Origin of the sequence: Actinomadura decatromicini, assembly GCF_008121305.1 — a bacterium.
GTDB classification, from domain to species: Bacteria; Actinomycetota; Actinomycetes; order Streptosporangiales; family Streptosporangiaceae; genus Spirillospora; species Spirillospora syzygii.
The window spans coordinates 510,413-568,083 of record NZ_VSRQ01000006.1 but is presented as its reverse complement, the minus strand read 5'-3'; the positions used below and the strand labels follow the sequence as shown (position 1 = coordinate 568,083).

The 57,671-nt window shown below is 73.0% G+C and carries 41 protein-coding genes, 1 tRNA gene, 1 other RNA gene and 1 pseudogene (2 of these 44 running past the window's edge); 23 read left to right on the top strand and 21 right to left on the bottom strand.

What is annotated here, in order from left to right; translation table 11 throughout:
- From FXF68_RS28840 to FXF68_RS28830, 3 genes are all read left to right on the top strand, one after another.
- Positions 1–178: the end of an AraC-like ligand-binding domain-containing protein gene (locus FXF68_RS28840; protein WP_148764571.1), read on the top strand. It extends 779 nt beyond the left edge of the window; the window shows 178 of its 957 coding nt (coding positions 780–957); the start codon falls outside the window, past its left edge; the stop codon is at positions 176–178.
- A 98-nt stretch (positions 179–276) separates the two neighbouring features.
- Positions 277–1,710, top strand: coding sequence for an aldehyde dehydrogenase family protein (locus FXF68_RS28835; RefSeq protein ID WP_148764569.1), 1,434 nt, complete (start codon positions 277–279; stop codon positions 1,708–1,710).
- Between the two features lie 62 nt (positions 1,711–1,772).
- Positions 1,773–1,844, top strand: a tRNA-Val gene (locus FXF68_RS28830).
- A gap of 60 nt (positions 1,845–1,904) precedes the next feature.
- Here FXF68_RS28830 and FXF68_RS28825 read toward each other — a convergent pair.
- Together FXF68_RS28825 and FXF68_RS28820 are read right to left on the bottom strand one after the other, a co-directional pair.
- Positions 1,905–3,062: a site-specific integrase gene (locus tag FXF68_RS28825; RefSeq protein ID WP_148764567.1), complete on the bottom strand. Its 1,158-nt coding sequence runs from the start codon at positions 3,060–3,062 to the stop codon at positions 1,905–1,907.
- Entirely contained in the window at positions 3,062–3,730 is a 669-nt protein-coding gene (locus FXF68_RS28820) for a replication initiator (RefSeq protein WP_187438149.1), read from the bottom strand. Before FXF68_RS28820 ends, FXF68_RS28825 begins: the two co-directional genes overlap by 1 nt.
- 175 nt (positions 3,731–3,905) lie before the next feature.
- Here FXF68_RS28820 and FXF68_RS28815 point away from each other — a divergent pair, with 175 nt between their 5' ends.
- Entirely contained in the window at positions 3,906–4,340 is a 435-nt protein-coding gene (locus FXF68_RS28815) for an NUDIX hydrolase (protein WP_148764565.1), read from the top strand.
- A gap of 431 nt (positions 4,341–4,771) precedes the next feature.
- Here FXF68_RS28815 and FXF68_RS28810 read toward each other — a convergent pair whose 3' ends face one another.
- On the bottom strand, positions 4,772–5,941 hold the full coding sequence (locus FXF68_RS28810) for a hypothetical protein (protein ID WP_148764563.1): 1,170 nt from the start codon (positions 5,939–5,941) through the stop codon (positions 4,772–4,774).
- A gap of 1,564 nt (positions 5,942–7,505) precedes the next feature.
- On the opposite strand from FXF68_RS28810, the gene FXF68_RS28805 reads away from it, so the two are divergent.
- Positions 7,506–8,123 (top strand): class I SAM-dependent methyltransferase, encoded by a 618-nt coding sequence (locus FXF68_RS28805; RefSeq protein ID WP_148764561.1) that lies wholly within the window; start codon positions 7,506–7,508, stop codon positions 8,121–8,123.
- A gap of 6 nt (positions 8,124–8,129) precedes the next feature.
- On the opposite strand, the gene FXF68_RS28800 is transcribed toward FXF68_RS28805, so the two are convergent.
- The 4 genes from FXF68_RS28800 to FXF68_RS28785 form a co-directional block, all read right to left on the bottom strand.
- The gene (locus tag FXF68_RS28800) at positions 8,130–8,816 is read right to left on the bottom strand and encodes a DUF899 domain-containing protein (RefSeq protein ID WP_148764559.1); all 687 of its coding nucleotides are present in this window, start codon (positions 8,814–8,816) and stop codon (positions 8,130–8,132) included.
- Between the two features lie 83 nt (positions 8,817–8,899).
- Positions 8,900–9,304, bottom strand: a complete 405-nt coding sequence (locus tag FXF68_RS28795) for a hypothetical protein (RefSeq protein ID WP_148764557.1) — start codon at positions 9,302–9,304, stop codon at positions 8,900–8,902.
- Between the two features lie 10 nt (positions 9,305–9,314).
- On the bottom strand, positions 9,315–11,018 hold the full coding sequence (locus tag FXF68_RS28790; protein ID WP_148764555.1) for a hypothetical protein: 1,704 nt from the start codon (positions 11,016–11,018) through the stop codon (positions 9,315–9,317).
- Positions 11,019–11,395: 377 nt separating this feature from the next.
- The gene (locus FXF68_RS28785) at positions 11,396–12,448 is read right to left on the bottom strand and encodes a right-handed parallel beta-helix repeat-containing protein (protein ID WP_148764553.1); all 1,053 of its coding nucleotides are present in this window, start codon (positions 12,446–12,448) and stop codon (positions 11,396–11,398) included.
- A 312-nt stretch (positions 12,449–12,760) separates the two neighbouring features.
- Between FXF68_RS28785 and glnII the strand changes: the two genes are divergently transcribed.
- Together glnII and FXF68_RS28775 are read left to right on the top strand one after the other, a co-directional pair.
- Entirely contained in the window at positions 12,761–13,774 is a 1,014-nt protein-coding gene (gene glnII, locus FXF68_RS28780; protein WP_148764551.1) for a glutamine synthetase GlnII, read from the top strand.
- 192 nt (positions 13,775–13,966) lie between these two features.
- Positions 13,967–14,614, top strand: a complete 648-nt coding sequence (locus FXF68_RS28775; RefSeq protein ID WP_148764549.1) for a hypothetical protein — start codon at positions 13,967–13,969, stop codon at positions 14,612–14,614.
- 12 nt (positions 14,615–14,626) lie between these two features.
- On the opposite strand, the gene FXF68_RS28770 is transcribed toward FXF68_RS28775, so the two are convergent.
- Entirely contained in the window at positions 14,627–15,076 is a 450-nt protein-coding gene (locus FXF68_RS28770; protein WP_148764547.1) for a universal stress protein, read from the bottom strand.
- Positions 15,077–15,128: 52 nt separating this feature from the next.
- A complete protein-coding gene (locus FXF68_RS28765) occupies positions 15,129–16,835 on the bottom strand; it encodes a RelA/SpoT family protein (protein ID WP_148764545.1) in 1,707 nt (568 codons plus the stop codon).
- A 385-nt stretch (positions 16,836–17,220) separates the two neighbouring features.
- Here FXF68_RS28765 and FXF68_RS28760 point away from each other — a divergent pair, with 385 nt between their 5' ends.
- Genes FXF68_RS28760 through FXF68_RS28740 form a run of 5 tightly spaced genes read left to right on the top strand, consistent with a single transcriptional unit; the run spans position 17,221 to position 29,820 of the window.
- A complete protein-coding gene (locus tag FXF68_RS28760; protein WP_222870125.1) occupies positions 17,221–23,622 on the top strand; it encodes a type I polyketide synthase in 6,402 nt (2,133 codons plus the stop codon).
- Positions 23,619–27,887: a beta-ketoacyl synthase N-terminal-like domain-containing protein gene (locus tag FXF68_RS28755; RefSeq protein WP_148764543.1), complete on the top strand. Its 4,269-nt coding sequence runs from the start codon at positions 23,619–23,621 to the stop codon at positions 27,885–27,887. The genes FXF68_RS28760 and FXF68_RS28755 overlap by 4 nt, the downstream gene beginning before the upstream one ends.
- Positions 27,884–28,192: an acyl carrier protein gene (locus FXF68_RS28750; protein ID WP_148764541.1), complete on the top strand. Its 309-nt coding sequence runs from the start codon at positions 27,884–27,886 to the stop codon at positions 28,190–28,192. Before FXF68_RS28755 ends, FXF68_RS28750 begins: the two co-directional genes overlap by 4 nt.
- Positions 28,189–29,394, top strand: a complete 1,206-nt coding sequence (locus FXF68_RS28745) for a glycosyltransferase (RefSeq protein ID WP_148764539.1) — start codon at positions 28,189–28,191, stop codon at positions 29,392–29,394. Before FXF68_RS28750 ends, FXF68_RS28745 begins: the two co-directional genes overlap by 4 nt.
- A 48-nt stretch (positions 29,395–29,442) precedes the next feature.
- Positions 29,443–29,820, top strand: coding sequence for a hypothetical protein (locus FXF68_RS28740; protein WP_148764537.1), 378 nt, complete (start codon positions 29,443–29,445; stop codon positions 29,818–29,820).
- Here the strand turns inward: FXF68_RS28740 and FXF68_RS28735 are convergent, their stop codons facing one another.
- The 3 genes from FXF68_RS28735 to FXF68_RS28725 are packed head-to-tail and all read right to left on the bottom strand — an operon-like array spanning position 29,821 to position 34,146.
- Positions 29,821–30,474, bottom strand: a complete 654-nt coding sequence (locus FXF68_RS28735; protein ID WP_148764535.1) for a DUF1361 domain-containing protein — start codon at positions 30,472–30,474, stop codon at positions 29,821–29,823.
- A gap of 5 nt (positions 30,475–30,479) precedes the next feature.
- Positions 30,480–33,230 carry an ATP-binding protein gene (locus FXF68_RS28730; protein WP_148764533.1) on the bottom strand — a complete coding sequence of 917 codons (2,751 nt, stop codon included), beginning with the start codon at positions 33,228–33,230 and terminating at the stop codon, positions 30,480–30,482.
- Between the two features lies 1 nt (position 33,231).
- Positions 33,232–34,146, bottom strand: coding sequence for a hypothetical protein (locus FXF68_RS28725; protein WP_148764531.1), 915 nt, complete (start codon positions 34,144–34,146; stop codon positions 33,232–33,234).
- Positions 34,147–34,326: 180 nt separating this feature from the next.
- On the opposite strand from FXF68_RS28725, the gene FXF68_RS28720 reads away from it, so the two are divergent.
- Entirely contained in the window at positions 34,327–36,465 is a 2,139-nt protein-coding gene (locus FXF68_RS28720; RefSeq protein ID WP_148764529.1) for a hypothetical protein, read from the top strand.
- Positions 36,466–36,485: 20 nt separating this feature from the next.
- Here FXF68_RS28720 and FXF68_RS44140 read toward each other — a convergent pair whose 3' ends face one another.
- The 5 genes and pseudogenes from FXF68_RS44140 to FXF68_RS28700 all read right to left on the bottom strand — a co-directional run bounded on the left by FXF68_RS44140 (position 36,486) and on the right by FXF68_RS28700 (position 39,446).
- Positions 36,486–37,331 carry a M48 family metalloprotease gene (locus FXF68_RS44140; RefSeq protein ID WP_246179012.1) on the bottom strand — a complete coding sequence of 282 codons (846 nt, stop codon included), beginning with the start codon at positions 37,329–37,331 and terminating at the stop codon, positions 36,486–36,488.
- A gap of 582 nt (positions 37,332–37,913) precedes the next feature.
- A pseudogene (locus FXF68_RS44820) lies at positions 37,914–38,006 on the bottom strand (DUF2510 domain-containing protein); the annotation flags it as partial.
- Between the two features lie 68 nt (positions 38,007–38,074).
- Positions 38,075–38,473 (bottom strand): hypothetical protein, encoded by a 399-nt coding sequence (locus FXF68_RS28710; RefSeq protein WP_148355280.1) that lies wholly within the window; start codon positions 38,471–38,473, stop codon positions 38,075–38,077.
- A 49-nt stretch (positions 38,474–38,522) separates the two neighbouring features.
- The gene (locus FXF68_RS28705; RefSeq protein ID WP_148764525.1) at positions 38,523–38,867 is read right to left on the bottom strand and encodes a DUF6191 domain-containing protein; all 345 of its coding nucleotides are present in this window, start codon (positions 38,865–38,867) and stop codon (positions 38,523–38,525) included.
- 45 nt (positions 38,868–38,912) lie between these two features.
- A complete protein-coding gene (locus FXF68_RS28700) occupies positions 38,913–39,446 on the bottom strand; it encodes a pyridoxamine 5'-phosphate oxidase family protein (RefSeq protein ID WP_148764523.1) in 534 nt (177 codons plus the stop codon).
- A 110-nt stretch (positions 39,447–39,556) separates the two neighbouring features.
- On the opposite strand from FXF68_RS28700, the gene FXF68_RS28695 reads away from it, so the two are divergent.
- The 8 genes from FXF68_RS28695 (at position 39,557) to FXF68_RS28660 (ending at position 46,287) form a co-directional block, all read left to right on the top strand.
- Entirely contained in the window at positions 39,557–40,378 is an 822-nt protein-coding gene (locus tag FXF68_RS28695; RefSeq protein ID WP_246178995.1) for a Nif3-like dinuclear metal center hexameric protein, read from the top strand.
- A complete protein-coding gene (locus FXF68_RS28690; protein ID WP_148764519.1) occupies positions 40,375–41,118 on the top strand; it encodes a zinc ribbon domain-containing protein in 744 nt (247 codons plus the stop codon). Before FXF68_RS28695 ends, FXF68_RS28690 begins: the two co-directional genes overlap by 4 nt.
- Positions 41,115–42,245, top strand: a complete 1,131-nt coding sequence (locus FXF68_RS28685) for a bifunctional RNase H/acid phosphatase (RefSeq protein WP_246178994.1) — start codon at positions 41,115–41,117, stop codon at positions 42,243–42,245. Before FXF68_RS28690 ends, FXF68_RS28685 begins: the two co-directional genes overlap by 4 nt.
- A 95-nt stretch (positions 42,246–42,340) precedes the next feature.
- Entirely contained in the window at positions 42,341–43,684 is a 1,344-nt protein-coding gene (locus FXF68_RS28680; protein ID WP_148764515.1) for a TrpB-like pyridoxal phosphate-dependent enzyme, read from the top strand.
- 33 nt (positions 43,685–43,717) lie between these two features.
- An RNA gene (rnpB, locus tag FXF68_RS28675) (RNase P RNA component class A) lies at positions 43,718–44,108 on the top strand.
- 115 nt (positions 44,109–44,223) lie between these two features.
- A complete protein-coding gene (locus FXF68_RS28670; RefSeq protein ID WP_246178993.1) occupies positions 44,224–45,027 on the top strand; it encodes an SAM-dependent methyltransferase in 804 nt (267 codons plus the stop codon).
- Positions 45,028–45,208: 181 nt separating this feature from the next.
- A complete protein-coding gene (locus tag FXF68_RS28665) occupies positions 45,209–45,853 on the top strand; it encodes a DUF4360 domain-containing protein (RefSeq protein ID WP_148764511.1) in 645 nt (214 codons plus the stop codon).
- Between the two features lie 209 nt (positions 45,854–46,062).
- On the top strand, positions 46,063–46,287 hold the full coding sequence (locus tag FXF68_RS28660) for a hypothetical protein (protein ID WP_148764509.1): 225 nt from the start codon (positions 46,063–46,065) through the stop codon (positions 46,285–46,287).
- A 93-nt stretch (positions 46,288–46,380) separates the two neighbouring features.
- Here the strand turns inward: FXF68_RS28660 and FXF68_RS28655 are convergent, their stop codons facing one another.
- The 3 genes from FXF68_RS28655 to FXF68_RS28645 all read right to left on the bottom strand — a co-directional run bounded on the left by FXF68_RS28655 (position 46,381) and on the right by FXF68_RS28645 (position 51,534).
- Positions 46,381–48,660 (bottom strand): SulP family inorganic anion transporter, encoded by a 2,280-nt coding sequence (locus tag FXF68_RS28655; protein WP_148764507.1) that lies wholly within the window; start codon positions 48,658–48,660, stop codon positions 46,381–46,383.
- A 126-nt stretch (positions 48,661–48,786) separates the two neighbouring features.
- Positions 48,787–50,682, bottom strand: coding sequence for a hypothetical protein (locus tag FXF68_RS28650; RefSeq protein WP_148764505.1), 1,896 nt, complete (start codon positions 50,680–50,682; stop codon positions 48,787–48,789).
- A 267-nt stretch (positions 50,683–50,949) separates the two neighbouring features.
- Positions 50,950–51,534, bottom strand: a complete 585-nt coding sequence (locus FXF68_RS28645; RefSeq protein WP_148764924.1) for a YbhB/YbcL family Raf kinase inhibitor-like protein — start codon at positions 51,532–51,534, stop codon at positions 50,950–50,952.
- A 391-nt stretch (positions 51,535–51,925) separates the two neighbouring features.
- Between FXF68_RS28645 and FXF68_RS28640 the strand changes: the two genes are divergently transcribed.
- A complete protein-coding gene (locus FXF68_RS28640; RefSeq protein ID WP_148764503.1) occupies positions 51,926–53,308 on the top strand; it encodes an NAD(P)/FAD-dependent oxidoreductase in 1,383 nt (460 codons plus the stop codon).
- Positions 53,309–53,379: 71 nt separating this feature from the next.
- Complete coding sequence (locus FXF68_RS28635; RefSeq protein ID WP_148764501.1) at positions 53,380–56,610, top strand: AfsR/SARP family transcriptional regulator; 3,231 nt, start codon at positions 53,380–53,382, stop codon at positions 56,608–56,610.
- A 317-nt stretch (positions 56,611–56,927) separates the two neighbouring features.
- Here the strand turns inward: FXF68_RS28635 and FXF68_RS28630 are convergent, their stop codons facing one another.
- Positions 56,928–57,671, bottom strand: the 3' portion of a protein-coding gene (locus FXF68_RS28630) for an ABC transporter permease (RefSeq protein ID WP_148764499.1). Its footprint extends 66 nt past the window's final position; only the last 744 of its 810 coding nucleotides appear in the window; its start codon lies off the right edge, out of view; its stop codon occupies positions 56,928–56,930.

The window sequence follows — 57,671 nt, the reverse complement described above, 5'->3', positions numbered from 1 at the left end:
GGAGCGGCGGCTGGAGCACTGCCGCCGCGACCTGCGCGACCCCCTCCAGCTGAACCGCCCGGTCAGCGCCATCGCGGCCCGCTGGGGGTTCGTCGACGCCGCGCACTTCAGCCGCCTGTTCAAGGCCGCCTACGGCGCCAGCCCGCGCGAGTACCGGGTGACCGTCTCCGGCGACTGATCGATACAGGTTTGGGCAAGCTCCGTACCGGCACAGACAAGACACGCCGGGGGCGGCGGCCGAGACTGGCCTCATTCCGCGACCAGGGGGAGGCCACCATGAACACCCGGCTCTACGTCAACGGCGAGTGGGCCGCCGCGGCGGACGGCGCAGAGTTCACCACGACCGATCCCGCCACCGGGAAGCTCCTCGCCACCTGCGCGGAGGCCGGTCCGCAGGACGTCGAGGACGCGGTCGACGCCGCCCGGGCCGCGCTGTACGAGCCGTCCTGGGCCAAGATGCTGCCCAACGCGCGCGCCCGCCTCCTCTGGCGCGTTGCGGAGCTGATCGAGAAGAACGCGGCCGAGCTGGCCGAGTTGGAGACCCGCGACCAGGGCCAGCCGCTCGGCGTCGCGAAGACGGTCAGCGTGGACGGCGCGGCCGACCACTTCCGCTACTTCGCCGGCTGGGTCACCAAGCTGGAGGGGGCCGTCTCCCCGATCTCGTTCCCGGACACGCTGCACTACGTCCGGCGCGAACCCGTCGGCGTCTGCGCGCTGATCACCCCGTGGAACTTCCCGCTGATGATCGCGTCGTGGAAGCTCGCCCCGGCCCTCGCCTGCGGCAACACCGTCATCATCAAGCCCGCCGAGCAGACGCCGCTGACCACCGTCCGGCTGGTCGAGCTGTGCGCCGAGGCGGGCTTCCCGCCCGGCGTGGTCAACCTCCTCACCGGCGGCCCCGCCGTCGGCCGCGCCCTCGTCGCGCATCCCGGCGTCGACAAGATCTCCTTCACCGGCTCCAGCACGGTCGGACGCGAGATCGTCAAGTCGTCCGCGAGCAACCTCAAGCGCGTCACCCTCGAACTCGGCGGCAAGGCGCCCTCCATCATCGCCAGAGACGCCGACATCGACGAGGCCGTCGCCGGCAACCTCCAGGGCGCCCTCCTCAACAGCGGCCAGGTCTGCGCCGCCTACACCCGCCTCTACGTCGACCGCCGCCGCGCCGACGAGTTCACCGAGAAGCTCGCCGCCGCCGCGTCCGGCCTCCGCGTCGGCCCCGGCCTCGACCCGGAGACGCAGATCGGCCCCCTCGTCTCCGCCGAGCACCTCGACCGCGTCGACTCCTTCGTCCGGACGGGCGGCAAGCAGGGCGCCGAGCTCGTCACCGGCGGCCACCGCGGCGACGGCCCCGGCAACTTCTACGCGCCCACCGTCTTCGGCGGCGTCACCGACGACATGACGATCGCCCGCGAGGAGATCTTCGGGCCCGTCCTGCCCGTCCTCGCCTACGACGACGTGGAGGAGCTCGCCGTCCGCGCGAACGACACCGAGTTCGGCCTGGCCGCGTCCCTGTGGACCCGCGACCTGTCCACGGCCCACCGCCTCGCCGCCGACATCCGCGCGGGCGCCATCTTCGTCAACATGCTCCCCATCCCCGACGCCGCCGCCCCCTGGGGCGGCTACAAGTCGAGCGGCTGGGGCCGCGAGATGGGCCCCTACGCCCTGGACGCCTACACCGAGATCAAGGGGGTCTGGATCCACCTCCCGTAACCTCCCCGTCCAAACCGTTTCGCGATCGCCACCACCGACCGGGTACGCTTTCCCGGCAACGCGGGCGCGTAGCTCAGGGGTAGAGCACTCGCCTTACAAGCGAGGAGTCGGCGGTTCGAAACCGTCCGCGCCCACCTGCGCAAAGACCCCGTTTCCGATCTAGGAAACGGGGTCATCGTGCCATTAGCGTGCCATTAGCCGACGAGCGCGAGCCCTCCGGCGGACCCGTCATCGTCGTCCGGGTCGTCGTTGATCATGTCGTCCATCGCTTGGGCGATCGCCCGGTTACCGCCCGCCGTCCGGTGCTGGTAGATCATCGCCGCCCGCACGCTGTCATGGCCCATCCGTTCCATGAGGTCGCGGAGCGTCGCGCCGGACTCCGCGGCGAACGTGTTGCCGGTGTGCCGAAGGTCGTGAAAGTGGAGGTTCGGCACGCCGAGCGTGGTCACTGTCTCGCCCCACTTGGTTGCGCGGCGGAAGTTGGCCCGCCGCAGGACGCCGCCGCGCTTGCCAGTGAAGACCAGCGCTTCGGGTTCGGGGCCGGTGAAGTTGCCGAGATGGCGCTTGAGTTCGGGGATGATCGCTTGGGGGAGTGCCACCGTCCGCAGGCCCGCCCGTGACTTGGGCGGCCCGATGATCAGTTCGCCCGTGTCCAGCTCTACTTGTGCCTGCCGGACGGTGACCGTGCGCGCGTTGAGGTCGATGTCCTTCCGGCGCAGCGCGACGACCTCCCCCCACCGGAGGCTTGCGAACGTCGCGAGGAGGACGAGGGCGCGCAGATGCTCCGGCATCATCTTCGCCAGCTTGAACACCTGGGCGACCGTGAGAACTGGTCGCTCGTCCGGCTTCTCTTCGCCCGCGCCTTTGATCCGGCATGGGTTGCGCGGAATGATCAGGTCGTCCGTCGCCGTCATGAGGACGGCCCGCAGCAGCCGGTACGCCTTCGCCACCTCGGACGCGCCGACGCCCGCACTGACCAGTTCGGCCCGCCACTCTCGTACGGCCGCCGTGTCGATCTTGCCAATGGGCACATTGCCGAGATACGGCACGATGTGACGCCGGAGCAGACCCCGGTAGATCTCGACCGTCCGCACGCGCAGGTCTGGCCGCTCCGTGATCCATTTGGCCGCGTACTCCGACAGCTTGACCTTGGCCCGCTTCGGGTCCGTCCAGTCGCCCGTAAGTAGTTTCGCCTCGATCAGCGAAAGCTGTTTCTCTGCCTCACGCTCGGTGGCGTAGGTGGTACCGCCGGAGCGCATTTTGCCGTCCGGTCCCGGATACCTGATCTGAAAGCGCCCGGAAGGCAGTTGACGGACGCTGCCGAACCGACGCTTGCCCTTCTTGTTCGCCATCAGGCTGCCTCCCTGATCTCAGTTGCCGAAAGTTCGCGGGTGGGGTTGTGGGTCGCGGCGTCGAGCTGGCGGCGCCGTTGGATGCGTTCGTTGACGAGGAGCAGGAGCCGTTGATCGGTCGGTTTCACCTCCGGGTCGCTGGGTCCGGCGCGTTCCCAGATGTGCACGGCTTTCGGGTCGGCGGGGTTGGCGACGGGTATTCCGGCCTCGGCCAGCCGGGCCAGGACCCATGCCTTCCGGTCTGCCTTGTGATCGGCCAGCGTCTTGCCGGACCACTTGCGGGAGACCAGGACGCGGCGGCCGCCGTAGCCGAGGTGTTCGCGTCGGTGGGCTTTGCCCTTGCAGAACCCCGGCGCCATGCCCTTGCGCGGGTTCTTGGGCTGGACGCCGTAGCGCAGCCAGTTCGCGCACGTAGGCGAGCACGGCTCATAGCGGAGTGCTTCGGCCATCCGGTCGACATGCTCCTGCTGCGCGTCAGTTTGCGCCCGGTGGCATTCGGCGACGCCTTTGACCAGGTACTTGGTCAGGTAGCCGATCAACTTGCGGGATGGCGGGGAGTCGGTCAGGACGCCTTGCGCGTCGATCTGTCGCCCGAACCGCGCCACGTGCAGCGGCTCGGCGTCCTCGTCCGCGCCGAGGGCATCCAGCGCCTCATCCCAGGTGGGCACTCTCCAGGAGACGGACGAGAGCACTGCGTTCCGATGGGTGACAGTCGACGAGGTTGCCGATTTGGCTGATGAAGCCTTCGCCGTCCGCGTTCGAGACGCCCTGGCTACTCACGCCACTGTTCCTATCCGCCAACACAATGGCATCCATGTCCTCGGCTGATGGAACGGCGGAAAAGTGAAGAAGCATGTGAGTTTGCCTCGTCACTCAGTGAGTGTGTCGGGAATTGTGCAACGCCCGGACGGCTGCATCCTGGCAATCAAGAGAGCTGACGACGGCCGGTTTGTGCCACCAGGCGGTGTGTTGGAGTTGGACGAAACTCCGTATGAGGGCGTAGTCCGCGAGGTGCTCAAAGAAACCGGCGTAAAAGTCGCGCCGGAGCGACTGGCCGGTGCCTACAAGAGCATGAAGCTAGGTGTGGTCTCCCTGGCCATTCTCTGTCGACCGGTCGATGGACGGCCTCAAACATCAGACGAAGCCGTCTCAGTTGCTTGGCTCCGCCCTGCAGAAGTAATCGAAGCAATGCCGGAGGCTCGGGCTATCCGCGTCACAGACGCCCTCAGCGAGGGTGGTCTATTCGTCCGAGCCCACGATGGAACCTCATTGCTGTAAGCGCAGACGGTCGTCACTCGGTCAGCGTGGCGGGTTCCGTCGTCGACGACTAGGGCCGCGCTCTCCTGATCCAGCGCCGAGACAACAGCCGTTGGGAACTCCGGCCGGGGAGCTCGATTGCCACCTTTGATTTTCGAGTGGTCAGGGCTCATTAGCCCTGTGCTCTGAGCTAGCCTGCACAATGGTCGGGATCGGCGGTGACTGGTGAGCCGGTAGAGACGGTTCAGTGCGGGCTCCTGACAGTCCCCGACGAACTACATGGGCTTGCCGTTCGCGGCGCCGGATCTCCTCTAGTGAGGTCAGGCTGACGTACGCGCAGACGACACCGGCCAACGCGCCGATGGTAGGGGCGATGGAGGGGAAGAACGCGACGGCCGCGGTAACAGCGCCGAACAGGGTTCCTCGGATGATGAGCGACCAGAACCGCATGGTCAGTCCAGGTAGTCACGTAGCACTTGAGACCGGCTCGGATGCCGAAGCTTGCGGAAGATTGCTGTCCGTAGCTTGTCGAGCTCGTACCGGGTTAGGCCAAACTCCTCTGCGACCACGGTCCATGGCTTTTCTTCGAGGTATGCAGCCCGGACAATCGCCTCTTCCTTCTTCGGCAAGGTGTCGAGGACAGCAAGAATCTGCTCATCGCGAAAGGCCATGGTGACCTGATCGACAACATCAGCGCTGGTGTGGCTGATCGCTTCAGTAAAGGTGAGGGATCCAAAGCTGTTCTCGGGGTTGGGTAGCAGGTCCGAGAGCAGCGCAATGGGTGCCCCGCGCAGTTGGGTCTCCCACACCGGACGGTGCAGGCGGTGTTGCCTTTTGGCCTCCCGCTGAAGCCGGTTCGTGGCTTGGATCCGCAGGTTGGTGACGGTGTCGCGGGAAGCGGACAACTCCGGGGCGGTCGTATTCGGCCACCAGCCGTTGGACAGCAGTGCCGCGGTAGCCCCGTCGACGCGAGTATCGGTGGGAGCGAGCCCGAGCCAGCGGTCGACGAACCAGCACACCGTCTCGGCATCGCCGTCGAGTGCGGCGCCTCGGGCCAGCAGTGCCGCCGCCAGGGTGAGTTGCGCGACCTCGCTCCGCGCACCATTCGCATGCAGGGCGATGTCGCACCAAGCGCGCAGCACTCGCCGCAGGATGGGAACGATCTCAGCCTCGTGGTCCCAGTCGTTGAGCAGTCCGTCTGGCAGCCGCGGCCGGGGCGCCGGGATGAGCATTCCCGGCGCAGTCGAGTCAGGCTCCTCCTGATTGATGATTGACGCGACAAGGGCCTGCGCAGGTTCGGCGAAGGCCAGCCAGATCTTGCGGCGGTCCGGCGCGGTCAGATTCAGCGTCCCGAACAGCGCTGCGGCATCTTGGATGGTGTCGGCATTGATGTTGTGACCGGTCTGGTTTTCGCCCAACCGGCGGAGGAACCCTACGGTCTCGATCGAACCGCGCGCCTGTCCCGCGATGCTCCAAGCGGGTTCGAGCACTGGCGCGACGTCCCCGAGAAGTCGCCGGGCACGGCCAACGATCGCGGTATTGGCGATCCGATCGAGCTGGTGGTGCAGCCACTGAGTGTCCTCGGGCGCCGGCGAGGGCTGTTCCTGATCCTGTCCGTCCACGAATGCTCCTTGGGGTCAGCGTGCTGCAGTTCTCTCTACAGAGGGTGAGAACGAGGGGGCCTGCTGACACCCTGGGCGTGTTTCATCTTGATGAGGCATCTCGCACCATGCGTGAGCTGGGAAATGTAGCGGATAGGGGACGCTTTTCTTACCACCCCCGTAGCGGTTACCGACACGGCCACTCGCTAAGAAGGCGGCGGCACCTTTCTAGCCGCTGTGCTCACCAGTCCCCGGCACTGGCCCGGCCACGTCGCTCGTGGTGCGCATCACCTGCTAGGGGGTGATGCTGAGCTTCCATCCCTCGTGGTTTGCTCAGTCCGGGTGGGCCTGTAGGGACGAGAGCCGTGAACTTGCGCACCAGGGGTGCTGCAGCGGCGGCCGGGTCGGCACTGCCTGACGGACTGCTTGACGATGGCCGCGCAGGCGTGGGGACTTTGGTGGACATCGGCGGTTGTGTGCACCCTCGTCAGGATGCGCTTTGAGTTGCTGAAACGTGGGTTGGTGTGCTTCACGCTGAAGAGCGCACTGGTTCGAGTCCAGTCGCAGGAGTTTGCCGGTTGTCCCGACCCCGGTCAGCCCCCTTTGGGCGCATCGGGCCCGGGGCCGTCCCTGCCTGACGATGTTCCGGAAACGTGCTCGCGGTGACGTCCTGGTCGCGGCGGACCCTCGCAGGGGCGATGAGGAAGCGTTCGGGCACTTCTCGGCGAGGCGGGCCATGTCGATGTTGCGAACCCTCGTAGGGGCGATGAGGACCGGTTCTGGCACGACATCTTCAAGGGAAACCCCCTGTTGCGAACCCTTGTAGGGGCGATGAGGACCCGACCGGCGCATCCTGGACGGCCTGCCCGCCCTCGGGTTGCGAACCCTTGTAGGGGCGATGAGGACGTGGAGACCGCGCGGGCGGGGACGTACGACCTGTGTTGCGAACCCTTGTAGGGGCGATGAGGACCCAGGTGGTGATGGTGGGGCCGATCAAGCTGATTTGTTGCGAACCCTTGTAGGGGCGATGGGATTTGAATGGCGTTGCGGACGAGCGTGTCGTTTCCGCGTTGCGAACCCTTGTAGGGGCGATGAGGATCCCATGGTAAAGCCGCTGGCCGGATGCCGCGTGGGCGAGCGTACATGGAGTGCGATTGCAGCGAACCTCCGGTTGTGCACGAGCCCCCGGCGTGTCGCTGAAACGATCAAGGTCGATCTCGACAGCAGGCACGTCTGTAGCGTTTCAGACAGGTCCGGTCGCCAGCGCCTCCTTCGGGTGGCTCAGGTGCCGCGGAGCAGGCCACCTCGATCGCGTGGCAATAGTTCCTATCAGAGACGGGGGACCATACTGTCCATGGCCTCGGCGTCCCTCATGGCCGGCCCATTAGGTACCGTTGTGCAGGGGCCGGGAACTGCGTATTGCAGGGTGATCTTGGCTTACAAGCGAGGAGTCGGCGGTTCGAAACCGTCCGCGCCCACCCACGTCAAGGCCATGATCCGCAGGTGCGGATCATGGCCTTTGATGTCTGGGGTCTCGGTGTCGGGAGCTTGGATCATCCTGAGGTGGGGCCCTTAGGGTGATCGGATGGGGCAGTTCGACTTGGAGCCGTACTGGAATACCAATGTTGCGCGTCATCCGGGCATTCTGCGGGCTGTGCCGGAGGGGTGTAGCGATGCGCTGGACGTTGGTTGCGGGGATGGTCTGCTTGTGCGCAAGTTGGCCGGGTGCGCGAAGCGTGTCACTGGAGTTGACTGTTCGGCGACGATGATCGAGCGTGCGCGTGAGTTGGGTGGTGGGGAGCCGGAGCTCACGTTTGTTGAGGGCGACTTTCTTGCCGTTGAACTGCCGGTCGAGGGTTATGACTTCATCTGCTCGGTGTCCACGATTCATCACATGGATTTTGAGGCGGCTTTGAGTCGGATGCGGGAGTTGTTGCGTCCTGGCGGGACGTTGGTGGTGGTCGGTCTGGCACGCGAGAAGGGGCCGAGGGAGTGGGCGGTTATGGTTGCGGCTGCTCCTGTTGTGCGGACCGTGAAGGTCTTACGGCGCGCGCGTGGGCCTGAGGGGATGCCGGTCGCCGACCCGCGGATGAGCTACGGGGAAGTGCGGGCGGCGGCGCGGCGGTTGCTGCCCGGCGTGCGTTATCGGCGGCATGTCCTCCGTCGGTACTCGCTGACGTGGGAGAAGCCGCTTACCGGCTGACGTGCCTTAAGCGCTTGCGCCGTAGTTCGCGGCTATGCCCTTGGAGGATTGCCAGCGGGAGTAGGCGGGGGACTGGGGCCAGCCTTCTGGGGAGTCCTGCCATTCCTCCTGGCGGCCGTAGGGGAGTAGGTCTATCAGCGGGAAAGTGTGGCTCAGCTGTTCGGTGCCTCGGCCGGTGGTGTGCCAGGTGCGGTAGACGGTGTCGCCGTCGCGTAGGAACACGTTGACGGCGAAGCCGCCGCCAGGAGGTGCGCCCACGTCGGCGCCGAAGGGGCTGTTCGCGGTGGAGTACCAGGTCATCTTGTTCCCGACACGGCGTTTGTAGGCTAGGGCCTCGTCGATCGGGCCCTGGGTGACGATGACGAACCTCGCGTCGTAGGCGTCCAGGAACTCCAGGCGTGTGAACTGGGACGTGAAGCCGGTGCAGCCGTCGCACTGCCATTCCTCGCCCGGGAACCACATGTGGTTGTAGACGATGAGCTGGGACTTGCCGTCGAAGACGTCGGGCAGGCGTACGGGGCCCTCCTCGCCCTCCAGGGTGTAGTCGGGCAGCTCGACCATCGGCATCCGGCGGCGTTGGGCGGCGATCGCGTCGAGTTCGTGGGTCGCGGCCTTCTCGCGGGCGCGAAGGTCGTCCAGGTGGCGCTGCCAGGTCTCGACGTCCACGACGGGCGGTAGCGGCTTGGCGGTCATGGGCTCCTCCGAGGGCACGGGTTGTGGTCTATGCGTATAGACCGTCTCCGTCCGCCAGAATCATCGCTGCGAGACCAAGAGGGTCAGGAACCGCCTATGGCGGCCTGCACCGTCTGCGTGAGTTGGCCTACGGCCGCGACCAGGGGAGCGACCGGCTCCGCGTAGGTGTTCAGGCGGTCCAGTGCGCGTCGGAGGAAGGGGAGTTGTGGTTCGTCCTCGTCGAGTTCCTCTCGCACGCGCTGTACTTCCCTGGCGGCGCCATCCGGGTCGGTCAGTGCCGCGCGGTGCTCCTCCAGCAACCGCTCGATAACGGCCAGGAGTTCGCTTGCCTGAGCGCGGTGATTGGAGTTCTGTGCGTTGAAGGTGACCGCGTTGGAGAACGCCTGAGCGTTTTGGCCGACCGCCTGGTTGGCCACGTAGTGGGTGCCGCCCATAGAGACGATGCCGTAGTTCACGGAAGGGGTAGCGGGCTGCTCGTCGTCGCGCATGGTGCGATCCCTATTCGCTGGAGGCGGGGGCCATGTCGGAGTGGCCCGCGGAGTTCTGTGTGGCGCTGGCGCCGGTGCCGACCGCCTGGTTGCCGACGATGCTCGTGCCGCCCTGCTGGATGATGCCCTGATTGACGATGGTCTGCTGCTGGCTGCGGAAGTCGGTGGTGTCGAAACCGCGCGAGTCGAGGAACTTGCGGATGATGGCCAAGGTGTGGAGTTGGACCGACGAGGTGATCCGCTCGGCATCGATGACCTGGAAATAGTTGTGATATGTGGAGCTCAGCGCCATTTCCCGGATGCTGACCCGCGCGCCGAGGTCGTACATCGGGTCCTGCTTCATGGCCGCCAGTTCGTGCTCCATCCGCTTGGCCTGCCGGCGCTCGAAGCGGGCGTGGTCCAGTGCTCTGAACGGCGCCCCGAAGAGCGTCGTGCCGGTGCGGGAAAGAGCTTCGATCAGCACTTCTCGCCGCCGCTCCGGGGTGAGCGGGTCGCGCAGGCGGTCCACGAGGTGGTAGTCGGCGACGACCGGGCCGAGCACGTGGTTGCTGCACTGCAGGTGCAGCGTGTCGCCCACGGTCGAGAAATGCAGGAAGACGCTCGGCACCACGTCCCCGCCCCAGAGCGGGAGGTGCACCGCGAGGTAGTGGCGGACCGTCCCGGTCGGATTCAGGATGATCTCGTGGACCGCGTCGGACGACAGCCGCATGACCGGGGCCAGGGCGTAGATGCTCATGAACCGTTCGTCGTCGCCGATCGTCGCGCCGTCGGCGAACACCCGGTCCTCGATGAGGAGGGACCCGGAGGCCCCCGCGTCCCCCGTCCCGGGGGCGCCGTCGCGCTCGACGGCCGCGCCGAGCCGGTCGCGTACGTGATCGACGAGTTCGGCGACGGAGAACGGCGTCGGAGCGTCGGGGCGCGGGACCCCGGCCGGACGTTCGGCGGGCAGGAGCGGAACGGCCAGCCTCCAACTGGAGTGGGCGTTCGCGAAGCCCATGAACGGCGTGTACCCGCTGTACACGGTGACGTTTCCGTCCTGCGCCTGCCTGATCGCGGCGAGGCGGTCCTTGATCCAGTCTCTCCGCGGGACGAGCGGCAGGGCCGGACAAGCGAACGCCTCGCGACTCAGGGAGGTGCGCAGAAGCTCGTCGGTGGCGAGGTCGTACCGCATCATCGTCATGGACGCGTACAGCGCCGCCCCGACGGACGCGAGCACGGCCGGGACGCCGAACATGTACATGCCGAACAGCCAGCTCAGAATGCTGTTCAGATGCAGTTGCGAGAACATGGCGACGAGCATGAAGGCGACGAGCACGATCCATCCGGCCTGGAACCCGACGCGCAGTAGCGCGCGCTCGTCGGGCTGGCGCCGGCCGCGGGCGCCGAGGGTCCGCTGGCGGTCCGCCTGACCGACGGCGGACGCCAGGAACGCGACGAACAGCAGCCACAGCGGTGCGAACAGGGCCACGACCCCGAAGGCGCCCGCCAGCTTCAAGTCGCGCGGGTACCGGATCTCCCGTGCGGCCAGGCAATGGCGGGCCACCGCCTCCAGATCGACGTCGGGGGAGGGGGCCACGGCGCTGATCTCGTCGGCCAGCACCTCCTCCACCACCCGATCGGCGAACTTCTCATCGAGGTAGGCCGCGGCGCATAAATAGCGGGTGACGTCGCCCTGAACGCTCCCGACCGGCGCTCGCACCTGTGTGGTCGTCATGCCGACCCCTCTCTTTCCTGGACGAATCGGCGCCCTCGCGGCGCCGATGGACGTGCCGGCGCGTCGTCCCGGCGGCCCGACCGTCAGGAAGGCGAGGAGCGCGCCGACCGGCAGGCCGAATACGAGACCCGGCAGCGATAAAACATAAATGAGGAACAGTTGCGGAGGGGCGGAAAGGCTGCAAAGGGCATGGTCAAGGTCGGAGGAATAGGTCTGACCAGTACCGATGGTAGTACGCCCGCGGCGAGGCGATGCGGCCAATTGAGGACGCGGTTGTTCGGTGGCGTACCACTCGATGCCCGTTTCCTCCCGAATGCGGCGTGCCGGGTATATGCGGGAGCCCCCTGTTCGGGAACAGGGGGCTCCGGGCGGATCGGTCAGCAGAGGCCGCGCGGGTTCGACGTGCGGCAGTGGTTGCGGACGAAGCGGTTCGTCCTGCTGCCGCTCTTGTCGACCAGGTCGAACGGCTCGTTGCCGTGGAGCCGGTTCTTCTTGATCAGGTTGTCGCGGGCCGGGCGGCTCTGCGGCGGGACGCCGCGGAACAGGACGATGCCCCCGGAGTAGGGGAGCCTGCCCCGGTTGTCGGTGACCGTGTTCCGCTCGACGGCGTTGTGGTCGCCGCCGAAGAAGAGGATGCCGGTTCCGCCGAGCGCGGGGACGGGCCCGTGCGCCGCGCAGGAGCGGTTGTTCTTCGTGACGTGGTTCTTCCAGACCAGGTTGTTGCCCTGGCCGGTGCGCTGGCCGTCGTCGACGAGCGCGACGCCGACGCAGTTGTAGGCGATCGAGTTGTCGTGCACGAGGACGTGCCGCGCGTGCCGGACGAGCACTCCGAGCGTGTTGCCGGTGGAGTGGTTGTCGGCCACCTCGGTGCCGCGCGCGTCGGCGGTGTCGCCGACGTAGAGGCCCGCGTCGTCCTTGTTGTCGACGGCCCAGTTCCAGCGGAAGCGCCCGCGGGTGGAATTGAACTCCGCGATGCCGTATTCGCCGTTGTCCCGGGCGAGGACGCTCAGCACCGACAGGCGGTCGGTGTAGATGCCGAAAACGCCGGTGTCCGCGAAATCGCGGACGACGAGGTTCCGGATCGTCACGCCGCTGACGGGATGTCCGGCCCGGCCGACGACGCAGATCCCCATTCCGGGGTGCTTGGCCCTCGCGCAGTGGTCGGTGCCGCCGGGGCGCAGGATCGTCCGGTTGCCCTCGCCCTGGATCGTGAGGCGTTTGCGGACGATGACGCCCCCGTCGTAGTGGCCGGCCTTGAGCTTGATGACGTCGCCCGGTCTGGCCCGGTCGACGGCCCGCTGGATCGAGTGCCCGGGCGGGACGACGTGCACGCGGGCGCGCGGCGCCGCTGCCTCGGCCGACGGCGTGATCCCGGCGATTCCCGCCAGGGCGGCCGTTGTTCCGAGCGCGGCCGCAATAGTCCGCCTCATTCCTTTTCCCCCGATTCTTTGGCACGCGCGGGGTCCATGGCCCCGCGCGGCAACGGAATTCCTAGATCATCTTGAACCCGCAACGCTATTCCGTTGATGTACGTGAAGTAAAACATTCCGAGGGTCTTTTGAATGGGCGGCGAGGTGTGCCGATTTTCCGGGAAGGGGAGAATTGTCGAACCGGCCCGGCGGGCGTGACGTGCGTCACGGGCCGGGCCACGCGGTTTACATGCCGTTCACAAACGGGCAACAGGTCCGAAATGCCTGGTTGGCACCGTGAGACCCAGCCGAAACCGCCCGAAGGGACCGACGTTGAGCTACAAGGCCGAGTACATCTGGATCGACGGCACCGAGCCGACCGCGCGGCTGCGGTCGAAGACGAGGATCCTCGCCGACGGAGCCGACCTCCCGGACTGGGGCTTCGACGGGTCCAGCACGAACCAGGCGCCGGGCGACCGCTCCGACTGCGTCCTCAAGCCGGTCTTCACCTGTCCCGACCCGATCCGGGGCGGGGACAACAAGCTCGTCCTGTGCGAGGTGTACCTCGTGGACGGGACGCCCCACGAGACCAACACCAGGGCCAAGCTCCGTCCCGTCGCCGAGCAGTACGCCGGCCAGGACTCCTGGTACGGGATCGAGCAGGAGTACACGTTCTTCAAGGACGGCCGCCCCCTCGGCTTCCCCGAGCGCGGCTACCCGGCCCCGCAGGGCTTCTACTACTGCGGCGTGGGCTCCGACGAGGTGTTCGGCCGCGAGATCGTCGAGCGGCACCTGGACGCCTGCCTCGACGCCGGGCTGAAGATCTCCGGGATCAACGCCGAGGTCATGCCGGGGCAGTGGGAGTTCCAGATCGGCCCGGCGGGCCCGGTCGAGGTCGGCGACCACATGTGGATCGCCCGCTGGCTGCTGTACCGCATCGCCGAGGACCACGACGTCTCCGCCACCCTGGACCCGAAGCCGGTCGAGGGCGACTGGAACGGCGCGGGCGCGCACACGAACTTCTCGACCAAGGCCATGCGCGAGGGCTACGACGCGATCATCACGGCGTGCGAGGCGCTCGCGGCGAAGGCGGACGAGCACCTGGCCGGGTACGGCGCGGACATCGAGCGCCGGCTGACCGGCATGCACGAGACGGCGGCGTGGAGCGAGTTCAGCTACGGCGTGTCGGACCGGGGCGCCTCCGTGCGGATCCCGTGGCAGGTCGAGGTCGACAAGCGCGGCTACATCGAGGACCGGCGGCCGAACGCCAACGTCGACCCGTACACGGTGACCCGGCTGATCACCGGCACCTGCTGCGCGGCGCTGGAGCGGGCCGGGCAGGTCTGACCGGACGAGGCCACGGCCCCCGAGGGAGCGCTCGCTCCCCTGGGGGCCGTCGTGTTTTCCCAGGTCAGTGGGTATGACTGGCCGTCCGTCCAGGCGAGGCGGTGCGGCAAGCATCGGCAAAATGTCAGCTTGAGGGAGTTCCGCCCCACGGTGCCGGGTAGCACCCCTACGTTCGCACCGGGGGAGGAGAAGATGCCCGATTCGTCGTTCGGGCGGTACTCCGGCGGCCCGCACGGCAGGCGCGCCGGCCGTCCCGCGCCACGGCCCTGGGAACGGTCGATCCGGTGTCCCGCCACGGCGCGGCGGCGCCCGCCGGAGACGGCCCCGGCCCGGCGCTACCAGGACTACGTCGCGCTGCACGAGCGGATCTCCGCCGCCGCCGGGCCGCCGCTGCGCCCGCTCTGGTGGACGGGCGTCTGCGCCGCGCTGACCGCGGGCATGCTGGGGTTCGCCGCGGTGGTCGGGCTGCGCACGACGTTCGGGACGGAGGTCCCGGTGTTCGCGGGCGGGCACGCCGCCGCCGCGCCCGCCGCGACGAGCTACGCGCTGTGCGCGATGGCGGGAACGATCCAGGCGACCGCGCTGATGCACCTGCTGCTCGCGTCGGCGGCGCGCCCGGTCCGGGCGTTCGCGTGGATCGGCGGGTTCGCCGTCCTGCTGCTCGCGATCCTGCCGCTGACGATGAACGGGCCGTTCGACGCGGCGCTCGCGACGTCCGGGCTCAACCTCGTCGGCGGGACGGCGGTGGTGGTGCTGCTGTCCGCCGTGGTGGCGGGCACCCGGCCGTTCACCTGGGAGTCCGGCCCCCGGCCCCGCCGCCGCGGGCCCCGCTTCCGCTGAGCGCGCCGCCCCTCAGGGGACGACGGTCACCGGCCAGCGGCCCGTCCGGACCAGGCGGACGGCGACCGACCCGATCAGCCGGTGCCCGGCCTGCGCCGACGCGCCGACCACGACGACGTCCGCGCGGGACTCGTCGGCGACGCGGGCGAGCACCGTGTACGGGTCGCCGGACTCGGTGACGAACTCGTACCGGACGTCGGCGCGCCCGGCGGCCTCCTCCAGGTTGCGGCGCAGGTCGGCGGCGACGTCGTCGGCGGTCTCCCGCATCGCGGCCGCGCCGCCGGGGGTGAGCGCCGACAGCGACGACACCGACGCCACGTGCACCGCGATCAGCCGCGCCCCGTTGCGGCGCGCGAGGCCCCAGGCGTAGGCGCCCGCGCGCAGCGACGTCTCGGACCCGTCCACGCCGGCCACGATCACCTTCGGCCCGTCGACGCCGTACTCGAACCCCAATGCGATCACCTCGGCGCCAGCGTAACGACCCCCGCCCGCACGGCCCGCCCGCGAGCCCCGCTCAGGCGCGGGTGAAGCGGTCGAGGAGGTCGTCGAGGGCGAGGGAGCCGTCGTCCAGGGCCGCGTACATGTCGTCGACCTCGGGGTAGCCGAGTTCGCGCGCCACCGCGAGGGAGTCGCCGCGGGCCTCGGCGGAGAGCAGGTCGACGCTCCGCCGGGCGAGGGCGCGGACGAGGCGGCGGCGGCCCGCGTCCGCGGCCTCCTCGGCGCGCCGCCGGGCGAGGCGCTGCTGGATGTGGACGCGCGCGGGCACCGTGACCGCGAAGCCGAGCCAGTCCTCGGACGGCGTCCCGCCCGGGTCGGTGAGGATCTCGATGACGTTCCCGCTGCGGACCTGCACCGACATCGGCGCGAGCCGCCCGTTGACGACGGCGCCGATGCAGCGGTCGCCGATCCGCGGGCCGAGCGCGTAGGCGAAGTCGAGCGCGGTCGCCCCGGCGGGCAGCGGGACGATGTCGCCGTCGGGGGTGAACGCGGCGACGTTCCCGGCGGCGAGGTCGGCGCGCAGCCGGTCGAGGAACTCGCCGGACGGCGCGTCCGACTGCCAGGCGAGCAGGCGGCTCAGCCAGACGAGGTCGCGCCGCTCGGTGACCGCAGCGCCCGCGCCCGCGTCCCGGATGTGGGCGACGATCCCGTACTCGGCGACCGGGTGCATCGCCCGGCTCCGGATGATGACCTCGAACGGGTCGCCGTCCGGGCTGATCACGCGGGTGTGCAGCGACCGGTACAGGTTGTCCTTCGGCGTGGCGATGAAGTCGCGGACCTGTCCGGCCACCGGGTGGAGCGCGGCGTGCACGGCTCCGAGGGCGATGTAGCAGTCGCGTTCGGCGCCGTCCACGAGCAGCAGCAGCCGCGCCGCCTCGCAGGGCCGCAGCCCCGCGAGGTCGCCGCCGGACGTCTGGTGCACCGCGTACAGGTGCGACGGCCTGACCCGCACCTCCGCCGCGACCCCGTGCTCGGCGAGGGACGCGCCGAGCAGCGCCGTCGCCGGCCCGAACGCCTGATCGGCGCCGCGCAGGGCGCGCCGGACGGCCCGCGCGGTCGCGGCGTGCGCGCGGGGGTCGCGGGCGGCGAACGCGAGGTCGTCCATCTCCCGCTTGAGGACGTGGATGCCGAGCCGCTCCGCGAACGGGACGAGCAGCTCGTGCGACGCCTTCGCGATCCGCGCCCGCTTGTGCGGCGACTGGAAGCCGAGCGTGCGCAGGTTGTGCAGCCGGTCCGCCAGCTTGATCACCAGGACCCGCAGGTCGGCGGCCGCGGCCAGCACGATCTTCCGGAACGTCTCGGCCTCGGCCCGGTCGCCCCACCGCTCGCCGTCGAGCTTCGTCACGCCGTCGACCAGGACCGCGATCTCCTCGCCGAACTCGGCGCGCAGCTCCCCGAGCGTGTACGGGGTGTCCTCGACGGTGTCGTGCAGCAGCGCGGCGACGAGGGTCCGGGTGTCGAGGCCCATCCCGGCGAGGATCAGCGCGACGGCCAGCGGGTGGGTGATGTACGGGGCGCCCGACTTGCGGAGCTGCCCGCGGTGCAGCCGCTCCGCGACCGCGTACCCGCGCAGCAGCTCCGCCTCGTCCGCGCCCGGGCAGGCGGCCCGGTGCGCGGCCAGCAGCGGCGCGAGGGCGGCCCGCACGGGGTCCGGGCCGCCGGACGCCTCCCCTCGGCGCGCCGGCGGCCGGAGCCGTCCGATCGCCGGAATGAGCGTCGCCATCACGCACCCACCTGGCCCGACGCCCGTCGCAACGCCGCTACGGGCTGTGACCGCCATTATGCGGGAAATTCTCTGCCGAGGCGAGACCCTGGTCAGCGGCGTCCCACAGCGGCCAGGCAGCCGGGGCCGCCCGCGATTGGCGGAAGGCCGGAATCCCCATTGAGGGTCAACAGACGGTTCAAAGTCCTTTGCGGCGCCGCCACGGGCGGGCCCGGTGGTGTGTCGTCCCGGTTTCCGGGCGGTCACCGACCGTAGTCTGGCGCACCGTTGTCACGGGCCCGCGGAGGGCCGGCGTACGTCGGGGGGCAGTGCATTGGCGGCGGACGAGTACGGACAGTGGCCGGGAGACCGCCCCCGGCCCGCGACCCGGCCCGGAGCCATCGGGGTGACCCCGTTCGGCCGTCCCGTGCCGGGGCTCGCCGTGGCGGTCGCGCGGGCGGGCGGGACCGGGGTGCTCGACCTCGGCGCCGACCGGGCGGCCGCGCTCACCGCGCTCGCGGACGTGCGGCGCTGGTGGACGGGCACGTTCGGGGTCCGTGTCCCGGCCGGGTGCCGGGTGCGTCCCGGCGAGCTGCCGGACGCGGTGGACACCGTCCTCGTCGACGCCCCGCTGCTGCGCCCGGACGGCCTCGTCGACCTCGCCGGGTTCGCCCGCGGCCGCCGCCTGGTCGTCGAGGTCGTCGGGCCGGCGGAGGCCGCCGCCGCGCTGCACGTCGCTCGCGGCCTCGGCGGGGACGTCGCGCTGATCGCGCGCGGCTCGGAGGCGGGCGGGCGCGTCGGCGGGCTGAGCACATTCGTGCTGCTCCAGCGGCTGCTGGCGGACCCGTCGGTGGACGTCCCCGTGTACGCGGCGGGCGGGATCGGCGCGCACTCGGCCGCGGCGGCGGTCGCGGGCGGCGCGGCCGGGGTCGTCCTCGACGTGCAGCTCGCGCTCGTCCGGGAGATGGACCTGCCCGCCGGCGTCGTGTCCGCGCTGACGGCGATGGACGGCGGCGAGACCGCAGTCGTGGACGGCCACCGCGTCTACACGCCTCCGGCGGCCGGCCCGTCCGCCCCGGCGAGGCTGGGCGCGCAGCCGCTCCCGGTGGGGCAGGACGGGCCGCTCGCCGCCGCGCTCGGCGGCCGCTACAAGACGGCCGGGGGAGTGGTGCGGGCCGTCCTGGACGCGATCGACGCGCACCTGCGCGCCGCCGTCCGCGCCGAGCCGCTCGCCCGCCGGGACGGCGCCGACCCGGTCGTCGTCCAGGGGCCGATGGCGCACGTCAGCGACGGTTCGGCGTTCGCGGGCGCGGTCGCGCAGGACGGCGGCCTGCCGTTCCTCGCGCTCGCCCGCATGGACGGCGACCGCGTCCGCCACCTGCTCCGCGAGACCGCGTCGCGGCTCGGCGGGCGGCCGTGGGGCGTCGGCGTCCTCGGGTTCGCGCCGCCGGAGGTGCGGGACGCGCAGCTCGCCGCCGTCCGCGAGAGCGCGCCCCCGTACGCGCTGATCGCCGGGGGCGGCCCGGCCGAGGCCGAACCGCTGGAGGCGGCCGGGATCAGGACCTACCTTCACGTGCCGTCGCCCGACCTCCTCGACCGGTACCTCGCGGGCGGCGTCCGCCGGTTCGTGTTCGAGGGCGGCGAGTGCGGCGGCCACGCCGGGCCCCGGGCGAGCCTCCCGCTGTGGGACGCGCAGGTCGAGCGGCTGACGGAGTCCGGGATCGACCCCGCCGAGCTGTCGGTGATGTTCGCGGGCGGGATCCACGACGAGCGGTCCGCCGCGATGGCGGCGGCGCTCGCCGGGCCGCTCGCGGAGCGGGGCGCGGACGTCCGCGTGCTGATGGGCACCGCGTACCTGTTCACGTCCGAGGCGGTGGCGGCGGGCGCGATCCTGCCCGGCTTCCAGGACGTCGCGCTCGGCTGCGACACGACGGTGCTGCTGGAGACGTCCCCCGGACACGCCGTCCGCTGCGCCCGTACCCCCTACGTCGACACGTTCTACGACACCCGCCGCGAGCTGGAGCAGGCCGGGACGCCGCCGCAGGAGGTGCGGCGACGCCTGGAGAAGCTGAACCTCGCCCGCCTCCGCGTCGCCGGCAAGGGGTTGCGCCGCGCCACGCCGGTGGACGCGGCGGCGCAGCGGTCGGACGGCATGTTCATGATGGGCGAGGTCGCCGCGCTGCGGACGGCGACCACCGGCGTCGCGGCGCTGCACGAGCAGGTGACGTCCGGCGCGACCGCCTTCCTCGCCGCCCGCGCCGCCGAGCTGGGCGTGGGGCGCTCCGCCCCGGCGGCCCCGGCGCGCCCGGTCGACGTCGCGATCATCGGGATCGGGTGCGTGCTGCCCGGCGCGGCCGACGCGGACGCCTACTGGGCGAACGTCGTCGGCGGCGTCGACTCGGTCACCGAGGTCACCCGCTGGGACCCGGAGATCTACCACGGCCCGTCCGGGGAGGAGAGGACGCCGTCGAAGTGGGGCGGGTTCGTCCCGGACGTGCCGTTCGACGCGCTCGCCCACGGGATCGCGCCGGACGCGCTCGGCGGCGTCGAACCGGTGCAACTGCTGGCGCTGGAGGTCGCGGTCCGCGCGCTGCGCGACGCCGGATACGCCGACCGCCCGTTCGACCGCTCGCGGACGTCGGTCGTGTTCGGCGCGGGCGGCGGCGGCGACCTCGGCGACGCCTACGGGATGCGGGCCGCGCTGCCGTCCTACTACGGCGAGGTACCGCCCGCGCTGGACGCCCGGCTCCCGCGCCCCACCGAGCACTCCCTCCCCGGCGCGCTGACCGGCGTGATCGCCGCGCAGATCGCGAACCGGCTCGGCCTCGGCGGCGCGAGCCACACCGTGGACGCCGCGGGCGCCGCGTCCCTCGCCGCGCTCGACGCCGCCTGCAAGGACCTCGCCGCCGGGTCCGGTGACATGGTGCTGTGCGGCGGCGCCGACCTGCGCACCGGCATCCGGGACTACCTGCTGTTCGCGTCGGCCGGGGCGCTGTCGCCGTCCGGGCGGTGCGCGGCGTTCGACGCGTCCGCCGACGGCGTCGCGCTCGGCGAGGGCGCCGCGTGCGTCGTGCTGAAGCGCCTCGCCGACGCCGAGCGCGACGGCGACCGGATCTACGCCGTGGTCAAGTCGGTCGCCGGCGCGGGCGACGGGCACGCCGCTGGGGGACGGCGGCTCGCGCTGGGCCGCGCCTACGAGCGCGCCGGGGTGCCGCCCGCGTCGGTCGGGCTCGTCGAGGCGCACGGCACCGGCGCCGAGGCGGACGACCGCGCCGAGCTGGCCGCGCTGAACGCCGTCTTCGCGGACGCCGCGCCGGGCGCCGTCACGCTCGGCTCGGTCACCTCGCAGATCGGGCACACCGGGTGCGCCGCCGGGCTCGCCGGGCTGATCAAGACCGCGTACGCGCTGCACACCGGCGTCCTGCCGGGGACGCTGCACCTGTCCGAGCCCAACGCCGCGTGGACGCCGGACGGCCCGCTCGCGTTCGGCGCCGCCGCCCGCCCGTGGGCGGTCGCGCCGGGCGAGCGGCACGCGGGGGTGAGCGGGTCGGGGTTCGGCGGGGCGACCTTCCACGCCGTCCTGTCCGGGTACGGCGGGGCGCCGGAGCCGGTGTCCGGCCTCGCGGAGTGGCCCGCGGAGCTGTTCCTGATCCGCGCGGCCGACCGGGCCGCCGCGCGGGACGAGATCGACCGCCTGCTGGCCCTCCTCGACGGCGACGGCGGCCCGCCGCGGCTTCGCGACCTCGCCCGGACGGCCGCCGCGCTGGACGGCCCCGTCCAGGCCGCCGTCGTCGCGACCGGCCCGGACGACCTCCGCCGCGCCCTCACCGCCGCCGCCGAGTTCCGGGCCGAGCCGGGCGTGTTCGTCCCGTCCGGCGAGCCGGGGCAGGTCGCGTTCCTGTTCCCGGGTGAGGGCGGTGAGCGGCCGAACATGCTCGCCGGGTTGTTCGTCGCCTTCCCGCGCCTCCAGCGGCTGCTGCGCCTCGACGGCGGACGGCACGCGCCCGCGATGTTCCCGCCCGCCGCGTTCACCTCCGAGGACGTCCGGCGGCAGGACGCCGCGATCACCGACACGCGGGCCGCGCAGCCCGCCCTCGGCATCGCCGGGCTCGCGGTGCACCGGCTGCTCACCGCGCTCAGCGTCCACCCCGACCTCGCCGCCGGGCACGGCTACGGCGAGCTCGTCGCGCTCTGCGCCGCCGGGGTGTTCGACGACGCGGACCTGATCGAGCTGAGCTCCGCCCGCGCCGAGGCGCTCCTCGCCGCCGCCGGGGACGACCCCGGCGCGATGGCCGCCGTCGCCGCACCGCTGCACGCCGTCCGCGAGCTGCTGGCCGGGTTGCCGGACGTGGTCGTCGCCGGTCATGACGCGCCGCGCCAGGTCGTGATCGCCGGGACGTCCGCCGGGCTGGAGCGGGCGCTCGCCGTCCTGTCCGGGGCGGGTGCGGCGGCGGAGCGGCTGCCGGCGGCGTGCGCGTTCCACAGCCCGCTCGTCGGCGCGGCGTCGGCGGTCCTGCGCGCCGAGCTGGCCCGCCGCGACCTGCGCTCGCCCGCGTTCCCCGTCTGGGCGAACACGACCGCCGCGCCCTACGACGCCGATCCCGCCGAACTGGCCGTGACGCTCGCCGGGCAGCTCGCCACGCCCGTCCGGTTCGTGGAGCAGGTCGAGGCGATGTACGCGGCGGGCGCCCGCGTCTTCGTCGAGGCGGGGCCGGGGCGCGTCCTGACCGGGCTGGTCGGCGAGATCCTCGGGGAGCGTCCGCACACCGCCGTGAGCTGTGACGCGCCCGGCGAGAACGCCCTCACCCGGTTCCTGTACGCGCTGGCCGAACTCGCCGGCGCCGGGGTGCTGGTCGACCCGCTGCCCCTGTTCGCCGGACGGGACGCCCGCGCCCTCTCCGGCACGCCGGCCCCGGCACCCGGCTGGATCGTGAACGGCCATCTCGTCCGGACGGCGGACGGCGGCTACCCGCCGGGCGCGCTCCGTCCCGCCGAGCGCGTCCAGGAGGATGGCGGGTCGCGCGGGTCGGAGGCGGCCGTCCTCGAATACCTGCGCGCGGGACGCGAGATGATCGCCGCGCAGCGCGAGGTCATCCTGCGGCACCTCGGCGCGATCCCGCCCGCCGCGCCGGAGCCGGAGCCGGGTCCCGGGCCCGCCGACGTGCCCGCGCCGCGCCCGGTCCTGCCCGGCGAGACCCTGCCTGGTAAGACACTGCCCGGCGAGACGCTCCCCGGCGAGGCGCTGCCCGCGCCGGTGGAGGCGCCGCGCGACGACTACGCCACCGTCCCCGAAGCGGTCACCGCGCCGACCGGCCACTCCGAGACCATGGCCGAGGCCGTCGCGTTCCCGGCGCCGGTCGTCCCGGCGCAGGCGCCCGGGCCCGAGCCGACGACGCGGCCCGGCGTCGTCCGCCAGGTGCCGCGCGTCGTCGAGCTGGACGCGCTGCCCCGTCCGCCCGAGTCGGGCACCGCGTTCACCGGACGCGGCTTCCAGATCGTGGACGACGGCTGCGGCGTGGCGCTGGAGCTGGCCGTCCTCCTCGAACGGCACGGCGCGCACGCGCGGACCGTGCACGACGTCGAGCCGGACGCCGACCACCGCGACGGGCTCGTCCACCTCGCGGCGCTGCGGCCGGGGGAGCCGGGCGTCCTGCCGCGGGCCTACGGCGGGATCCGCCGCGCGCTGGCGGGCGGGCTGCGCTGGCTCGCCGTCGCGAGCGGCGCGGGCGGGACGTTCGGACGCCGCTTCGCCGGAGGCGGCATCGGCGACCCGGCCCCCGGCGCCGGACTCGGCGGCCTGGCCCGGACGATCGCCCTAGAGCACCCCGAGGTGCACGTCCGGGCCCTGGACGTCGACACCAAGGAAACGCCCCGCGCGATCGCCCAGCGGATCCTCGCCGAACTGCTCAACCCGGACGGCCCGGTCGTCGTCGGGCACGAGGGCGAGCGCCGGAACGGGCTGAGCGTCGTCCCGGCGGACCTGGACGGCGACCCCGTCCCGCCCGTGGAACCGGACGGCGTCGTCCTCCTCACCGGCGGCGCCCGCGGCGTCACCGCGCGCCTCGCCCTCGAACTGGCCCGGACGAGCGGCTGCCACCTGGAGATCATCGGCCGGACGCCGGAGCCCCGCGGCGAGCCCGCGTTCCCCGATGCCCCGGACGAGCCCGCGCTGCGCCGCACGCTCGTCGCCGAGGGGAACCGGCAGCCCGCCGAGATCGAGGCGACGATCCGCACGGTCCTCGTCGAGCGGGAGATGCGGCGGAACCTGGACGCGCTGCGGCGGCACGCGGCGTCCGTCCGCTACCACGCGGCGGACGCGCGCGACCCGAACTCCGTCCGCGGCGTCGTCGACAACGTCTACCTCCGGCACGGGCGGCTCGACGGCGTCGTGCACGGCGCGGGCGTCGTGGAGGAGAGGCTCGTCCGCGACAAGAGCCCCGAGTCGTTCGACCGCGTGTTCCGGACGAAGGTGGACGGCGCGTGCGCGCTGGCCCAGGCCGTCCGTCCCGACCTCGGGTTCCTCGTCGTGCTCGGCAGCGTCGCGGGCGTCCACGGCGGCCGGGGGCAGGCCGACCACGCGGCGGCGAACGACGCCTGCGACACGCTCGCGCACGTCTGGCGGACGCGGCTGCGCGGCCGCGTCCTCGTCGCCGACTGGGGCCCGTGGGCGGGCGGCGGCCCGGCGGCGCCGGAACCGGCGCGGCGCGGCACCGGCCTGATCGACCCGGACGCGGGCGCCGCCGCCCTCCTCCGCGAGATCGCGCACGGCCACGAGACGCAGGTCGTGTTCACGGGGGCCGTCCGGTGAACCGCCGGGCGGACGCGGCGCGCGAGCCGATCGCGATCGTCGGCGCCGGGGCGGTGTTCCCCGGCGCGGGGTCGGCGGCCGAGCTGTGGCGCAACGTCCTCGCCGGGGTCGACGCGATCACCGACGTCCCGGCCGGGCGCTGGGACCCGGCCCTCTACTACGACCCGGACGCCTACGACCGCGCCCCGGAGAGCGACCGGTTCTACTGCAAGCGCGGCGGGTTCGTCGACGAGCACGCCACCGTCGACCCGGCCCGGCTCGGGATCACGCCCGCCGCCGTCCCCGGGATGGAGCCCGACCAGTTGCTCGCGCTGCGCGCGGCGGCCGCCGCGATCGCCGACGCGGGCGGCGACGAGCGGCTGCCCGACCGGTCCGGGATCGGCGTGGTCGTCGGGCGCGGCGGCTACATCACCCCGGGCGTGGCGCGGTTCGACCAGCGGGTCAGCATGTCGCATCAGGTCGCGGGGGTGCTCGCGGAACTGGTGCCGGAACTCGGCCCCCGGCGGCTGGAGGAGATTCGGCGCGCGTTCCGCGACCGGCTCGCCCCGGACGGGCCGGACGCGCCGACCGGGCTCGTCCCGAGCTTCGCCGCGTCCCGCATCGCGAACCGGTTCGACCTGCGCGGCCCCGCCTACACGCTGGACGCGGCGTGCGCGTCGTCGCTGCTCGCCGTCGAGCACGCGGTGCGGGCGCTGCGCAGCGGGCAGGCCGACGCGATGCTGGCGGGGGCCGTGCACCACGCGCACCACGTCACGGTGTGGAGCGTGTTCAGCCAGCTCCGCGCGCTGAGCCCGTCCGGGACCATCCGCCCGTTCGACCGGTCGGCGGACGGCACGCTCCTCGCGGAGGGCACCGGGATCGTCCTGCTCAAGCGCCTGTCGGACGCCGAACGCGCCGGGGACCGCGTCCACGCGGTGATCGTCGGGGTCGGGTCGTCCAGCGACGGCCGCGCGACGAGCATCATGAGCCCGCTCGTGGACGGCCAGGTCCTCGCCGTGGAGCGGGCCTGGCGGGACGCGGGCCTCGACCCGGCCGAGCCCGGCGCGGTCGGCCTGATCGAGGCGCACGGCACCGCGACCCCGGCGGGCGACGAGGCGGAGCTCGCGACGCTGCGCCGCGTCTTCGGCGCGGACGGCCCGCCGATCGGGCTCGGCACGGTCAAGTCGATGATCGGGCACCCGATGCCCGCCGCCGGGATCGCCGGGCTGATCAAGGCCGCGTACGCGCTGCGCGACGGCGTCCTGCCGCCGACCCTGCACGTGGACGACCCGCACCCGGCGCTTGCGGACGGCCGCCTGCGGCCCCTCCGGGAGGCCGCCGAGTGGGAGCGCGGACCGGGTCCGCGCCGCGCCGTGGTCGACGCGTTCGGGTTCGGCGGCGCGAACGCGCACGTCGTCCTGGAGGAGCCGCCGTCGTGCCGCGCCCGGCGACGCCGCCCGCCCGACCCGCCACCGGCGTCGTCGTCGGAGGAGGGCGTGCTCCGGCTCGCCGCCCGGACGGCGGAGGAGCTGGCCGCCGCGCTCGCCGTCCCCGACGAGGAGCTGCTCGCGCGGGCGTCGGACGACCCGCCCGACCTGCCGTGCCGCCTCGCCATCGTCGCGCCGACCCCGCGCAGGCTCGACCTCGCGCGGGCGGTCGTCCAGCGCGGGACGCCGTGGCGCGGACGCAGCGACGTGTGGTTCGCGCCCCGCCCGCTGCTCGCCGAGGGCGGGCGGCTGGCCTTCCTCTTCCCCGGTTTCGAGCCCGCCTTCGACCCCCGCGTGGACGACGTCGCCGCGCGCTTCGGCCTCCCGCGCCCCGCCCTCACCGGACGCACCGACCTGCCCGGACACGCCGCCGACGTGCTGGGCGTCGGCCGCCTGCTCGCCGCCGCGCTCGCCGGACTCGGCGTCGAGCCGGACGTCGTCGCGGGCCACGGCGTCGGCGAATGGACGGCGATGACCGTCGCCGGGATGTGCGACCCGGACGCGGTGGAGGCGTTCGTCCGCTCCCTCGGCGGGGAGGCGCCGGACGTCCCCGACGTCCTCTACGCGGCGCTCGGCTGCGGCGCGGACCGGGCGGCCGACGCCGTCGCCGGATGCCCCGGCGTCCACGTCAGCCATGACAACTGCCCGCACCAGTCGGTGGTCTGCGGCCCGGCGGACGAGGTGCGCGACGTCCTCGGACGGCTCGCGTCCGAGGGCGTCCTCGGCCAGGAGTTGCCGTTCACACCCGGGTTCCACACGCCGCTGGCGGAGGCGTACGGGAAGCGGGCGCGGCGCTCGTCCGAGGCCCTGCCGGTGCGGGAGCCGCGCGTGCCGGTGTGGTCGGCGACGACGGCCGCGCCGTTCCCGGGGGAGGCCGCCGCCGTCCGCGAGCTGGCCGTGCGGCAGCTGCTCGAACCCGTCCGGTTCAGCGAGCTGGTCGAGGAGCTGTACGGCGCGGCGCACGTCCGGGTGTTCGTGCAGGTCGGGCCGGGCGGCCTCACCGGGTTCGTCGCCGACCGGCTGGACGGGCGCGAGCACCTCGCCATGGCCGCCGCCGTGCCGGAACGCGACGGGACCGCCCAGCTCCGCCGCGTCGTCGCCGCGCTGTGGGCCGAGGGGTACGGGGCGTCCGCGCCGCCGCCCGAGCCCGCCGGGGGCGTCCGGCTCGACCTCGGCACGCCGCTGGTCACGCTGGGCGGCGCCGTCCCGCCGCTGCGCCTCGCGTCCGAGGTGCCGCCGCTGCCCGCCGGCGATCCCGTCCTCGCCGAGCTGGAGGCGCTGCTCAACGACGCGGCGGCCGGGGCGCAGTCCGTCGTGGAGGCGTTCGGCGGCGGACCCGCCGTGGGCGCCGCGGTGCCGCCGCCGGGGCCCGCCGAGCTGTCGGCGTCCCGGGTCTTCTCGCTGGACGCCATGCCCTACCTCGCCGACCACTGCGTGTTCCCGCAGGCCCCCGGCTGGCCCGACCCGTCGGACCGGTTCCCGATCGTCCCGCTGGCGACGCTGCTCGAGGTCATGGGGGAGACGGCGCGGGAGCTGCTGCCGGACCTGGTGGTCGTCGGGTTCGAGCACGTCCGGGCCGTCCGCTGGGTGGTCGCCGCGCCGCCGACCGCCGCCGACGTCACCGCCTACCTGGTGGACGAGGGCGACCGTCCGCGCAAGGTGAAGGTCGTCATCCAAGGGCACGCCGACGGGACGGTCCTGCTCGCCGAGCGCCACCCGCCGCCGTCCGCGCCGGACCGCACGCCGCTGACCGTCGAGGGCCCCCCGATCGTCACCGCCGAACGGCTGTACGAGGAACGGTGGATGTTCCACGGCCCGCTCTTCCGCGGCATCAAGGAGATCACGGCGCTGGCGGAGGACGGCGTGCGGGCCGTCCTGACCTCGCTGCCCACCCCCGGCGCGCTCCTGGACAGCGCGGGCCAGCTCTGCGGCCACTGGATCCAGGTCTACGGCGACACCAACCAGACCGTGTTCCCGGTGGGGATCGAGCACGTCGCCCTGTACGGGCCGCTGCCGCCCGAAGGCGAACGCCTGGACACGACGATCTGGAACCAGTCCCTGACCGACACGACCATGCGGTGCTCGGCCGAGCTGGTCAGCGAGGACGGGACGGTCTGGGCCCGCGTCGACGGCTGGACGACCCACCGCTTCTACACCGACGAGGCCCTCTGGCGGATGAGGTTCACCGCCGAGGTCTCCGGGACGGGAGAGCCGCAGCCCGGCGGCTGGTGCCTCGCCCGGCGGCGGTGGGACGGCACCGCGTCCCGCGACCTGCTCATGCGCCAGTACCTGCGCGCCGCCGAACGCGCCGAGTACGAGGCCCTGCCGCCGTTCGCGCAGGGGACCTGGCTGCTCGGACGGATCGCGGCCAAGGACGCCGTCCGCGACCACCTCTGGCGCAACGGGCACGGGCCGCTGTTCCCCGCCGAGCTCACCGTTCAGTCGGGCGCGTCCGGACCGGTCGTCACCGGGCCGTTCGACGAGCCCCTCCGGGTCTCGATCGCGTCGGACGCCGAGCTGGGCGTCGCGCTCGTCCGTCCCGGCCGCGAACCGGCGGGCATCGGGCTCGCCCTGAGCGACGCCGACGGGCGGCTCCGCGCGGCCAGGCAGGCGGTGCTCCAGGCCATGGACGCCGGCCGGGCCCGCCCGGAGCTCGTCGTGACCGTCGCCGACGCCGAACGGCTCCTCATCGCCGCGGACGGCACGGTCACGACCGTGGAGACCCGCGAACTCGAAGGACACGTCATCGCCTGGACGGTCGCGTCCGGCGGCACCGACATGGAGGAGGCCCGCGCATGAACCCACCCGCACACGACGTCCTGGCCGAGGTCGTCCGCGCGCTGACCGACGTGGTGGGGGAGGACCTCCCGTGCGCGGAGATCGGCCACGGCACCGCGCTCGGCGGCGACCTCGCCCTGGAGAGCATCGAGTTCGTCGCGCTGGTCGACCGGCTCCGCGCCCGCTACGGCGACCGCGCCGACCTGCCCGGCTTCGTCGCCGGACTCGAACTCGACGAGATCATGAACCTGACCGTGGGTGATGTGGTCGACCACATCGTCGGGCGGCCGTCGGAGGCTCCGGCGGGCGGCGGGACCGCCCGATGAGCCGGCGTAGGCAGGTGCCGTCCCTGCTCGACGACCCCGGGATCCGGCGCGCGAAGACGCCGGAGCGGCGCTTCCTGTTCGCCGTCCCGCCGCTCGCCGGGCACGTCGAGCCGCTCGCCGCGGTCGCCGCCGAGCTGGCGAGGCGCGGCCACAAGGTCGCCTGGACGGGCCACCGCCCGACCCTCGAACGGCTGCTGCGGCCCGGCGCCCGCCTCTTCACCGCACTTGAACCCGACTTCGAGGCCCGCCTGCCCGCCCTCCGCGACCGCCTTCTGGAGCTGCGAGGGTTCGCCGCCCTGCGCTTCCGGTGGGAGGAGTTCGTCGTCCCGCTCGGGCACGCGATGATGCCGGGCGTCGAGAAGGCCGTCGACCGGTTCCGGCCGGACGTGGTCGTCGCGGACCAGACCGTCCTCGCCGCCCCGGTGGCGGCGCGGCTCCGCGAACTCCCGTGGGCGACGTCGGCGGCGACGTCCGCCGAGTTCACCCGCCCCCTCGCGCACGTGCCGAGGGTCGAGGAGTGGGTCCGCGAGCGCATCGCCGACTTCCAGCTCGACCACGGCATCGACGACCTGCTCGACCTGCGGTTCTCCGACCACCTCGTACTGGTCTTCTCCACCGGCGCGCTGGTCGGGGACGTGTCCTTCTTCCCGGACCACTTCGCGTTCGTCGGGCCCGTCCTCGGCCGCCCGGCGCCGAGCGCGTTCCCCTGGGACCGGCTGGACGGAGGTCCCGCCGTCCTCGTCTCGGCGGAGGGGCAGCGGTTCCTCCGGGCCGCCGCCGACGCCGTCCGCGACCTGGACGTCCAGGCGATCCTCGTCGCGCCGCCGGGGACGGTGCCCGACCCGCCGCCGAACGTCCTCGTCCAAGCGCAGATACCGCGCCTCAAACTGCTGGAACGCATGTCCGCCGTCATCTGCCACGGCGCACACGACACGGTCTGCGAGGCCCTGTCGCACGGACTTCCGCTGGTGCTGGCCCCGATCCGCGACGACCAACCGGAGATCGCCCGCCAGGTGGAGGCGGCGGGCGCCGGCGTCAAGACCCGCTTCGCCCGTGTGAACGCAGCCGAGCTCCGCACCGCCCTAACGACCGTCCTTCCGGAAAACGCTCCGCACCGCGCCGCCGCCGCCCGCATCCGCGACGCCATAAGCACCTCGAACGCCCCAGCCGAAGCCGCCGACCGCCTAGAAAAACTGACGTGATCGTGAGTGGGCCGCCGGGGTCGGCGGGCGGGGCGTATCGTGCTTCGCATGGCTGGGAAGAAGATCAATCCGATTTTCGTGGTCCTTTGTTTCGCGGGCCTGTTGATCGTGGGGTTCGCGCTGGTCGCCAGCACGGTGGCGGGGGCGAAGATTGACGAGACGGACGCGGACAAAGGGGAGGTCCAGCTCCAGCTCGCCGCGATGCTCAATTACGCGATCATCGGCGCGGTCCTCGTGCTGGCCGGGATCGGGTTCCAGTTGACGGCCGGACAGAAAACGCCTCCGCCGCCGCTCCCCGGGCAGGCGCTTCCCTATGGGCAGCCGCAGTATCAGGGCGCACCGCAACAGCAGCAGCCGCAACAGCAGCATCAGGCGCCGCCCGGAGGGCAATGGGGGCAGCAGCCGCAGGGGCCGCCGCCGTCCTGATCAGGACGCGCGGGCGCCGAAAAGGCGGCGCGCGTTTCTCAGCGCGGTGTCGAACGACGCTTCGGTGATCGCCTTCGTCATGAAATGGCACGTCCAGGTGACGAGGAAGGTGCCGAGGATGAGCACGGGCGCCCATGTCCAGGTGAGCTGGACGACGATCCGCTCAAGCGCCGCGTGCGGGGCGACGACCGGTTCCCAGCTGTTGAGGCGGGCCCATCGGCCGAGGAAGATGCCGATGGCGCAAACGGCGTGCGCCGCGATCGTCGCGCGGCCCTGCCACGCGCCCAGGCCGAGCCGGGAAAGGTGCCGCAGGGCGGCGCCGAGCGCCAGGTAGTAGGCCAGGAAACCCGAGCCTATGAGCAGCGCGTAGACGGGGAGGACCGCGGTCACGACGGGGCCGCCCTCGTCGGCCAGCAGGATGTCGCCCCGCAGGTGGACGAGGTCGGTGACGACGTACGGCGCGTTCGGCAGAAAGAGCACGAACAGCACGAGCCCGGCCCACCAGAACGGCGAGCGCGAAAGGCGCCGTCCGCGGAAGAGGACGCAGGCGAGGGCGACGGGTATCCAGGCGAGAAGGGTGTTCCAGCCCATCCACCAGATGTCACGGCGAAGAACGTCGACCAGATTCGGTGCCACCTGCTCCAGGGTCCCCATGCTTTCTATGATGCATGAGCGCCCTCTTCGGGGGGCGCGATGTAGGAGGCGAGGAGGCCGTCGCTGAATCCGAGAGCGGACGTCGCCTCGCGGAATCGGTCGGGCCAATCGGGGTCGGCGCGGACGGCGCCCACGGCCGTTTCGATCGCCGCCGAACCGCCTCCCCAAAGGGCGACGGTTCGGGCTTCGGTGTCGCGCTGGTCGCGTTCCCACCACGCGGTGACGTGCTTGAGCTGATCGGCGAGAGCGCCGCCTGGAATGGCCTTCCCGTAGCGTGACGCCCATTCGTCGCTCAGCGGGTGCCGCGCCGCGTCAGGTGTCGTCCGATGTGCTCGCTGGAGTTCTTCCAGGACGAGACACCACCGGTACGGCGCGGCGAAGAATTCGGTTTCGTCGTCCTCGCAATGGCGTCCATGAAGGGCGGCGGCGAGGTGGACCGCCAATGAGACGGGCCCGCCGCGCGCCTTCACGGCGGCGTCCACCGCGTGCGAGACGGCGCAGTCGTGAAGGCGGGGGGAGAGGCCGTCCAGCGCGAAACGCGGGACGCCCCACCCCGTGAGGTGCGCGGCGGCGGCCAGTTCCGCCCACAGGACCAGGTCGGGACGCGCCGCGACCGTCCGCTGGGCGGTGCGCATGTCGCGCAGTGTGCAGGGGGAGTCGCGGCAGTCCGTCCCGCAGGTGGAGCTCCGCGGGCTCACGAGCGCGCGCGGGGACGCGACGGGCGCGGACGTCTCCAGGTGCGTCCCGTCCGGCATGCGGACGAGGTGCGGGAAGTCCATGCCGTCGGCGAACACCGCGCCCTCGCCCGGCGTGAGCGTCACGAGGAACCGCGACTGCGCGTCGGTGATGTTCATGGTGGCGCCGACCGCGTCCCGGTCGTCCTTCGCGGGCAGCCGGTGGACGATCTTCACCGCGGTGTTCTTGATCACGTCCGGGACCAGCTTCGACGGGATCTGCTCGGCGACGATCAGCCCCTCCCCGTAGGCGCGGATCTCCGCGAGCAGGCTCGCGAACGTCTCCACGGCGTGCGAGGCGGGCCCGGGCTGCTCGCTGCGCCGCAGCAGCCGGTGCGCCTCCTCGAACACGCTCAGGTGGCGGAGGCCGGGCACGGCGCCCGCGCGCTGCCGCATCCGCAGGTGCTCGACGAGCCGGACCAGCACCGTCCCCATCAGGAACGCCTTGTCGCGGTCGTCGCCGACGTCCTCGATCTCCAGGACGACGTTGCGCGCGAGCAGCGCGTCGAAGTCGATCGGGTGCCCGCCCTCGAAGAACCGTCCGGTCGTGCCGAGCCGCAGGCTGGACAGCCGGACCCGGACGAACCCGCGCACGTTGTCGGTGATCTCCTGGCCGTAGCCGATCTCGTCGACGACCCGCTCGGCGGCGTCCTGGAGGTCGGCGAGCGTCGGGTAGCGCGGCTCCGCGCCCGGCCGCGCGGGCTCGCCGAGCGCGAGGTCCCAGCCGAGGCGCTCGTAGCAGCGGGTCAGCGCCGCCGACAGGACCTGCGGGAACGGCTCGTCGGCGTCGAACGCGGCGAGGAACAGCGCGCGGACGAGGTCGGCGTGCGTCTGGAGCGGGAACGGGCGGCCGTCCGGTCCGGCGGCCGGTTCGAGCGGGTTGATCCCGGCGGCGATCGCCTCGGTGTCGCCGGGCCGGATCGTGACGACCTCCGCGTCCGGGAGCCGCCCGGCCATCAGCCGGTACTCCGCCTTCGCCGGTTCGACGACCAGCCACGGCAGCCCGGCCCGCGACGCCTCCGCCAGCAGCGACCGGACGGTCTGCGACTTGCCCGCGCCCGTCGCCCCGCACACGAACGTGTGCCGGTTCAGGCCGGCCAGCGGCAGCGACAGCGGCCCGACGTCGCGCCGGTTCCGGTCGAGGACGCGGCCGAGCGGCACCCCGCCGTCCGGCGACTCGGGCGTCACGTCGAACTCGGGCCGCATCGCGAACCGGACCCCGGCGACCTCCCGGGCGGGCGGCCGGGCCAGCGCCGCCACCAGCTGCGTGCTCGCCTCGAACGGGCTCGCCTCGAACGGGCCGGGCGCTCCCGGGACCAGCGCGTACGGCAGCCCGCTCAGGTCCGCCGACGCGCAGACGAGCGCCGCGACCCGGGCGGCGGCGCGCGGCGTCTCCGCGCCCGCCATGAGGTGCACCCGCCACAGCCCGGACGTCGCGGCCCGGCGCAGCTCGCGGTGCCGCCGCTCCAGCCGGTCGGCCGCGACCGACTCCTCGGGCGACATCTCCGCCATCGACCGGGCGCGCTGCTGCCGGTCGGCCAGGTCGTCGGCGAGCCGTCCGGCCTCGGCCGGGTCGACGGGTTCGGCGACGAGGAGCCACACGAAGGGCCGCGTCCACACCGACAGGAGGCCGTCCTCCAGGGACGGGCGCGCGGGCTCGGCGGGCGCGTCGTCGTCGGTGAGCAGGCCGTCAGTGATGGCGCCGATGCTGACCCAGTGGGGCATCGCGTCCTGTTCGAGGTCGTCCGGGAGCATCACGCCGCGTCCGCCCGCGGGGAGGGTGACGGTCGCGGAACGTCCGTCGCCGTCCGCGAGCAGGCCGTCGCCGCCGACGAACACCTCGGTCGGGCCGGACGGCAGGGCGCGGCGCCAGCCGACGAGCACCGGCTCCGCGCCCGCGTGGTAGGCGGAGACGAGCGCGGCCACGCGCTGGTCGCGCCATTCGTCGCGGCCGTCCGCCGCGTCCCGGCGCGGGACCTCGAGGAGACGGCAGACCGGCAGGCCGCGCACCGCGTCCCACACCTCAGCCGTCCCGTTCGTCGGCGATCACCATCCAGTCGTCCTCGCCCAGGCCCGTGCCCGGATTTCGGCGGTCGGTGGCGGACAGGGTGAAGTCGCGGCCGGTGGCCTCCTCCCAGCGGCACGCCCAGGCGTGCAGCGCCGGGGCGTCGTGCTGCACGTCCCGGAGGCGCGCGGCGAGGTCGTCGCCCGCGAACTGGAATTCGTAGGCGTCGGGATCGCGGGCGAGGTCGAGTTTGTAAAGGCTGTCGAAGAACGGCTTGGCGGGTTTCGGCCCGCCCTGCGAGAAACCGGCGGAACGGTATTTCGCGACGGCGTTGTCGGCGCGGCGGATGCGTTCGTCGTCCGACGCGCCCCGGTGCTGCTGGATGACCCGCGACCGCAGTTCGGCCTCGTTCTGCGGAAACCATTTCTTCGGGTCCTGCGTGCAGAAGGCCGCGCCCGGCCCCTGGAGCCGGACGTCGGCGCCGGCGATGCCCTCCGCCGTGAGCGCGTCCCGCAGTTCGTCGACGCACCGGGTCCATTGCTCGGGACGCATTCCGAGCGGCGCGCGGCGGGCCCGCATGTCCCACGCCCGCTCGGGCGTGACGTCGGCGAAACCGTACTCGCGCTCGGAGAACGTGTACCCGGACTGGTCCGCGGCGACGGGGAAGAGCGGCCGGTCGGGCGCGCCGCCGCCCGGCCCGGGGGAACGGGACGCGGCGGAGACCACGAACCATTCCTCCTTCTCGTCGGACGACGCCTCGTCCGGACGGTCGCGGCCCGCCGCCCGCCTTTCCGTCCGGCTTTCCGTCCGGCTCTCCGTCCGGGACGGCCCGCCCTCGGCGCCGGGACGGTCCGGCGGCGGCGCGGGCGGACGCTCGGCGGGCTCCGCCGGACGGTCGGTCTTCTCCGTGTTCCCGTCCCGGTCCAGGGTCATGGTCGGTCAGGTTATTGAGCAAGGCGTCCGAGGGGAAGGTCGAAACCGCATGGACGGCCTGACAAGTCGGATGTCAATCTGCTTGGGTGGTGCGCGCATCGCCGCGCGGTGCGCGCCGCCGCGCATGTCCCCGCGAGCGTGACGATCGAGACGGCACCCGAACAGAACGGAGCTCACGTCGTGAGGGGTGACCCGGTCGATCCCGCCGTGCCGGCCCGCCGCGAACGCCTCTTCAGCCCCGAGCCGCGCCTCGGCTGGGTGTTCCGCGACCGCTTCTGGTTCCTGCGCCCCTTCCCCGACGCCCCGCCGCACCGGCGCGCGCTCCCCGAGTACCTCGCCCGCCGCGCCGCCGACACCGAGCGGCTCGCCCGGCGGCGGCTGCGCCGGACGCTCCCCGTCAGCCTCGCCGCCGCCGCGGTCTTCGCGCTGGTCGCGGCGTTCGGGGTGGCCGCGTCGGCGTTGCCGCCCGCGTCGCCGCTGCTCTGCGTCCTCGTCGCCGTGCCAGGCGCGGCGCTGACGGCGCTGGCCGTCCGGCAGCGGGAGGGCGCGCGGCGCGCCCACGAACTGGCCCAGCGGCAGAACGCCGACGGCTACCAGGAGGAGGCGCGGCGCTGGCAGGCGCGCAGGCACGCGCACGAGACCGCCGAACGCGCCCGGCTGGACGGCCTTCACGAATGGGGCGCGGCCCCGCGCCGGTCCCGCCGCCTGGACGTCTTCGGCGGGACGCTCTGGGCCTGGGAGGCGTTCCTCACCACGTACGGGACGTCGGCCCTCGCCGTCCAGCCGCTGCTCGTGCTGGACCTGTCGCGGGAGGTCGTCAGCCGCGAACTGGTCGACCTGGCCCGGACGACCCGGATGGGGGTGGACGCGCAGCTCCTGCCGAGCCGCCAGGCGTCGTCCGGCCTGCTGACCGACCTGTCCCCGCAGGACCTCGTGGACGCGATCGTCGAGTCCATGCACGGCGGCACCCCCGACGCCGCCCGCGCCGAACGCAGCATGGACGGCCGCATCCTGAGCAAGGTGTGCGACGCGCTCGGCGACCGCGTCACCCTCGGCCGGATCGCGGCCGCGCTGCGGGTGCTGATGGGCGAGCCCGACGACGGCGACGCCCTGACCCGCGAGGAGCGCCGCCGCATCGCGTCCGACCTGTTCACCGTCGAGTACCGGCGGCAGGCGCACGCGAACCTGTCGCGGATCGAGTCCTACCTCCACCCGCTGGAGAACCTCGGCACCGAGCCGACGGAGACGGGTCCCGGCTACCTGACCTGCGTCGCGCTGGACAGCCAGGCGCGCAACGTCCGGTCCGAGCTGCTCACCGACCTGATCGTGCAGTGGGTGACGCACCGGGTCACCGCGTCCCGGGACTCGACGCCCGCCGTGATCGTCGCCGGGGCCGACGAACTCGCCCGCCGCCACCTGGAGCGCCTCTCGGACGCGTGCGAGCGGCGCGGCGTCCCGCTGACCCTGCTGTTCCGGCGGCTGCGGGAGACGTCCGCCGAGATGATCGGCGGCGGCGCCGTCGCGTTCATGCGGCTCGGCAACCACGAGGACGCCGCCCGCGCCGCCGACTTCATCGGACGCGAGCACCGGTTCGTCCTGTCGCAGATCACGAAGAACGTCGGCGGGAACGAGTCGCACACGACCACCGGCACCGAGGGCGAGTCCGACTCCGAGACGACGAGCACGGGGCGGACGACGGGAACGTCCAGCAACTGGGGGACGAGCCGGTCGTCCGGGAGCAACTACTCGGGCGGTGAGATGTTCGGGATGTTCCCCGAGCGGTCGACGTCCTACCAGCGGGGGCGCAACCAGGGCGGCTCCACCAGCACCAGCTACACCGAGGGGACGGCGACGTCCACGTCACGGAACTGGTCGGCCGCCTACGCCTACGCGGAAGGCACCAACTGGAGCGACGCCGACACCACCCAGCGCGTCTACGAGTACGCGGTCGAGCCCGTCACCCTCCAGCACCTCCCCGACCACGCGCTGCTCCTCGTCGAGTCGGCGCCCGGCGGCGGACGCACCGTGACGGCCGTCGAATGCGACCCGGCGATCATCACGCTGGAGCGCGTCAGCACCGCCCCGCTGCCGGACGCGCCGCCGCGTCCCGCCCTCGCCGCACCCGGCGCCTCACCGGCCGCCGTCCAGCCCGCCGCGCCGCAGCGGGCGGCGCCGTCCGAGGGGCGGTGGGCCGCGCCGCCTTCACCGCCCCCGCCGCGTGCGCCGCTCACGACCGAGCAGGGGCCGCCGCCCGGCTACCGCTCCGGCCCGCGCCCGCCCGAGGACGGCGGTCCGCCGCCGCTCTTCGGCGGCGGCTGACCCCGTCCGAGCCGGTCGGCTCAGCCGAGCCGCCGCCGGAGCGCCTGCGCCCGCCGGACGAGGGGCAGCGGCATGGGGTCGGCGCCCTCGATGCGGTGCTCCACGGCGGCCAGCAGCTCGGCGCCGAGACCCGTCCGCACGGCGAGGGCGTCGGCCCGCCGCTCGGCGAGTCCGCCGGTGAGCCGGGCCGCGACCGCCGCCGCGCCGCCGACCAGCGCGGGCGCGGCGACCACCACGGACACCGCCGTCGCGGCGACCGCCGCGAAGAACACCGGCACGAACCCGATGGGCCTGTGCCATTTGACGGCCCGCCTCCACAAGGACGCGACGGGCGACCACGGCGTGCGGAGCGTCCAGAGCAGCGCCCGGCTCGGCAGCGTGACCTGCGCGCGGACGAACGCCGTGCCCGCCCGCCGGCCGCGTACGTGGCCGAGTTCGTGGGCGAGCACCGCCGCCAGCCGGAACGGCGGCAGGGAGCGCGCCGAGTCGGCGGTGACGGCGACCGTCCGTCCGAAGGACGCGCAGGCGTTCAGCTCGGCCGAGTCGACGACGACCAGGCGGTAGGCGCTCGTCCCCGCCCGGCGCTGGACGTCCCGCCACGGCTCGGCCAGGCGGGCGCGCTCGTCCTCGGCCGGTTCGCGGTGCCCGTGAACCCGCCCGACGCACAGGGGGACGCCCAGCAGCACCGCCCAGCCCACGAGGACGATCACAGCTCCCCACACGGACCACACCGCCTGCGCCCCGACCGCCACGCCAGCGACCCCGAGCGCCTCCAGGACCAATACGACCCCGATGGAGACGCCCGCCCAATCCCGCCCCACCTCGACCGGAGCCTCGTCCTGAGCCGCGCCCGGATGCGGGTACATCGGCCCCTGAGAAGGCGGCGCGACCGGTGCCGGACGCGGGAAAGCCGCCCGCTCCCGCGCCACGGGACGGGGTGGAGCGCTCCGCACCGGCCTCGGGGACGCCGAGGGCGCGGACGGCATCTGAAACGACGAAGTGGTCTCCCCACCCCCCGCCCCCTGGACGTCGTCTCGCCCCGGACGCGGCGACGAAGGCCGCACGGGCGAAGGCGAAGACCGCGGCGGCGTGCCCCAGGGCGGTGATGGGGGCTGAGACCGCAGAGGCGCGGGCTGCGAGCCAGACGGCACGGCCTGCGAGGGCGGTGGCACGGCCTGCGAGGGCTGACCAGGCGGAGGCGCGGCCTGTGGGGGCGGTGGCGTGGGCCGCAGCGGCGGCGGGGAGGGTGGCGCCGGAGGCTGCGGGGGTGGCGGCGCGGGCTGTGCGGGACGCGCGGGCTGGGTGGGCGGGGGTGTGGGGTTGAGCGGGATCGGGGGAGACGGGGGTGGTTCTGCTAGTGCAGGCGGCGGCGCCGAAGGCGGTGGGGGTGCGGGAGCGCGGGAGGCGTCTTCGGGTCGGGGGGTGCGGTGGCGGGTTCGGGAGTGGTAGGGGCGGGAGTGGTCGGTCCAGGTGTGGCCGTCCCAGTAGCGTTCGCGGCCCATCAACTCCGGGTCTGGGTACCACCCAGGTGGTGCGCTCACCGGACTCCGCCTCCCGTCAGGGTCGGGTCAAGGCTTGCGCACGCCGCGACTCAGCGTCAACGGGACGGTCACAGCTTCGGCGTGAAGGGGCGGCGGTGGGACGGGTCGTCCGGCTCGGCGAGGCCGCGCAGGGCCGTCTCGACCAGTTCGATGCCCTGGAGGAGCGCGACGAGGCGGGCGCCCTCCCGGCGGTAGGTGTCGAGGACGGACTCGACCCCGTGCGGCGGGACGACGTCCCCGAGGTCGACGCGGGCGGTGCGGAACCCCTCGCGGGCCGCCTCGACGGAGGCCGCGACGTGGTGGCGCGCCATCCGGGCGAGGGCGATCGGGTAGCGGCGCAGGACGCCGTAGCGGCGGTACTCGGGCGGGACGAGCTCCAGCAGCCAGGCGAGTGCGGTGTCCTCGAAGCGGTCGGTGCCCGGCGGGTGCACCCGCGACGGCCAGCCGGGCGGGACGTAGGCGCTCACGAGGCCAGGATAACCCGGATTCGAACTTATGTTCGATAGGCTGAGGCGGTCATTCGACGGGCGGGGTTCGCCGAATGCGGATCTTGCCGGAGGCCAGGTCGTCCCGGGAGTCGCCGTCGCCGGTCATCTGGTGGTCGTCCTGGCGCATGGACTTCTGCCGCTCCTGCTCCTCGACCTTGACCTTCTTCGATCCCTCGAAGACGGAGGCGAGGTCCTCGAACATGCCGCCGCCGAACCCGGCGCCGGTCTTGCCGTCGCCGCGGATGGCGCCCATCAGGGACGACTTGCCCGTCCCGTCGGTGGGCCACTCGACGGACTCATGCTGGGCCGGCTCGGGGCGGTTGCCCATGGCGCGTCCCTTGACGCGCTTGCGGCGGCGAAAGGGTGACTTCACACACTCTCCAACGCGATGAGTCTCCAGATTGATCCCGGCGGGAGGTCAGGTCGCGAACGACCACCGGGTGGGAGAACCGGTGAAGTCTCCCTGGCGGAGCCCGAACACCCGCTGTGGCCGCACCGCGACGGTCGCGTTCACTTCGGGATCCAGGAAGTCGACACGATATCGGGTCGAGTACTTGGAGTTGACGAGGTCGATGAAGCGCTGCAGGTCGCGCCGCTCGGTGAGGATCTCCGCGCGGCCCTCGATGACCACGGGGTTCTCCGCCTCCTCGGTGGCGACCGTGACCTGCGGGTTCGCCCGCAGGTTCACCATCTTCCTGGACGGGACGGCGCTGCTGAACAGCAGTGCCTCGCCGTTCCACACGGCCCAGACCGGCATGGTGTGCGGGCGCCCGTCCGGCCGGACGGTGCTCAGCCAGAAGTTGCGCGCCGCCCGCAGCCGTTCCACGGCCCACGACCAGGGGAGCAGGCCGCTTCCCTCGTCCGGGCCCTGGATGCCGTAGCCGGGCATGAACGGACGTTCCGCCGCGGGCTCCGCGGGCTCCGGTTCCGCGGCGGCGCCGGAAGCCGACATGGCGTGCTCCTCTCGCTCGGATGGCCCCAGGCCATCGTTCCAGACCCCCGGCGGTCCCCGTGACGCACGGCGGCTCGTTGGGAGCGGCCCGGCGCGGTAGCCTGCGGGACGTGCGCCTATCCCATGTCATCGCGGCACTTGAGGAGCTGTATCCACCGGCGTGGGCGGAGCCCTGGGACGCGGTCGGGCTCGTCTGCGGCGATCCCGACCGGGAGGTCGGCCGGGTGCTGTTCGCCGTCGACCCGGTGGCCGCGGTGGTCGACGAGGCGCTCGACTGGGACGCCGACCTGATCGTCACGCACCATCCGCTGCTGCTGCGCGGCGTCCACTCGGTCGCCGCGACCACGCCCAAGGGGCGGCTCGTGCACCGGATGATCACGAACGGGGTGGCGCTGCACACCGCGCACACGAACGCCGACCGGGCCGCCCCGGGGGTGTCGGACGCGCTGGCCCGGGCCGTCGGCCTGACCGGCGACCTGCGTCCGATGGTCCCCGCCGACGACGACCCGCGCCGGGGCCTCGGCCGGATCGGGGAGCTTGCCGAGCCCGTCCCGCTGCGCGAGTTCACGCGGCGGGCGGCGGCGGGGCTGCCGGCCACCGCGCAGGGCGTCCGGGCGGCGGGCGACCCGGACCGCGAGGTCCGCACGGTCGCGGTGTGCGGCGGCGCGGGCGACTCGCTGCTCGACACCGCGCGGGCGGCGGGCGTCGACGTGTACCTCACGGCCGACCTGCGGCACCATCCCGCGTCGGAGTTCGCCGAGCACGACGGGCCCGCGCTGGTCGACGCAGCGCACTGGGCGACGGAGTGGCCCTGGCTCGCCGACGCCGAGCGGCGGCTGGCCGCGGTCTCGCCGGACACGGGCAAGTTGGAGACAAGGGTGTCCGCGCTCGTCACCGACGCGTGGCGCCTCCACGACGAAGGAGCAACTTGAAAGCCGCACCGCAAGCCCAGCTTCGCCTGATCGACCTGCAGGAGCTCGACAGCTCGCTGGACCGGCTGGCCCACCGCGGCCGGACGCTGCCCGAGCTGGCGGAGATCGAGCGGCTCGAAGGCCGCCTGACCGAGCTGCGCGACGCGATCGTGGCGGCCGAGACCGAGGTCGGCGACCTGCAGCGGGAGCAGCGGAAGGCCGAGCAGGACGTCGACCAGGTCCGCACTCGCGCGGACCGCGACCAGAAGCGGCTCGACTCCGGGCAGGTGACGTCCGCGAAGGACCTCGGGAGCCTGCAGACGGAGATCGAGTCGCTGCAGCGCCGCCAGTCCGACCTGGAGGAGGTCGTGCTGGAGATCATGGAGCGGACGGAGGAGGCGGAGGGCCGGGTGGCCGCGCTGCGCGCCGAGCAGTCCGCCGCGCAGGACGAGCTGTCCGCCGTGGCCGAGCGCCGGGACGCCGCGCGGCGGGAGATCGACGAGGAGTCCGGGACGACGAGCGCCGCGCGCACGGCCGTCGCCAAGGACGTCCCGGACGACCTGCTCGCCCTCTACGAGAAGCTGCGCGGCCAGTTCGGCGGCGTCGGCGCGGCCAAGCTGTTCCGTGGCGCGTGCCAGGGCTGCCACCTGGCGCTCAACACCGTCGACCTGAACAACATCCGGACCGCGCCCGAGGACGAGGTGATCCGCTGCGAGGAATGCCGCCGGATCCTCGTCCGGACGCCGGAGTCCGGGCTGTGAGTTCCCGCAAGCTGGTCGTGGAGGCGGACGGGGGGTCGCGCGGCAATCCCGGCCCGGCCGGGTACGGCGCCCTCGTCCGCGACGCGCTGACCGGGGAGGTGCTCGCCGAGGTCGCGGAGTCGATCGGGCACGCGACGAACAACGTCGCCGAGTACCGGGGGCTGATCGCGGGGCTGGGGGCGGCGGCGGAGATCGACCCGTCCGCCCGCGTCGAGGTCCGGATGGACTCCAAGCTCGTCGTGGAGCAGATGTCCGGCCGCTGGAAGATCAAGCACCCGGACATGGTGCCGCTCGCCCTCCGGGCCAGGGAGCTGGCGGAGGGCCTCGGGGCGGTGTCCTACGGCTGGATCCCGCGGAACCGGAACGCGCACGCCGACCGGCTCGCCAACGAGGCGATGGACGCCGCCGCGCGCGGCGAGCACTGGGTCCGCAAGACGGAGGAGGAGCCGGGCGAGCCGGAGCCGCCGCCCGCGCCCTCGACGTCCACGCTCTCGACCACCGGGCCCTCGACGTCCACGCCGCTGACCACAGTCCTGCTGCGGCACGGCGAGACGCCGCTGTCGGTCGAGAAGCGCTTCGCCGGGACGACCGACGCCCCTCTCACCGAGCGCGGCCGCGCGCAGGCCCGCGCCGCCGCGCTCGCGCTGAAGGGCCGGGGGCTCGACGCGATCGTCACCTCCCCGCTGGCCCGCTGCCGCGACACGGCCGCCGAGGTCGCCGCCGCGACCGGGCTGGACGTCCGGGTCGAGGACGGCCTCCGCGAGGCCGCCTTCGGCGAGTGGGAGGGGCTCACGTTCGCCGAGGCGGGCGCGGGCTGGCCCGGCGAGCTGAAGGCGTGGCTCGCGAGCCCGGACGCCGCGCCGCCCGGCGGGGAGAGCTTCGCGCACGCGGCCCGGCGCGTCCGGACGGCGCTCGACAAGCTCAAGGTCCGCTACCGCGAGCGGACCGTGCTCGTCGTCTCGCACGTGACGCCGATCAAGCTGCTCGTCGCGGACGCCCTCGGCGCCCCCCTCCCGGCCCTGTACCGGATGCACCTGGACGTCGGGTCGCTCTCCTCGATCGACTGGTACGCCGACGGCCCGGCGACGCTCCGCGCGTTCAACGACGTCCACCATCTGGAAACCTGACGGGAACTGACCGAAACCGGCCTTCCCCTGCCCGGCCGCGGCCGCCTACGCTGCGCGAAAGGCCGCGCTCGCCGCCGTGACCTGGGGGAGGACCCGTGACCACCAAGATCCTGCTGGACGAGTCGAGGCTCCCGGACCGCTGGTACAACGTCGTCCCCGACCTGCCCGCGCCGCCGCCCCCGCCGCTGCACCCCGGCACCCGGGAGCCGCTCGGCCCGGACGACCTGGCCCCGCTGTTCCCCGCCGACCTCATCGAGCAGGAGGTCACGGCCGAGCGCTTCGTCGAGATCCCCGAGGAGGTCCGCGAGGTCTACCGGCTGTGGCGGCCGACGCCGCTGATCCGCGCCCACCGCCTGGAACGCGCCCTCGGGACGCCCGCGCGCATCTACGTCAAGTACGAGGGCGGTTCGCCGTCCGGGTCGCACAAGCCGAACACGGCGGTCCCGCAGGCGTTCTACAACGCGCGGCAGGGCGTCCGGCGGCTGACGACCGAGACGGGCGCGGGGCAGTGGGGGAGCGCCCTCTCGTTCGCGTGCGCGCAGTTCGACCTCGACTGCGAGGTCTGGATGGTGCGGGCCTCCTACGACCAGAAGCCGTACCGGCGGTCGATGATGGAGCTGTTCGGGGCGCGGGTGCACGCGAGCCCGTCCCCGCTCACCGCGTCCGGCGCGAAGGTCCTCGCCGACGACCCCGACTCGCCCGGCTCCCTCGGCATCGCGATCAGCGAGGCCGTCGAGTCGGCCGCCCCGGACGACACCCGCTACGCGCTGGGAAGCGTGCTCAACCACGTCCTCATGCACCAGACGGTGATCGGCGAGGAGGCGCTCGAACAACTCGCCATGGTCGACGAGGCGCCCGACCTGATCGTCGGGTGCACCGGCGGCGGATCCAACTTCGCGGGGCTGTCCTTCCCGTTCCTGCGCGAGAAGCTGCGGGGGCGCATGAACCCCGAGATCCGGGCCGTGGAGCCGGAGGCGTGCCCGTCCTTCACGCGCGGCCGCTACGCCTACGACTTCGGCGACACCGCGGGCCTCACGCCGCTGCTCAAGATGCACACGCTGGGGCACGACTTCGTCCCCGACCCCATCCACGCGGGCGGGCTGCGCTACCACGGCATGGCCCCGCTGCTGTCGCACATCTACGACCTCGGCCTGTTCGGCGCCGAGGCCAAGCCGCAGCGCGAGTGCTTCGAGGCGGGCGTCCTGTTCGCCCGGACGGAGGGCATCGTCCCCGCGCCCGAGCCGACGCACGCGCTCGCCGCCGCCGTCGAGGAGGCCCGCCGCTGCGTCGAGACCGGCGAGCCCAAGGTCATCCTCACCGCGCTCTGCGGCCACGGCCACCTGGACATGGCCGCCTACGACCGCTTCCTGGCCGGACGCATGGAGGACCAGGCCCTGCCCCAGTCCCGGCTGGACGAGGCCCTCACCACGCTGCCGTGATTTGCCACACCCGATAGCCTTCGTGGTGGTGGACGAGCCGGCTGGACGGCCGCGTCGGGGAGCGATCCCCGTCGAGGAAAGTCCGGGCTCCACAGGGCAGGGTGGTCGGTAACGCCGACCCGGGGCGACCCGCGGGACAGTGCCACAGAAAGCAGACCGCCACCGGTCCGCCGGTGGTAAGGGTGAAACGGTGAGGTAAGAGCTCACCAGCGCCCACGGTGACGTGGGCGGCTCGGTAAACCCCACCCGGAGCAAGGTCAAGAAGGGGCCTCCGGGCCCCGCGCAGGCGTTCGAGGGCGGCCCGCCCGAGCCTGCGGGTAGACCGCTGGAGGCCGTCGGCAACGGCGGCCCGAGATGGATGGCCGTCACCCGCCGCCCTTTCGGGTGGCGGGCACAGAACCCGGCTTATAGGCCGACTCGTCCACCCACATCCTTTCTGTCGCTCCTGTCCGTTTCATTGAATGAAACCGATGTGCTTTCCCGTGGAAGGAATCGCCTAAAGTAGATCATCTAGTGACTCGATGGATCAGGGGACAGATGTGACCGAGCGTGAGCTGGATCTGCAGACCGACATCCCGCATTCGGCACGGATCTACGACTACCTTCTCGGCGGCAAGGACAACTATCCGGCCGACCGCGCGGCGGCGGGGAACATCGTCGCGAACTGGCCCAACCTCCCGGTGTCCATGCGCGCGAACCGGAAGTTCATGGCGCGGATGGCTCATCACCTGGCCGCCGAACGCGGCATCCGGCAGTTCCTCGACATCGGCACCGGACTGCCCACGTCCCCGAACCTGCACGAGGTCGTGCAGGGAGTCGCGCCCGAGTCGCGGATCGTCTACGTCGACAACGACCCGATCGTGCTCGTCCACGCGCGCGCCCTGCTGACGAGTTCCCGCGAGGGCAGGACGGGTTATCTCGACGCCGACTTCCGGAATCCCGACGCGATCCTGGAGTCCGACCAGCTGCGCGAATACCTGGACCTGAGCCGGCCCGTCGCGCTGAGCCTCATCGCGATCCTGCATTTCATCACCGACGACGCCGAGGTGCGGCGGATCATCGACCGCCTCATGGCGCCGCTCGCGCCGGGAAGCGTCCTCGCGCTGTCCACGACGACGCTGGACAACAACCCCGAGGTGGTGGCGGCGGGCGTGGCCGCCTACAACGCGCACGGCATCCCGACCGTGGCGCGCACCAAGCCGGAGGTGGAGACCTTCTTCAACGGCCTTGAAATCCTCGACCCGGGCGTCGTCCCCGTCCACCGCTGGCACCCCGACGAGGAGTCGTCCCGGCTGGACGACCCGCAGGTCACCATTCACGGCGGCATCGCCGTCAAGAACTGAATGGTTTGACGGGCGCCTTTGAAGTTGAAAATCGATGATTGACAGCCCCCCGGGCCCTGGTTAACCTCCGTCAAGATCCTGGATCCGTGTTCATTGACGTGCGCCCGGAATTCCGATTCCCCGGGCGCACGCCTCTTCGGCCGTCGAAGAACTCGACCACATTCCGTGAAGAGGGAATCACATGCGTAAAGGGATCGCATTCTCCGCCGCGTCCGCCGCGGCGCTCGCCCTGGCCTCGGGTTTCGTCCCCTCGGCCGCGGCGTCCACGCGGACGCCCGCCGCGGGCCCAAGCGGTGTCACCATCGCGATCGCGACCACCAACGGCTCCGGCTGCGCGACCGGAACGGCCTCGGCCGTCCTGTCGGAGGACGCCGGAGCGTTCCTTATTAAATACACCGATTTCACCGCCCGGGCAGGCGGGTCGTCCAAACCGACGGACGCTCGCAAGAACTGCCAGATAAGCCTGAAAATCCGCGCCCCGGAGAGCTTCACCTACGCCATCTCCGGAGTCGAGCACGGCATCCACAGCAACCTGCAAACCGGCGCGAAAGGCACCTACAAGTCCAGCTACTACTTCCAGGGCGCCCAGCAGACGGAGGGCTTTCCCAGAGAGCTGTCCGGAGTCAACGACAACTTCCAGTTCATCGACGTGGTGCCGGAGGGACAGTTCGTGTGGAAACCGTGCGGTGTGGAGCGCAATTTCAACGTCAACACTGAACTGCGCGTCGACAAGGGGACCTCGGACGAGTCCAAGGTCAGCTCCGTCTCCATGAACACCGGCGACGGCGGCAGGACGCTCTACCGCCTCGCCTGGAAGAGCTGCTAGCGGCCCCGCGGCACCGGCTCCCGGTACCGGCTCACGTCCGCGCCCGCGCTCCGGTGCGGGACGTGAGGGAGGGGCGTACGACGCGACTGGATTGGGGCACGCGACACAGAACGGATGAAACGGTGCGCTTACCGTCCAGGTAAGAGCTGATCGCCCTGATCGGTGACGACGGCGGGGCCGGGTGCTGTGCCCCGTCGAGAGGAGCGCAGATGTTCGTCATCGTGTTCGTGGCCCTCGTGCTCGCCGGGGGGCTGGCGGGACTCGTCTACCTGTGGGACTTCTCGCGCGCCAGTCGGCGCGACGCGCTGTTCCTGCCGGCGTCCGACCGGCGCGCGCGGCGCGCGCGCCGGGTGACGGGGATGTACGTCCGCGACACCGCGCAGCGCGACGGGGAGCTGGTGGAGACGTCGCCGTCCCTCAGCCCCCCGCACTGACCGCACACCGTTGTTGAGCGCGTGGGGTCGTCCGGGCGGGGGGACGATCCCACGCTTCGCTTTCCGGCTGAACCCTCCCCGGCCGACCGTCCGCTAGCCGATCGTCCAGGAGCGGGGGGCCGCGTCCGGGATGGGCTCGTCCGGGACGGCGACGAACGCCCCCCGCGCCCGGTCGAACATCTCGACCTTGGCGGTCTGGAGGTCGAGGTAGAGCCCGACCAGCTCGATCTCCCCGGCCTCCACCCGTGCCCGCAGCCACGGGTAGGTGAGCAGGTTGTCGAGCTGCTGCATCACGTTGATCTTGCAGAGCCGGGTCAGCGGCGGCTCGTCCGTGCCGGACGGCTCCTCGGCGAGGAAGCGGGCGAGGCTGTGGTTGCCGTGCTTGAGCCAGCGCGACAGCCCCGCCAGGTGCTCGACCTCCGTCCCGCCCGCGAGGAGCGCGGCCATGGCGCCGCAGTTGGAGTGGCCGCAGACGGTGATCGTCCGGATGTCGAGCACGTTGGTCGCGTACTCGACGGTCGCGGCGACGGAGTCGTCCGGCGTCCGGGAGCCGTGCCGGGGGACGAGCGCCCCCACGTTCCGGTTGATGAACAGGTCGCCGGGCCCGCTGGCGGTGATGATGTTCGGCACGATGCGCGAGTCGACGCAGGTGATGAACAGATGCTCGGGCTTCTGCGCCATCGCCAGCTCAGCCATGATCGGCCGGACGAGCCGCGCCGTGCTGCCGTGGTACTCGCGGACGCCGTTCAGCAGCACCGTGGCCGGGGACACCTCGGGGGCGTCCAGCTCGGCCTTCGGACGCCGTCGCCGGTTCGCCCAGGGAGCCCACCAGCGGGACGGCGGGGGCGGCTTACGTGGAGCGGACATATCGCCTGTCACAGCTCTTTCATACCAAGCCTCATGAACCTCGTCGATGTCGACCCGGCCACCTTGCCGTTCGTGGGCCAGCCGCCAGCGGTGGACGGCGTCGAACGCGGCATGGTCCATGAAGTCCACGTCGAGGTCCAGATCGACGTGGGCGCCGGGCGGGACGTCCTGCAGCACGCGCGTCAGTCTCGGCACGCCGAGGAAGGTCAGTGTGCCCTCCACGACGACGTGGGCGCGCAGCGGCGCGGGGCCGTCGTCCGGGGCGGGGACGAGCCGCTCCGCGCGCACCGACAGCCGGGTCAGCCGCCGCAGCGCCAGCAGCGCCATGATCCCGATGCCGAGCAGTACGCCCTCGCCCAGCCCGAGCAGGACCACCCCGCCGAGGGTCGCGTAGTACGCCGGGGCCTCGCGGTGGTGCCGCAGGTCGCGGACCCGTCCGAGATCGGCCAGCCGGACGCCGAGCACGATCAGCAGCGCGGCGAGCGCGGCCACCGGGACCTGCTCGATCAGCGGCCCGCAGGCCAGCGCGAGGACGAGCACCCACACGCCGTGCAGCACCGCCGACCACCGCGACCGCGCCCCGGCCTCCACGTTCGCGGTGCTCCGCACGATCACGCCCGCGATCGGCAGCCCGCCGAGCAGCCCCGAGACGGCGTTTCCCGCGCCTTGGCCGACGAGGTCGCGGTCGAGGTCGGCGCGCGGGACCCCGGCGGGCCGCGTCCGGTCGATCGCCACCGCGCACAGCAGCGACTCGACCGCCGCGACCAGCGCGATGGACACGACCGCGCCGACGACCCCGGGCAGCGACCCCTGCGGGGCGACGGGGGCGCTCCAGCCGCCGAACAGCGTGTCCGGCAGGTCGACGCGGCGCGCGTCCGAGCCGAGCGACCAGGCGGCCAGCGTGGCGAGCGCGACGGCCGGGAGCGGTCCGGGGACGAGCCGCAGCCGCCCGTCGCGCGGCAGCCGCGACCAGGCCAGCAGGACCAGCGCCGTCAGCCCGCCGAGCAGCGCCGGATCGGGGTGCGGGCGCGCGAGCTGGCCCGGCAGCTCCCGCAGGTTGGCGAGCGCCGACTCCTGCGGCCCGCCGCCGAGCACGACGTGCGCCTGCGCCAGGACGATCACGACGCCGACGCCCGCGAGCATCCCGTGCACGACGGCGGGGGAGACGGCGAGCGCGGCGCGGGCGACCCGGCAGACGCCGAGGACGATCTGCAGCAGCCCGCCGAGCAGCGTGATCGTGCAGGTGGCGCGCCACCCGTAGGCGTGCACCAGCTCCGCGACGATCACCGTGAGCCCGGCCGCGGGCCCGCTCACCTGGAGCGGCGACCCGCCCACCGCCCCGGCGACGATCCCGCCGACGGCGGCGGCGATCAGCCCGGCCTCGACCGGGGCGCCCGCCGCGACCGCGATGCCCAGCGACAGCGGGATCGCGACCAGGAAGACGACGAACGAGGCGAGCAGGTCACGGCGGAAGGTCGGCGGAACGCTGAGTGGCTTTGAAGTCACTCTGTGTATATAACCAGATTGCCCGGCGCACCACCCGCCATAGATCCGTCACAGGACCAGTTCGGTCGGCCGGGGAAAAGCGCGAGGGCCGCCGGACGGATCCGGCGGCCCTCGAACGCGGATGGTTCAGCGGCGGTAGTTCTCCCAGTCGTCCGCCGGTGGGCGGGAGCCGTACTGGGAGTTGTCGTTCTGCTGCCCCTGCTGGTAGCCGCCCGGCTGGTAGCCGCCGGAGTAGCCGCCCTGCTGGTACGCCTGGGTGGCGTTCGGGTCGGGGTAGCCGCCCTGGGCGTTCGGGTCGGGCGGGGCGGACAGCGGGTCGTTGCCGCCGTTGTAGCTGCTGCCGCTGAAGTCGCCGTAGACCCCGCCGGAGCCGCTGGAGCCGCTGGTGGAGCCGCCCTCCGCGCCGCCGTACGTCCCGCCGAAGGAGTCGCGGCCGCCGCCGAGCGGGTCGTCGTAGCGGGGCGACGCCGTCTCGCCGTAGGCCGGGGCCGTCGGGTAGCCGTCGTTCTGCTGCCCCTGCCCGTAACCGGACGGCGCGCCGAGCCCCGAGTCGTACCCGGACCCGGACGGCAGCCCGGAGCCGCCTCCCGAGTCGTAGCCGCTCGACTGCCCGGGCGACGGCCACGGCCCGGTGTTCCCGCCCCCGCCGGGGGCCGGGCTTCCGGACCCGCCGCCGAACGACCCCGTGCCGAGCGGGTCGCCCAGCGGGTCGTTCAGGGAGCCGCCGCCGTAGGAGCCGCCCGAGTCGGACGGGCCCGACGACCGCTGCCGGTCGTTCTGGATGCGCTGGAGCAGTTCGTCCACGGTCGGGAGCTTGTGCCCGTCGGTGTCGGACCCGCCGCCGGTGTGCGCCGCCGGGGCCGCAGGCGCGGCGGGCGCGGGCGGCGGGGCGGCGGGCTCGTCCGGACGTCCGCCGAGCGGCAGCCCGAGCGGGTCGGACACGCGCGGGTCGCCGCCGAGCGGCCCGCCCGGACCGGCGGGCGTCGGCCCGGTGGTCGACGGGCCCGTGGTCGACGGTCCGAAGGCGTCCGGGCGCCCGCTGGAAGGCGGGCTCGCGGGCGGACGTCCGCCCAGCGGGTCGGAGTAGTCCCCGTAGGACGGCGGTTCGTGGGAGCCGTACTGGGGCTGGTCGGAGTAGCCCTGGTCCTGGTAGCCCTGGTCCTGGCCGCCGCCTCCGTAGGACGGCTCGCCGCCCCCGTAGTCAGCCGCGCCGTACGCGGGCTCCTGCCCGCCGTACACCTGCTGGTCGGGGACGCCGGGACCGCCGTAGGGCGGCTGGCCCCCGGGCATGCCCTGGCCGAGGTCGGTGGGGATGGGGTCGAGCGCCGTCGAGCCGGGGTCGTGGCCCGCGAACGGGGACCCGCCTTGGAAGCCGCCGGGCCCGGGCATCTGCTGCGGGCCGGTGCCGCCGCCCATGCCGAGCGGCTGGCCGTCCATGCCGAGCGGCTGCCCGTCGGCGTTCATGGAGACCGGCTGGGTGAGGGCGGGCTGGGTGAGGCTCGGGTGCGGCGGGCCCGGCTGGTCGACCGGCGGCTGGTCGGCGGGGCCCTGCGCGTTCAGCGGGTCGGCGGCGGGGTCGACGTCCGGGCGCTCGCCGTGCTCGTCGTGCTGCCAGGGGAACTTGGGCTTGTCGAAGGTGATCGTGGCCCAGTAGTCGTCGTCCTCCATCTCGTCGGACGCCGGGGCCGACGGACGCGGCGGGGCGGGGGCGGACGTCGGAGCGGCGAGCGGACCCCCGGCGACGCGGCGGTCGGGCGCGGCGACGGGCTCGGGCGCGCCGTGCCGGTCGTAGCCCGCGTCGTACCCGGTGTCGTAGCCGTCGCCGTAGCCGCCGTACTCGTCCGGGCCGCCCGCGTCCTCGGGCGGCGGGACTCCTCTTCGGCCGCGCGGCTGCTTCGGCTCGTCGTCCATCCAGTCGTCGTCGTCGCGTCCGGCCTTGCTGGCGCGCAGACCGAGCGCCACGAGGACGACCACGAGGACCACGACCACAATGAGGCCGAAGACCACGATGTAAGAAGTCATGCCACCACCCAATGCCTTGGCCCGGCGAGAGTCCCCGGCGCGGACCGCGGGTCCGTGCCGGCGGACGTCGGCGGCCGGTTCGTCCCGGGAGCCGGCCGCCCCGGCTCAGCCAGATTGTCTCCGACCGCTATGACCGTTGTCACACCCTTCGCGCACATTTAACCCTCACACGGCGCGTGCCGACCGGCCGTCCGGCCCGTCCGCACACCCCTGTCGGCTCCGGCCCCCCGGTGGGGTCCGCGCTGACCGCGCGCTCGCGCTCCACGATCAACGCGCCTGCTTGCCGCCGAAGTTCCCGGTGATCCGTCCTCGCCCGATCGTGTGCTCGGCGATGGCGGGCAGCGAGTCCTTCAGTGCGGCCCCGTTCTGGAACGGCGCCGGATCGTCCAGCGCGTAGATGGTGAACCGGTACTGGTGCCGTTCTCCCTTGGGCGGGCACGGCGGCGCGTAGCCCACCTTCTTCTCCGTGGTCGATCCCTCGACGGTCCTGTCCAGCGGGGCACCCTCGACGAGTTCGTTCACGGTGCCGTCGATCCCCGCGATCACCCAGTGGACGTAGGCGCCGCCGGAGGCGTCCGGGTCGTCCATGACGATCGCGAACGACCTGGTTCCGGCCGGGGTGCCCGACCAACGCAGCGGCGGGGTCCTGCCCTGTCCGCCAGCGTACGTCCTGCAGCCGTACCGCGGGGGCAAGTCGCGCCCATCGCGGAAGACCGGGCTGGTCACGGTGAACCACTCGGACAATTCGGCGCTCTTGTTCTCGGGCTGGCCGATCAGCCCGCAGCCGCCGAGGGACCCGGCGAGGGCGAGGGCGCCCGCCGCGGCCTTGATCGGACGCCGGTCTCTGCTCATCATCGATTCGCTCCCGGGCGAGATCGTACGCCGCGCGCCGCCGGATCGCCGCCGTCCCGGCCCGCCTGTCGGCCGCGCGCGTTCCGCCCCGGCGCCCCCTTCCCTCGTCCGCCCTAACGATAGGGCGTCGCGGGGGGTGGAACGGGTCGTTCGCTTGGCCCGCGCGTGGTCGGCCGCGCGTGGGCGCTGTGAGCTTGGTCATGTGCGCTGGAGGCCGCCTCCACCCGGAAATCGATAAGGAGTGGCGTGTTTCACAGCGTTATCGGCGTCCAGGTTTGCCAGGACGGGAAGTTCTGATGTTCTTCCCCGGTTATTGATTGGTGCGAGGGACGTTGGATCAGGTAGCTTGTGAATGTCTTCACAAGCTGAACCGCGACATTTGGAGGCCGCAATGGCCAGGACCGTCGAGGACGCCGCGGGCGCCCCCCACATCCTGATCGTGGGTGGCGGCTACGTGGGCATGTACACCGCCCTCCGCCTGCAGAAGAAGCTCAAGCGCGAGCTGAGGCGCGGCGAGGTCAAGGTCACCGTCGTGGACCCCAACTCGTACATGACGTACCAGCCGTTCCTTCCCGAGGCCGCGGCCGGGAACATCTCCCCGCGGCACGTCGTCGTCCCGCTCCGCCGGGTGCTGCCGAAGTGCACCGTCCGCAAGGCGCGGGTCACCGAGCTGAACCACGACGAGGGGTGGGCGATCGTCCAGCCGCTCGCCGGGCCGCCGGAGCGGATCCACTACGACTACCTGGTCATGGCGGCGGGCGCGGTGCCGCGGCTGCTGCCGATCCCCGGGCTCGCCGAGAACGGCATCAGCCTGAAGACCGTCGGCGAGGCCATCCACCTGCGCAACCACGTCCTGGAGCAGCTGGAGATCGCCGAGTCGACCGACGACGCCGAGCTGCGCCGCAAGGCGCTGACCTTCGTGTTCGTCGGCGGCGGGTTCGCGGGCGTCGAGGCGATCGCCGAGCTTGAGGACATGACCCGCGACGCCACCAAGTACATGCGCAAGGTCACCCCGCAGGACCTCCGGTTCATGCTCGTCGAGGCCACCGACCGGATCCTCCCCGAGGTCGGCCCCGAGATGGGCCGCTGGACGGCCGAGCAGTTCCGCGGCCGCGGCATCGACGTGAAGATGAAGACCCTCCTGGTCTCCGCCGTCGACGGGCGGATCGAGCTGTCGGACGGCAGCAGCTTCCAGGCCGGGACGCTCGTGTGGAACGCGGGCGTGAAGCCGTCGCCCGTCGTCCGGCGCGGCGACCTGCCCGTGGACGGGAAGGGCCGCGTCAAGGGCACCGAGTACCTGACCATCGAGGGCCTGGTCCGGGCGTTCACCGCGGGCGACAACGCCGCCATCCCGGACCTGACGCAGGACGGCGAGTTCTGCCCGCCGAACGCGCAGCACGCCGTCCGGCAGGCGAAGCTGCTCGGCGACAACATCGTCCGGTCGCTGCGCGGCAAGGCGCTCAAGCCCTACGTGCACGGCAACCTCGGCACGGTCGCGGGCCTCGGCCTGCACAAGGGCGTCGCGAACCCGCTCGGCATCAAGCTCAAGGGCTGGCCCGCGTGGTTCTTCCACCGCAGCTACCACGGCGCGATGGTCCCGACCCTGAACCGCAAGATCCGCGTCGTCGCGGACTGGACGCTCGCGCTGTTCCTCAAGCGCGAGACCGTCTCGCTCGCCACCGTCGAGCAGCCGCGCGCCGACTTCGAGCTGGCCGCGCTCGACGGCGCCGGGCACCGGAACGCGGAGCGGCCCGTGTCGGAGAACGCCGCCTGACCACCGGCCGGGGACGCCCCGGCGGCCGCTCGGCCGCCGGGGCGCCGCGCGTTCCGGGGCACAATGAGCCGGTGCGGATCGGCATCCTCGGCCCCCTGGAGGTGCGCGCGGACGGCGGCGCGCCCGTCGACGTCGCGGGCGCCCGGCTCCGCGCGCTCCTGACGCTGCTGGCGCTCGATCCCGGCGCGGTGATCCCGGCCGAGCGGCTGATCGACGGGCTCTGGGAGGACGACGTCCCGCGCGGCGCGCCGAACGCGCTGCAGTCGCTCGTCTCCCGGCTCCGCGCCGTGATCGGCCGGGACGCGATCGAGTCGCGCCCCGGCGGGTACCGGCTCGCGCTGCGGCCGGACGCGGTCGACGCCCGCGACTTCGAGGCGCGGGTGCGGGTCGCGCGCCGCGCCGACGCGCCCGAGGCCCGGTCCGCCGGGCTCCGCGCCGCTCTCGCGCTGTGGCGCGGCCCGGCCCTCGCCGACGCCGCCGGGCTCCGCTTCGCCGAGGCCCCGACGGCCCGGCTGGACGCGCTGCGCCGCGCCGCGCTGGAGGAGCGGCTGGACGCCGACCTCGCGCTCGGCCGCCACCACGACCTCGTCCCGGAGCTGGAGGCGCTGGCGGCCGCCGACCCGCTCCGCGAGCCGGTGACGGCGCTGCTGATGCGCGCCCTGTACGCCTCCGGGCGGCAGGTCGACGCGCTGGCCCGCTACGACGAGGCGAAACGGGTGCTCGGCGAGGAGCTTGGCGTCGACCCGTCGCCCGACCTGGAGGCGCTGTACCTGGCCATCCTGCGGCAGGAGCCGTCGCTGCGGCCGGACGTGCCGCGTCCCGAACCCGTCGCCCCGGCGAAGGGCAACCTGCCCGCGCGGCTGACGAGCTTCATCGGCCGCGACGACGACCTCAAGCGGGTGGACGAGCTGCTCGGCGCGTCCCGGCTCGTCACGCTGACGGGGCCTGGCGGCGCGGGCAAGAGCAGGCTGTCGCTGGAGGCGGCCGGACGCGCCCGGACGCCCGACGGGGCCTGGCTGGTCGAGCTGGCGCCCGTCACGGACCCGGCCGAGATCCCGGCCGCCGTGCTCGGCGCGCTCGGGCTGCGCGAGCCGCCGCCGATCGCCGCCGTCCCCGGCCGCCCGCAGCCCCACCACCCGGCCGATCCCCTGGACAGGCTCGTGTCGGCGCTGGCCGACAAGCGTCTCCTCCTGCTGCTGGACAACTGCGAGCACCTCCTCGACGGCGCCGCCCGGCTCGCCGACGCGGTCCTCGCGCGCTGCCCCGGCGTCCGGGTCCTCGCGACGAGCCGCGAGGCGCTCGGCATCACCGGGGAGAGCCTCTGGCCGGTCGAGCCGCTGGAGCTGCCGCCGCCGTCCGCGGGGCCCGAGGAGGCGGCGGCGTACCCGTCCGTCCGGCTGTTCGCCGACCGCGCCGCCGCGGTCTCGCCGCGCTTCGCGGCGACCGGCGCCGACGCCGGGTCCGCGGTGCGGATCTGCCGGGCCCTCGACGGGATCCCGCTCGCCATCGAGCTGGCCGCCGCCCGGCTGCGGGCGCTGACGCCCGCGCAGGTCGCGTCCCGGCTCGACGACCGGTTCCGGCTGCTCAACGCGGGCAGCCGCACCGCCCTGCCGCGCCACCGGACGCTGCGGGCCGTCGTCGAATGGAGCTGGGACCTGCTGGACGAGCCCGAACGCGCCCTGTGGCGGCGCCTCGCCGTCTTCCCCGGCGGCGCGACCGTGGACGCCGCCGAGGCCGTGTGCGCCGGACCGGGCCTCGCCCGGTCCGAGGTGTTCGACGCCCTCGCCGCGCTGGCCGACAAGTCGCTGCTGGTCGTCGACGGCGACGGCGGCGACCCCCGCTACCGGATGCTCGACACGATCCGCGCCTACGGCCTGGAGCGGCTCGCCGAGGCGGGGGAGGAGACAGCGGCCGGACGCGCCCACGCCGAGTACTTCGCGCAGCTCGCCGAGGCGGCCGAGCCGCGCCTGATCCGCGCGGATCAGCTCGTGTGGCTGCGGCGGCTGGCCGCCGAGCACGACAACATGTCGGCGGGGCTGCGCTGGGCGGTCGCCGCCGCGGACGCCCCGCTCGCCCTGCGGTTCTGCGCGGCGCTCGGCTGGTACTGGTTCCTGCACGGGCGCCTCGGCGACGGCGCCGACAACCTGGCGGAGATCCTCGCCCTGCCCGGCGTCCCGGACGACCAGGTCACCGCCCGCGCCCTCGCGCTCGGCGCCATGATCCTGTTCGACGGCCAGCGGCCGGGGGAGCTGCCCGCGTCCTGGCTCGACCGCACCCGGGCGATCTGCGCCCGGTACGACCGGGCGGACCTGCACCCGGTGCTGCGGCTGGCGGTCGAGACCGTCCAGATGTACCTGGGCGGCTGGGAGAACGATCTCGGGCCGGGTGTCCGCGTCCTCATCGCGGACCCCGACCCGTGGGTGCGGGGCCTCGGCCATTTCATGCAGGGCCAGATCGCCCAGAACTTCGGCCGCGTCGGCGAGATCGAGGACGCCTTCGACCGGTCGCTCGCCGCCTTCCGCGAGTCGGGCGACCGGTGGGGCCAGTCGTTCACGCTGACGTCGCAGGCGGAGATCCTCGGGCGGCGCGGCGACCACCGCGGCGCCGTCGCCCTCTACGAGGAGGCGCTGCGGCTGAACGCCGAGCTGGGCGGCGGCACGACCGGGCTGCTGCACGTCCACATGAAGCTGGCGAACGAGATGGACCTCGCGGGCGACCGGGACCGCGCCGAGGCGCTGCTGCACGCCGCGATGCGCGACACGCGGGAGACGGCCTGGCCGGAGGAGACGGCCGCGCTGCACTACCAGCTCGGCGAGCTGGCGCGCCGCTCCGGCGACGCGGCCGAGGCGCGGCGCCGCCTGACGCGCGCCGACCGGCTCACGGCGGACCTGCCGGGCCCGCCGCAGTTCCGGGCCCTGGTCCTCTGCACACGCGCCCGGCTCGACATCGCGACGGGCGCGATGGACGACGCGACCGCCCGCCTGGACGAGGCGCTGCGCTGCGCCGTCCGCTCCCAGGACTACCCGGTCGTCTCCCACGTCCTGGCCGGGCACGCGGAACGCGCCCGAGTCCTGGGCGACCCGGAACGCGCGGCCGAACTCCTGGGCACGGCCGACGCCCTCCGAGGCACCCGAGACCTGTCCCAACCGGACGTCCTGGCCACGGAATCCGCCGTCCACAAAACCCTGGGCGACCCGGCCTACAAGAGGGCCTACACCCGAGGCACAACCAAGACCTTCAACGACGTCCTAAAGACCTTCAACCTGACCCCGCCCGAACCTCCCAAAAGCATCGCCCGCTAGCCCAACCCCGCACCCCCGAGCAAACCCCCCTGGGACCCGCCAGAACAGATCCTCGCGGACAGGCAAGTCAAGCGCCTTCTCAGACGGGCAAGACCAAGCCCTTTCGGACGTGCCAGCTAAGCCCTCTCGGACGTGCCAGGGGGACCCATCTTGGACTGAAGCCCAGCCGGGGCCACGGTTCGTGCGGCCGGAGGCGCCCCAGCGCCGGAGGCCGCACGAACCGCCGCGCGGCGGGCCGTTTCCCGAGAGCGAACGCGATTCGGGAAACGCCCCGCCGCGCGCAACGGGGGTTCCAGGGGGTCGCCCCCCTGGGAAGATCACGCCCTCTGTTTGAACGCCCTCAGTGACAGCGGTGCGAACACCAGTGAGATGCCCACGCCCCAGGCGAGGGCGATCCAGGCGTGTTCGAGGACGGGGCCGCCGATCAGGAGTCCGCGCATGGCTTCGACGAGTTGCGTGACGGGGCTGTTGTCCATGATGAACGCGAGCCAGTGGGGGATGCCCTTGGTGCTCGGGATGAACGCGGTGCTGAGGAAGCTCAGCGGGAAGATCACCACGAATCCGAAGATCTGCACCTTCTCCGGCTCGTTGACCTTCATCGCGATGAAGACGGACGTCCAGGAGAACAGCACGGCGAAGGTCAGCAGCAGGACGAACGCGGTGAGCAGCGCGAACACGTTCGTCTCGACGCGGAACCCGATGGCGAACCCGACGCCGAGCAGGATCGTCATGGACCACGCCTGCTTGGCGGTGTCGGCGATGATCCGGCCGGCGAGCGGGGCGCTGCGCGAGATCGGCAGGCTGCGGAACCGGTCGAAGACGCCCTTGGTGATGTCGGTGTTCAACCCGAACCCGGTGCTCATCCCGGCGAAGAGGGCGTTCTGCGCGATGATGCCGGGGATGACGACGGGCAGGTACTTCTCGACGCTGCCCGCCATCGGCGGGCCGAACACGTACGCGAACAGCAGCACGAACATGATCGGCTGGATGGAGAGGTCGAGCAGCTCCATCGGGTTGTGCTTGATCTGGACGAGGTTGCGCCAGGCGAGCGTCAGCGTGTT

Bases quoted from the DNA above. Each gene is read 5' to 3' on its own strand.
- FXF68_RS28700 (WP_148764523.1), bottom strand. From the start codon at position 39,446: ATGTCGGCTTCCGGCGCCGCCGCGGAACCGGAGCCCGCGGAGCCCGCG.
- FXF68_RS28795 (WP_148764557.1), bottom strand. From the start codon at position 9,304: ATGCGCGACGACGAGCAGCCCGCTACCCCTTCCGTGAACTACGGCATC.
- FXF68_RS28645 (WP_148764924.1), bottom strand. From the start codon at position 51,534: ATGAGCAGAGACCGGCGTCCGATCAAGGCCGCGGCGGGCGCCCTCGCC.
- FXF68_RS28740 (WP_148764537.1), top strand. From the start codon at position 29,443: ATGGCTGGGAAGAAGATCAATCCGATTTTCGTGGTCCTTTGTTTCGCG.
- FXF68_RS28775 (WP_148764549.1), top strand. From the start codon at position 13,967: ATGCCCGATTCGTCGTTCGGGCGGTACTCCGGCGGCCCGCACGGCAGG.
- FXF68_RS28825 (WP_148764567.1), bottom strand. From the start codon at position 3,062: ATGGCGAACAAGAAGGGCAAGCGTCGGTTCGGCAGCGTCCGTCAACTG.
- FXF68_RS28790 (WP_148764555.1), bottom strand. From the start codon at position 11,018: ATGACGACCACACAGGTGCGAGCGCCGGTCGGGAGCGTTCAGGGCGAC.
- FXF68_RS44140 (WP_246179012.1), bottom strand. From the start codon at position 37,331: ATGTACCCGCATCCGGGCGCGGCTCAGGACGAGGCTCCGGTCGAGGTG.
- FXF68_RS28745 (WP_148764539.1), top strand. From the start codon at position 28,189: ATGAGCCGGCGTAGGCAGGTGCCGTCCCTGCTCGACGACCCCGGGATC.
- FXF68_RS28735 (WP_148764535.1), bottom strand. From the start codon at position 30,474: ATGGGGACCCTGGAGCAGGTGGCACCGAATCTGGTCGACGTTCTTCGC.
- FXF68_RS28650 (WP_148764505.1), bottom strand. From the start codon at position 50,682: ATGACTTCTTACATCGTGGTCTTCGGCCTCATTGTGGTCGTGGTCCTC.
- FXF68_RS28640 (WP_148764503.1), top strand. From the start codon at position 51,926: ATGGCCAGGACCGTCGAGGACGCCGCGGGCGCCCCCCACATCCTGATC.
- FXF68_RS28765 (WP_148764545.1), bottom strand. From the start codon at position 16,835: ATGGCGACGCTCATTCCGGCGATCGGACGGCTCCGGCCGCCGGCGCGC.
- FXF68_RS28750 (WP_148764541.1), top strand. From the start codon at position 27,884: ATGAACCCACCCGCACACGACGTCCTGGCCGAGGTCGTCCGCGCGCTG.
- FXF68_RS28665 (WP_148764511.1), top strand. From the start codon at position 45,209: ATGCGTAAAGGGATCGCATTCTCCGCCGCGTCCGCCGCGGCGCTCGCC.
- FXF68_RS28835 (WP_148764569.1), top strand. From the start codon at position 277: ATGAACACCCGGCTCTACGTCAACGGCGAGTGGGCCGCCGCGGCGGAC.
- FXF68_RS28805 (WP_148764561.1), top strand. From the start codon at position 7,506: ATGGGGCAGTTCGACTTGGAGCCGTACTGGAATACCAATGTTGCGCGT.
- FXF68_RS28800 (WP_148764559.1), bottom strand. From the start codon at position 8,816: ATGACCGCCAAGCCGCTACCGCCCGTCGTGGACGTCGAGACCTGGCAG.
- FXF68_RS28725 (WP_148764531.1), bottom strand. From the start codon at position 34,146: ATGACCCTGGACCGGGACGGGAACACGGAGAAGACCGACCGTCCGGCG.
- FXF68_RS28660 (WP_148764509.1), top strand. From the start codon at position 46,063: ATGTTCGTCATCGTGTTCGTGGCCCTCGTGCTCGCCGGGGGGCTGGCG.
- FXF68_RS28785 (WP_148764553.1), bottom strand. From the start codon at position 12,448: ATGAGGCGGACTATTGCGGCCGCGCTCGGAACAACGGCCGCCCTGGCG.